This is a genomic window from Parafrankia soli (genome assembly GCF_001854695.1).
Taxonomy (GTDB): Bacteria; Actinomycetota; Actinomycetes; order Frankiales; family Frankiaceae; genus Parafrankia; species Parafrankia soli.
In genome coordinates this window covers 1-56,475 of record NZ_MAXA01000239.1, presented here as the reverse complement: position 1 = coordinate 56,475, position 56,475 = coordinate 1, and the positions used below count along the sequence as shown (strand labels likewise).

Sequence of the window (56,475 nt, the reverse complement as noted above, 5' to 3'; positions counted from 1 at the left end):
CTCCTTCGTCGGTAGACGTGAGCAACCCCGAGGGACCTACCCCCGACCCCGGGGAGTCACCAGGAGCGGAGGCCCCGCCCCTTCATCGCATCAGAGGCCATCTGCCTGGAGCCGGCGAGGGGACTCGAACCCCTAGCCGCTCGATTACAAGTCGAGTGCGCTACCAATTGCGCCACGCCGGCCAGCGATCCCACGATACCGGACGGCTCCCGCGCCTCGGCCGATCGCAAGGCATCGCGCCCTCCGTCGTTGGCCGCCCACCCGACAGTAGACGATCTTGCTGGACGCGATCCCGCCGGCGCCCCTGACAGGGAGACCGGGCCTCTCGATCATCCCCTGCGTCCGGCGCCGGCGTGGTCGTATCCAGTTGCGCAGGTCAGGGCGGCATTCTGGAGCCTTTCGTGGTCCCCGGCGGAAATCAGCACAGTAAGAGGTGGCTTCCCCGCTATGATTCCGCCGTACCCGCCGCACCAGCGGGTCGGAGGGGGATGGACGTACGGTGCAAATGGAAACGACGACCGTGATGGTCGTGGATCTCGTGGGTTCGACCCGCGCCATCGCGTCGGTACCGCAGATGCGCATGGATGAGCTCATGGCCGAGGCTGTCCTACCGATTCGCCGGGTTGTCGAGGAGACCGGCGGGGAGATCATCAAGTTCACCGGCGACGGCTACATGACGGCTTTCCGGTCGGCCACCCGTGCGCTTCACGCTGCCGCCCAGATCGCCGATCTGYTCATCGCCGGCCCACGGCTGCCGATCGGCGAGTGGCTCGAGGGCTGTCGGGTCGCTATCCACACCTGCGACACGACCAGGTTCGAGGATGACCTGCTCGGCGAGGGTGTCGTCGTCCCGGCGCGGATGGAGAAGTACGTTCCGACGAACGCCGTGTACGTGACGTCGACCGTCCGCGATGCCGCGAAGTCGGCGGAGTTCGACTTCGAGCCGGTCAGCGAGCTCGTCCTCGGGGGGATACCGCGTCCCGTCCAGGTCCACCRCCTTGTTACCGAACGCTATCGCGGCATCGAGCGCGACACCTTCCTCACGGTGACCGATCTGGTCGGTTTGAACGCACTTGCGGCACGGGTTTCGTTGACCGCGTTGAATGAACGGCTTCGAGACTGGGTCTCTATTCACCGCGAAGCGCTGGGCGCGACCCGGGGCCGACTCCGGTCCGTCGCCGGTGACAATGTGTTGTCCACGCACGGCAGCGCGGACGAGGCAGTGAGTTTCCTCCTCACGCTCGACCATCTGGCGCGCGCTCGGAGAATTGCCGGTGACGACGGCCGGCCTCCGTTCACGTTCAGCGCGGTCATCGCGCACGGGGATCTCTTCGTCCCCGATTTCGGGCTGGCCGGCCCGCTGGTGAGCAGCACCTGCCGGACGTTACAGGTCCTCGAACCCGGCACGAAGATCATTACGGACGGGGTCTTCCAGGGCCTCACGTCGGAGCGGGGTGTCTTCGGCCCCGAGTTGGCCCCCGTCCCGGGCGGTCTCAAGGATGGCTACCGCCTGCTCATACATCCCGGAAGCAGCCTCGCGGACGGAGACGGCGAGCCGCTCGCCGCGGGGTGACCACCACCGCGAGGCTCCGACGGCCCCGGTAGACGACCCGTGTCCGGTGATCCACCGAGGCCCCGGGCCTGTGTTTCCAACCGCGTACATATTCAGGGCCACGCATGATTTTCCGGCCCGATACCGTGACGGATCAGCTCAGGCCCGCGGCCAGAAGGGCACCAATGAACAGACATCCAATATGTAGTGACTGATCGGCCAGGTAAATTCCGTTGAGGCCGCCGCTTTTCAGCTCGGCGAATCGGGCCGCTCCCGATCGGCGCAGCAGCCAGCGTACCGGCCACCTACGGTCGATAAACCCGTGTGTGACGATGGACCAGCCCAGCGCGGCTATCGCACCCGGAAGACGCAGTGGTACGTCTATAATCAGGAGACTCGCCAGGGCCGCAGCGACGCACAGATGGTAAGCGAATAGATGACCGGTCATGGCGCGGGCGGCGGGCCATCCGCGGCCGCCCTTCTCGGCCGCCTGTCGATCCGTCTGCGCGACATGATCACCTAGKTGATGGCCCGTAAATAAAGCAATGAACGCGGCACAGAACACCGTGGCATCAGTCATCGACGTGGCCCCCTCCCGCCGAAATAACAGTAGGGCACACCACGGCAGAAGATCGGGACTTCGGGCCGGAAGCGGCGATTTACGACGCTCCAGGCTGGCGCCCCGGGCAGCCAGCCGCTCGCACGTCCCACCCCCGRCCAGGAGGACAACGACACCGGGCCGGGTCCGCGTCCTCGAAATTTCGGAACATCCGCCATGGATAGGGCAAAAGCCCCGCTCCCGCATGACCCGGGAACACCCCGACCACAAAACTGTGGCGGGTGAGTGAGTCCATGGACTCACTCACCCGCCACACATCGAGCGGCAGTGCCTCCAGCCGGCGGGCACGACCGTCACCGGGTCGTGGCCGCGGCCCTCACCAGCCGGCGGGTGTGACTGGTCACCGGCCGGCGGGTGTGATCGTTACCAGGTGATGGGCGTGGTTGTCACCGGGTGGCGGTGGAGGTGACCGGACCGGAGAACAGGACGTTCCCGTTCAGGTCGTAGCCGGTCGCCGTTCCGGTGGAGCTGAACGCGTCCCGGCTGCTGAAGGTGGCCGAATGCCGGATGTCGATGGAACCGACCACCGTTCCGTTCGGGCCGGGCAGGGTCCGGACGAAGGAGTAGGTGAAGGTCTTCGATCCGGTCGAGTGCCAGGAACCCCAGAAGGTCCCGCTCGGCGTGGCGACGGCGAAGCGGCTCTTCGGCAGGAACAGCATCTGGACCGACTCGGTGGCGCCGAGTGCCGTCGTGGCCGTGCCCGTCCAGTAGCCCACCGGGCTGTAACCGCCATCATGGGAGGTCGTGCTCRCGGCTCCGGCGACCGGCGCCACGCCGACCGCCAGGGCGAGCGTGCCCGCCAGAACCGCCAGCAACAGCGCCGCCCGCGTGGAGGCGAGACGGACGCGAGGTCGCAACATACAGGTTCTCCTTTGCCGTGGACATCAAGGTGCCTGAACACCGCCGACCGGCTTGAAGAAGCCCCGGAAACACGGTTCCGCGTGCGCGCTCAGGCAGCGCCGCGCACGTGCGCGTATCCGGGACCAGGAAACGGGACACCACCCCCCGGCCGTGGTGTTGGGGGTTCGTGCCGGCATTGCTGGCAAGAACCCCCGACCACACGGCTGGTAGGACCCGTCGGTTACGGGACTGGGAAGCGGAACTCCGACGGAAAGCAACTGAAACCGGAGACATCGTCACCCAGGCAGAATGCGTGTGTCCAGTCCCCCGAGGGCGGATCGACCACACGCCAGTCGGCGCCGACCCAGCTCACCTCAACCCGCATCGTCGTCGTGACCGCGTCGCCGCCGTCCACAGAACGGGTGAGGAGGTATCGAATCGCCGCTTTCCTGGACGAATAGCGCTCGACTTCCCATCCGATGATCTGCACCTGGTACCAGGAGGTACCATTCGGTCCGCTCCCACCCCCCGGGACGGGCTTTCCGCCGACCGCGCCGGCCGCGCCCCCAACACCACCAGCACCCCCAAAACCCCCAAAACTGCCAACGCCCCCAACACCCCCAACACCCGTGGCGCCGACGGTGGAGGTCGCCCGGTGCGCAAGGTTGATCGCGGCGATGACGGCACCCAATGGTGAGCGCTCGAATCCCGCGACGACGTGCTCGCCCAGCACCCGCGGACCGGCGGAACGACTGCACGGCAGCCGTGCGCCGTCCGCGTGGTCATAGAAGAAGACGTCGGCCATGGTGACGGCACGATATCTCGTCCAGGTGCGGAGCAACAGGTAGGTGGACACCCCGAAGACGACCGCGGCCTCGGTCGTCAGCAGGAGGAGGGTCATACGATTCCCCCAGGCGCGATCTCCCGGCAGCCGGCGGGTGGTGGCAGGTCGGCCGGTGGCAGATCGGCGAGCTCGGGATGCCGGTCCGAGCCGGCGGCCATCCGGGCCGCGGCGAGCAGAGCCCGGGCGACCTGCGCCCATTCGCTGCTGTCACCGCCGACGGCACCCCGGATCGTCTCCAGGCTGTGCAGTTCGTGGGAGAGCCCGCCGGCCACGTAGGCCGGCATCCGCACCATGACTGCGGGGCGCTGGCTGTTCGGCGGATCCTCCACCTCGATGGGATGCTCCCAGTCGACATAGATCTCCATTTCGACGCCGGGTACCCGGCTTTTGCGCGGACGCGGCGCGTCGAGGTCATGGCTGGGCATGTCCACCTCCTGGCGTCCCCCCGGCTGATCAATCCGCTTTCCTGGTCGGGCCGGGCCCGTCATGGCTCGTCCGGCAGGTCGCCGGAGAGAGCCAGTTCCAGTGCGTGGCGCACAAGATGGACCAGGGTCGTCTGCGCGCTGTCCGGGCGCCGGGCGTCGCAGTACATCAGCGGCCGGTGCGGCGCCAGGTCCGCCGCGTTGCGGACCATGGGCAGCGGGTACTCGTAGGTGTTCGCGTCGAACCGGTTGACGGCCACCAGGAACGGGACCCGGCGGTTCTCGAAGAAGTCGATGGCGGGAAAGGAGTCTGCCATCCGCCGGGTGTCGACGAGAACGACCGCGCCGATCGCGCCGCGGACGAGCTCGTCCCACATGAACCAGAAGCGGTCCTGGCCGGGCGTGCCGAACAGGTAAAGGATGATGTTGTTGCTGAGCGTGAGACGGCCGAAGTCCATGGCGACCGTGGTGGTCGTCTTGCCGTGCACGGCGCTGGTGTCGTCGACGCCGAGGCTGGCGCTGGTCAGCGCCGCCTCGGTGGTGAGCGGCTCGATCTCGCTCACCGACCCCACGAACGTCGTTTTTCCTACTCCGAACCCACCGGCGACGAGAACCTTGACCGCGGTGGGCGCCCGCTTAGAGACGGGTGAGACCATGCAGAACCCTCCGTAGGAGTTCCGGACTGGGCCGATCTGGATTTTCGGGGCGGTGGACGGAGACCATTCCGTCCCGCGCCATGTCGTCGATGAGGACCCGAACCACCATCAGTGGCAGCTTGAGCCTGGCGGAGATCTCGGCGATCGAGTGGATTCGCATGCACAGGATCGCGATGTCGTGTTCCTCGGGGGCGAGCCGGCCGCGCCGCCGGATCGCCGCCATTCCCGAATCGGTCGTCGCGACCAGCGCGACGAGCTCCAGCGGGACGGCGGGCGCGGTGCGCCCCCTGGTCACCGCGTAGGGACGGACCAGCGGCTCGGACTCATCCCAGCTATCGCCCAGTCCTGTTGACCCGGACCAGTCGCCAGCCACCCTGTTCCACCTCCCTGCGTGACGCGGTGCGAGCTCAGGACGGAAGGGCAGCCCGCATCTGGTTGCGCAGCTCGGGGGTCAGGAACCTGCCGGCCCGGCTGACGAGATGGGCCATCTCGTAGGCGATCTGGCCGACGTCGGCGTCGGCCCTGCTGGAGACCGCCAGGCAGGCGCTGTGGCCCACGGCGGTGATGAACAGGTAGCCGTTCTCCATGTCGACCATGGTCTTGTTGACCTGGCCCCAGCCGTGCTGCCGCGCCGCGCCGCGGGCCAGCGCGTCGAATCCGGAGGCGACCGCCGCGAGCTGGTCGGCCGCGGCCCGGTCGATGCCGGTGGAGGTGGCCAGCAGCAGGCCGTCGGAGGACAGGACGACCGCGCAGAGGATGTCGGGGACCGTCTCGCGAAGTCGGTCGAGCAGAAAGGACAGGTCAGGCTGTCGGGGCATGGCTCATCTCCCGTCGAGGTCGTCGGCGTCGCGCATGCCGCGGTCGAAAGCGGTGGTGAAACGCTGGGCGAGCGCGCGGGCGGCTTCGGGGTCGGGCGCGCTGGCGGCCTTCTGCGGCAGCCGCTCGCCAGCGGGGTCGTCGCGCAGGCTCTTGGCGAGGTGCGCGCCGCGCTGCCGGCGCGGCAGGTCCTCGAGCCGCGGGTGTCCGCCGGGGCCGGGTGGGCCGGCCAGCGCCTCGGCGCCGTCGTGGCCGCGCAGCGGGCCGAACAGCGGGTCGAACAGTCCGCCGTCCGCCAGGTCCGCGGCGCTGTGTGCGGCCATCCCGCCGGGACGTCCCTCGGGCCGGCGGCGCGGCGCGGCGTCGAGACCACCGTCGACGAGACCACGTCCGAGACCACCGTCGAGCCCGTCGTCGAGACCACCATCGAAGCCCCTGTCGAGGCGCAGGCCGCGTGGGTCCTCGAGCTGCCGGTCGGCCAGGTCGCCGCCGTGGCCGCCGGCCGCGCGGGCGTCGCCGTACCGGCCGGCGCGGGAGTCCGGCCCGTAACCGGTGGCCCGGGGATCGTCGCCGTACCGGCCGGCGCCGGTGTCGCTGCCGGGACCTCCGGTGCGGGGATCGTCCTGATAACCGCTGCCGCCGGGGTCGCCGCGGTAGCCATTGTCGCGGGCGTCACCGCCGTAGCCGGCCTGGCGCGCCTCGGCACCGTAGCCACCGTCGCGGCCATCGTGCGGGTCACGGGGGTCACGGGGGTCACTGCCGTAGGCGGCCGCGCGCGGGTCCTCCCCATAGCCTGCCGCACGCGGGTCCTCCCCATAGCCTGCGCCGCGGGGGTCGCCGTGCTGGCCACCGAACCTGTCGTCGCTACCACCGGAACGAGCCTCGCCAGGACGAACCTCTCCGGGACGGGCGTCGCCGCCACCGGGGCGGACGTCGGCGGCGGCCTCGGGCCGCAGGCGGGCGGACGCCCGGTGCGGAACCGCCGCGACCGCTCCGGCCAGCGCGAGCTCCTCGGTGGGGGTGGGCCCGGCCCGACGTCCACCGCGATCGCCCGGCGCGCCGGGACCAGTTCCGCTGCCGCCGCCGGCACCTCCGCCGTACACGGAGCCGCCCGCCGAGCCGCCCGCCGCGAGCGCCGCCGGCTGCCGGCTGCCGTTCGACCCGGCGGCCGGCAGCGATGCGGCCTGATGCGGGATCTCGGTGTGGATGAGCCCGGCCGGGATGATCGTGACGACGTGGACGCCCCCGTACACGCTGGGCTTGAACCGCACGGCGATCCTGTGCCGGGCGGCCAGCCGGGCGACGACGAACAGGCCGATCTGGCTGCCCTGCGTCGAGGCCTCGAACGGCGGCGGGTTGGCCATCCGGTGGTTGGTCGAGGCGTAGGAGGCCGGGTCGAGGCCGACGCCGCGGTCCTCGATCTCCACCGTCCAGCCCTGGCCGACGCGGCTGGCCTGCACGGTCACCGGGGTGTCGGGTGGGGAGAAGGCGGTGGCGTTCTCGATGAGCTCGGCGAGCATGTGGGTCAGGTCGCCGACGGCCGAGCCGACGATCTCGACGTCCGACGTCGGCAGGTGCACGTGTACCCGGGTGTAGTCCTCGACCTCGCTGGCCGCCGCGCGCAGCACCTGGACCAGGCGCACCGGCCCGCGGAAGGTGCGTCCCGGCTGGCCGCCGGCGAGGACGATCAGGCTCTCCGCCAGCCGCCGCATGCGGGTGGCCTGGTGGTCGACGCCGAACAGGCGGGTGAGGATCTCGCCGTCCTGCTGGTCGCGCTCGAGCTCGTCGATCAGCCGGAGCTGGCGCTGGATCAACCCCTGGGTGCGTCGGGCGAGCGTCTGCAGGATGGCGCCGACACTGCGGCTCTCCGCCACCTCGTAGGCCGCCGACACCGCGGACGAGTAGGTCACGTTGAAGGCACGGGCGACGTCGCCGATCTCGTCGCCGGCCGCGGTGGCGAAGGCCGGCGGCTCGGCGGCCGGGTCGATGGGATGTCCCTGCCTCAGCTTCGAGGTGACCGCGGGCAGCCGCCGCTGGGCCACCTCGAGCGCGCCGGACCGCAGCGCGCGCAGCGCGCCGACCAGCCTGGTCGCGACGCCGACGGACACCGCGATCGACAGGGCGACCACGCCGGCGGCGAGCAGACCGGAGAGCAGGGCGCTGCGCAGCGCGGCGTCGGCGAGCGAGGCGCTGCGGTGCTCCAGGTCGTCGACGACCTGCCGCTGCACCTTGCGGAGCTGCTCGCTCTTCGCGCCGCTCGCCGTCGCCCACGCGGTGAAGTCGATCCGCTCGCCGCGCAGCACCCGGTCACGCAGGTCGGTGACGGGGTTCAGCGTCGGGCCGACGACGGAGTCGTACAGGGCGAGCTGCTCGGGGGTGGCGGACGACCGGAACTGGGTCATCCACGCCGCCTCGGCGCCGATCGCCGACTGGACCCGGGTGGCGCTGTCGGGCACCGCGCCGCCGAGCACGGCCGCCGCCGAGACGTACCCGTACTGCTGGCTGATCGCCTCGCTGGCCCGGGACACCGCGGACAGTGCGGTGGCCCCGCGCACGACCTCGGTGTCCTCGCTGCCGATGCCGACCATGGCGGCGCCGACGTCCAGCCAGGAGGAGATCATCTGGTTGAAGGTGACGGTTCCCGGGCCGGGCTGAAGGGTCTGCGCGTCGACGCCGGCGCGCACCGTGGCGAGCCCTGCCATCTGGTTCCGCGCGGCGCCGACCGCGTCCCGGACCTGGTTGCGCGGGCCCGCCGGCAGTTCGTCGGCCGTCTCGGTGACGGTCGCGAGGGCCTCGTCGACCGGGCTGCGCGCGCTCGTCGAGCGGGCGGCGAACTCCCGTTCCCGGTAGCCGGAGCCGACCAGGCTGGAGACGGCGTACCGCTCGGCCTGCAGGGCGTAGACAAGATCGTTGACGTGGATGAGGAACCGGGCGGCGGTCCTGGTCTGGTCGCTCGCGCGCTGGGCCGCGAGCTGGCCGGTCACGACCCAGCTACCGAAGCCGACCAGGGCCAGCAGTGGCAGGAGCAGGACCAGAGTGATCTTGTACCGGATGGGCCAGTTCCGCACTCCGCCACCTCTCGTCGGGGACGCGGGGGTCCTCGAGACATCCAGTCGGCCGACGGGACCGGGGGGCGGCAGGAGGGGAGTAACCGCGCCCGGCTGCGGACGCACTGGGTGGCGTGGCGACCTCGCCCCGGCGCCAACAGCCACCGAGAACGACGCTGAGCAGCTGTTCCGATCCCGTCGGCAATCAGGACGCTAACCGTGAGAGGTGCTCTACCGGAAGAGTAATCATGTGACGCTTTAGGGACGTCGTGTCCTGTTCATGCCATTACCGCGCCCGCCGGACGCCCGATCGCCCGTCCGGTCGCCCGCGCGGTCGCCTCGACGGGCACCGGCGGCACCCGTCTGGCCAAGTCGTGCCACCGGACGGGCCGCGCCCGGCCCCGAGGAGGCGGCCGCGGGCACCGACGAGGAGGATCCGGCCGCCTGCGCGGGCGCCGACGCCGCTGATGCGGACGCGGTCGCCGCGGCGGGGTCCGACTCGGGCGACGCCGGAACGGGAACCGCTGGCAGGGCAGCCGCGCGGCCGCCCCGGCCGGCCGCGAGCGCCCCGCCGCGGACACCACCGAGAACCCCGCCGAGGGCGCCGTCGAGGCCGCCGTCGAGGCCGCCGTCGAGCGCAGCGTCGAGGCCGCCGTCCGGTCCGCCGTCCCAGCGGCCGGCGCCGGCGCCCCGGGGCAGGTATCCGGCGCGCGCGGCGGCGGCACCGAGTTGGAACCGGGTCAGCACGCCGAAGCGTTGGCACATCTCCGCCACGTCCCGTTTCACCGTCCGGTCGGAGACACCGAGCTCCCGGGCCGCACGGCTGTCGTCGAGCCCGCTGTCGAGCAGCTGGAGCAGGGCGCGCTGGCGGCGCACCGTCGCGGGCTCGTCGAGCTCGACCTCACCCGACCCGCGCCGCGCCGCCGCGTACTGGGTGCGGGTCACCATGTCCGCGATCGCCCGGACCAGAGTCGGGGCGACGACCGCGAACGCGCCGTCGTCGAGGTCGTCGTCACGCACCGGCACGAGCGCGGCGGAGCCGTCCCAGACGATCGCCCGCATCGGCAGTGCCGGCAGCACGTGGATCTGCCCGATCGGCGGCAGCCGCCGCCCCTGGTGCCGCCGGCGCGCCGCCGCGACCGCGCCCGCCGTCCACACGCTGACGACTCGCACGCCCCGGCTGGCGGCCGGTACCAGCAGGTCGGGGACGTCCCCACCGAGGCCGGGCGGCGGCGGCCCGGTCAGCAGGAACCGGACGGACTGGGTCGATCTGCGGGTCAGCTCCGCCATCCGGGGGAAGATCTCGTCGCGGGCGAGAAGCTGCACGCCCGCGTTGGTCCCCGCCCGGCGGCGGCCGGCGACGTAGTCGCCGAACAGGCCCGACCGGTAGAGCTGCGCCCGTTCGTCGGCCATCCGCGCCCGCTCGGCGACCAGCGCCGCCTCGCGCATGGCGTGGCGTGCCTGCAGGACGCGCACCGGGTCCTGCGGCTCCCACTGGTGGCCGACCCGGCGAACGAGACCCGCCTCCACCAGCCGGTCCATCTCGGCCTGGACAATGGGCTCGGGGCGGCGCAGCCACTCCGCGAGCAGGTCAACCCCGCAGTAGGGGTGGCGGGCCACCGTCCGCCACACCTCGTCGGAGAATTCGTCCAGACCCTCGAATCCGAGTTCGGACAGACGCACGCCCACCCCTCCCCGCGCAGCCGCCAGCCACAAGCGACGAACATTCCAGATACGTCCCGGAAACACTTCGCTGGATTCACGGGAAATCGCGGTGCGGGGCAGACCGAGAACCGCGCTGACGCGCCGATTACATCTGGTTACGGCAAGCTATACCACTTTGGGTGACTCTTCAACGGCTTTGCGCGAATTGCGGCAGGATCGACCGCGACACAACAACAGATACACAAAGATGATCGATTGTTTGACCTGTCATGTTCCTGCATGGTGCGCACGGACGATGAACCTGACCCCATCCGTAACATAGCGATAATTAAACCTATACACACCAACAGAAGCCCACCTGCGCTCCGGGCCGAGAGCGGCCGTCGTCGGCGCCTGGACCCGGCCCGTCCCACGCCACGGGCCCGGGGCGCACCGCTGAGGGCCGCCGCCAGGCGACCCGCTCCGGCCCCCGTCCACGCACAAAACCGTTACCCGCCCGTTACCGGCCGGACGGCCCGCGATCGGCCGGGAATCGACAGCGCGGGCTGGCAGACGCCCATTCCACGCGTCCGCCCGGGGACGCCGGAGGCTGATTTGAAGATGACGTCGATGATGACTGTCGCCGGAATGATCAGTCCGACTGTGTCTGTTCCCTGTCCCGCCACGGCACCTTCGCGATGACGTAGGTCGGCCCGCCGGGTGGGCTGTCCACGATCAACGTGCCGTCGATGGCGTCCAGCCGCTCGGTGAGGCCCGCCAGGCCGCTGCCCCGGCCGAGGCTCGCGCCCCCGCGGCCGTCGTCGGTTATCCGCAGCAGCAGGTTGTCACCGACCCGGCGCAGGTCGACCAGCGCGTCCGACGCCTGGCTGTGCTTGCTGATGTTGGTGAGCAGCTCGGCGGCGGTGAAGTAGACGATGCCCTCGATCGCCGGCGCCGGCCGCTCGTCCAGCTCGACCGTCACCCGGACGGGAACCGTGCAGCGCATCCCCAGCGACGGGATCGCGCCCGGCAGGCCCCGGTCGGTGAGGATCGCGGGATGGATGCCGCGGGCCAGGTCGCGCAGCTCCCGCAGCGCCAGCTTGACCTCGCCGTGCGCCTCCTCGACCATCTTCGCCGCGGTGTCCGGGTCGTCGGCGAGCTTCTCCCGCGCCAGGCCCAGCCCCATCGCGAGCGCGACCAGCCGCGCCTGCGCGCCGTCATGCAGATCCCGCTCGATGCGCCGCAGGTCGGCCGCGGCCGTGTCGACGACGACGCCGCGGTCGGCCTCCAGCTCCCTGATCCGCCGCTCCATCCGGTCGGACGGCGAGAGCAGCGCCGAGATCATCGCCCGGTCGACGGCCGCCAGTGCCCGGGCCACGACCGGCAGCACCGGCCAGCCGACGAGCAGCAGCACCAGCGTCACGGTGAAGGTGACGATCACCCATGGAAGCCGGATCACGAAGTACAGGGCGTGCCGCCAGCCGACCGGGTCCGCCACCGCGGCCCACAGTCGGCCGAAGGCACCCGTGGACGCCGACCGCGGCCGCGACGCCGTCGGAATGTGCAGGCCGAGGATGGCCCGGGCCCGGGCCCGTTCGACGGTGCCGAGCGCCCGGGTCACCACCAGGCCGATGGTCAGCAGCGGCAGGCCGACGACCGTGACCGCCATCCCCACGCCGACCGAGAACCAGACGACCACGAAGACGAACCCGACGAGGCCCGTCGGCAGGTTCAGCAACAGGAAGAGGACCCGCCGCCAGGTCCGGTTGTCGAGGGCGAAGACCTGCTCGGGCCTGGCGTCCACCCCGGCGCCGGGCTGATCGGGAACGGGCTGGTCGGGAACGGGCTCTTTCCCGGCCGGCGGGGCCACGGGCTGCTCGGTCCGTTGGTCCCGGGTCGCGTCGACGGGGCCGGCCACTGCTGGGGCTCCTCCCGGGTGTGCGGCGGCTGCACGGGGCAGGCTCAACTCTCGCGCCACTCCGTCTGGACGACACAGCCTGGACGACGCACAAGGACACCGTACTCGTTCAACAGGACAAACAATAGCGAGGGTTTCTATCCGCTTTACGGCAGCACCGAACGAGACCACATCGTGTGACGCGGGGGCCGGCGCAAGAAAATTCCTCAACCCCCTGCCACCACAGTCGCACGGCGTGTAAGAATAAGCGCCGAACAGGAAAGTAACGGGGCGCCCTCCCGCCCTGGTCCACTGAGGATTCAGCGAGATCGCAGCCGTCGCGTCTCGGCGGCCTGGCGGTTCCGGGAGGCATGGCTCCATGGGGGGAAATGATTTGGATCAGCAGAAACCCACGGGCGGCGATGTGTCGTGATGGTATCGCTCCGGCCCCGCCCACGGCCCACATCGGGCATACATCCGAGCTGCTCAGACAGCTTGCGGGGTGTCCCCTGGCCCAGCGCCGAGCGCGCTGCCGGGCCACAGTGAACCACTGCCACGCCGGCACATCCTGAGTCGCCGTACCGGGCGTTGTCCACTTTCGAAACGACCGCCGGCCGACCCGTCGATAGTTTTCTCCGGCCAGCGCTAAACCGCGCGAACCTGATTCCTCCAATCCGTTCCGGGGAATCAGTTGGACACCGCACCGGAATAGTTCCGTCGACATTTCTTGCGGCGCCGGCCGAATACACCGTCCAACGACCCGTGAGGGTGGCTGGCACCTGGGCGGCCGGCTGGCTGGCCGGGTCGTGATGCCTCGGCTGGATCCGTCCAATGGTCTCATCCGGGCCGGAGCGATCGGCTGACCCGGGCTCCGGGCTGACCCACCGACCGGCGCGCCACAGCGATCTCCCGCTGGAGCGCGGTGGCGGGGCTGGTCACGCCCGGTGCTCGTCATGCCCGGTGCTCGTCATGCCCGTCGCGCCCTGAGCTGGGCACATCCCGGGTCAAGGAACACCTGGGTTCGGCGCGTCCCGAGTTCGACGTGCCTGGGCTCGGCCCGCCCCCGGGCCTGGTCCCGGGCGTGATCGCGTCGAGACGGCCGGCGTCCGGACAGGGCGCAGGAGAACCGGCCGCCGGTCGTCGACCGGCCGCCACCTCCCGTGCGGCGACGGCCGTCCCGCCACCGCACGGACCCCATCTCGCACGGAGGAACCATGCACGTCCCCCTGACGTCCGGCGCGGCGCTCACCCGCGCGGGGCTCCCGCCCGCCCACCAGGCTCCCGGCGGGGCGGGCGGCGCGGCCCCGGTCGCCCGCGACGCCTCCCCGGACCACGCGACCGTGCTGCTCGATCTGCTCTCGGATCTGCTGACCAACCTCGTGGGCCTCGCCTTCGTGCTGTACATGACGGTCGGCCTGCTCGGGGTCCTGCTGGCACTGGCGCTGCGGGCCCGGCGCGGCGCGTCCCGGCCTGGTCCCGGAGCGGCGACGTGAACCTGCTCGACACCGACGGCCGCGACGCGCGCCTGCTCGCCGCAACCATGATCACCTTCGGGATGGTCTACCTGTTCGCGATGCTGGTGCTCTCCCGTGTCCACCGGCCCCGGACGGGCACGCCCCCCGACGGCCTCTTCTTCGTCTTCGTGATGCCCTGCCTCAACGAGGAGGCGGTCATCGAGGCGAGCCTGCGCCGGCTCCTGCTCCCCCCCGCCACGAACCGCCGGGCCCTCGTCGTCGACGACGGCTCGGACGACCGGACCTCGCTGATCGTCCGCGGGGTGGCCGACGACCGGGTGTGGCTGCTGCGCCGCGAGCCACCGGACGCCCGACGGGGCAAGGGTGCCGCGCTGAACGCCGCCGTGGCCCATCTGGCGACCCGCCCGGAGATCGCCGCCCGCGACCCCGACGACGTGATCATCGCCGTGGTCGACGCGGACGGCCGTCTCGACCCGCACTCGGTGGAGGCGGTCGCCCCCTACTTCGCCGATCCCCGCACCGCCGGCGTGCAGACGGGCGTGCGCATCAACAACCGGCACACCAGCCTGCTCGCCCGGCTCCAGGACATGGAGTTCGTGATCTACACCGATGTCTTCCAGCGCGGACGCGGCCAACTGGACAATGTCGGCCTCGGTGGCAACGGCCAGTTCGTCCGGCTCTCGGCGCTGCGGTCCCTCGGCGGCGACCCGTGGTCGCACAGCCTGACCGAGGATCTCGATCTCGGTGTCCGGCTGCTGCTGACGGGCTGGCGCAACCAGTTCTGCCCGCAGGCGGACGTCCACCAGCAGGGGGTCGTCCGGCTGGGACGGCTGCTGCGGCAGCGGTCGCGCTGGTTCCAGGGCCACCTGCAGTCGTGGGCGCTGATGCCCCGCGTGCTGCGGCAGGCGCGGGCCCGGGCGCTGCCCGACATGCTGTTTCACCTCTCCAGCCCGCTGCTGATCCTCCTCGCGTCGCTGCTGACGGCCGCCTTCGTGCTCAGCACGGTGGGCGTGCTGACGAGCTGGCTCGCCGGCGGGCCGGCGCCGGACCCGCGCTACTTCCTCGGCGCCTACCTGATGGCGGCGGGACCGGCGCTGGTCTGCGCGCTGATCTACCGGTCACGCGAGCCGCTTGTTGGCTTCGGCGTGGTCCGCCTAGCCGGCTATGCGCACCTCTACATGCTGTACGCGCTGGTGTGGTTCGTCGCCGGCTGGTGGGCGATGGGACGGGTGGTCAGCGGCCGGACGAGCTGGCACAAGACCGCCCGAACCCCGGAGAGCGCGCCACCCACGCCCCTCCAGCCGGTGTCCGCCGCTCCCGCCGCTCCCGAGGGACCGGACCGGTGAGCGCCGACCACGACCACACCGACCTCCACCACAGCCGCCACCTCGGCCAGGAGCGTGGCCGGCCCGGCGCCGGCCCGCCAGCCAGGTCCGCCGTCGGCTCGCCGCGCCCGCCGCGTCGGCGGGTCCGCCGCCGGTATCGGCTCGTCGTCCTCGCGCTGGTCAGCGCGGGCGGGATGGCCGCCCTCGCCGGGCTGTGGGCGGTCATCTCGCTCAGCACCGAGGACGGGCCGACCCGCTGGCGGGACGGGACCAGGCACGGCCCGTGGCTGGCGGTCTTCGACGGCTACGGCCGCACCACCGGGCAGCTCGAGGCCGGCGGCCTGGTGATCACACTCGCCCCCCGGACCGCCGACGCACCGGAGCRCACCCACGCCGGCCTGGTGGTCAGCTCGGAGCACTACGGCGACGTGCGGTTCACCACGCAGGTGCGCACCGTCCGCCAGCTGCGCCACGGCATCCCGGCCCCGTGGGAGGTCGGCTGGGTGCTCTGGAACTACACCGACCCGGCGCACTTCTACGCCTTCGCGCTGAAGCCCAACGGCTGGGAGCTCAGCAAGCAGGACCCCGCCTACCCCGGCGGCCAGCGGTTCCTGGCCAGCGGACCGGCGCCGCGGGCCCGCCTCGGCAGCTGGCACACGGTGGAGGTGATCCACGACCGGGACTCGATGGCGGTGTCCGTGGACGGCGTCCCCACGGTGCGGATGCAGGACACCGAGCGCCCCTACGTCTCCGGTGCCGTCGGCCTGTACTGCGAGGACTCCGTCGTGGCGTTCCGCGGGTCCGGCGCCCGCCACCTGCGCCCGACCGACCAGCCGCCGTTCTGACCAGCCGCCGTTCCGGCTGGCGCCGACCGGCCGCCGTTCGGAGCGGCGGCCCCCGAGCACCCGCCTCTCGGCGCGGTGGAGTTCAGCCGTTCACAAACGATCAAGAATGGGAGGATTCGACATGACCGACAGCTCTGACGGTCGCACGGTGCTGCTCGTGTACGGCACCAGACCCGAGGCGATCAAGATGGCTCCGGTGGTCCATGAACTTGGACGGACCGGCCCGCTGCGGCCGGTCGTGGCCGTCACCGGCCAGCACCGGTCCATGCTCGACCAGGTCAACGACCTCTTCGGCATAGTTCCCGACTACGACCTCGGGATCCTCCGGGACCGGCAGTCGCTGGCCGGGGTGACCACCCGCTCGCTCGGCGGCCTGGAGTCGGTGATGGCCGAGGTGCGCCCGGACGTCGTGGTCGTCCAGGGCGACACGACGACGGCGTTCACCGGTGCCCTCGCCGCGTTCTACCAGGGCCTGCCCGTCGTCCACATGGAAGCCGGGCTGCGTACCGAGGACCCGGCCTCGCCGTTCCCGGAGGAGATCAACCGCCGGCTCACCTCGCAGCTCGCCGACCTGCACCTAACGCCCACGCCGTCGGCCCGGGCGAACCTGCTGGCGGAGGGCATCCGGCCGGAGTCCGTGCTGGTCACCGGCAACACCGTCATCGACGCGCTGCTGCACGTCACGGCGGCACCGCCCCCGCCGGACCGGCTGCTCGCCGAGGTCCGCCAGCGCTCGGGCGACGGCCGGCGGCAGGTGCTGCTCGTCACCGCGCACCGGCGCGAGTCGTGGGGGGAGCCGCTCGCGCGGGTCGGCGCGGCGCTCGCCCGGCTGGCCGAGCAGCGGCCCGAGCTGCTGATCGTGCTGCCCGTGCACCGCAACCCGGTGGTGCGGGAGACGGTCCTGCCGCCGGTGGAGGGGTTCCCCAACATCCTCGTCGCCGATCCCGTCGACTACGCCGCCTTCGCGCACCTGATGAAGGCTGCGACGGTCGTCCTGACGGACAGCGGCGGTATCCAGGAGGAGGCGCCCAGCCTGGGCAAGCCGGTCCTGGTGCTGCGGGACAACACCGAGCGGCCCGAGGGGGTGCAGGCCGGCACCGCCTGCCTGGTCGGCACCGAGTCGAACCGGATCGTCGCGGCCGTCGACCGGCTCCTCGACGATCCCGTCGCCTACGCGGCGATGGCGGAGGCGATCAACCCCTACGGCGACGGGCAGGCGGCGCGCCGCACCGTCGCCGCGATCGCGCACCGCTTCAGCGACGCGCCCGCCCCGGACTCCTTCGTCCCGCGCCCGCGCACGATCACCATTCCCGTCCAGCCGGCCGCCCCGGGGCAGGAGCTGACCGGCTCCGCCGCCGGCCGACGAGAGGAGTCCGGAACATGACCCCGCCGCTYAGGTGGCTCCCGCGCCGGCGCACGAGCCGTCCCGACGGCACCGGTCGGGGTGTCCGCCGGGGCATCAGACGCGGTGGCCGCGCGGCGACGACCGCCGGGCTGCTCGCGGTCGTGCTCGGTGCCGGCGCCGGTGCCGGTGCCGCGGCACCCGTGGCCGCGGCACCGGACGTGCCCAAACACCCGCCGCGGCACGCCCGCGCGGCCACCCCGCAGGTGCTGCCCGCCGAGGGGCGCTTCGCCTCACCGCCGGCTCCACCGGCGCCGCCGCGCACCCCGCCGCCGCGGCGGGCCGCGCGGCCCGTCCCGGGCACGAACCAGCGCCCGCCCGCGGCACCGGACGGCGCCACCGGGCCCGGGGCCGCGCCGGCGCCGTCCGGCCAGGCGACCGGGACGGGCACCCTGATCCTGTACGACACCACCGGCGCGTGGGGGTGGCTGGGCGAGCAGTACGCCATGCAGGCGGCCAACCTGGCCTCCCGGTTCGGCACCTGGCAGGCCCGTCCGGTCAGCTCGTACACCGCGGGCCAGATGTCCGCGTACGCCGCGGTGGTGTACGTCGGGTCGACCTACGACGAGCAGGTCCCGACGGCGTTCCTCACCGACGTGCTGGCGGGCAGCCGGCCCGTGGTGTGGATGTACAACAACATCTGGCAGCTCACGTCGCAGGCGCCGACCTTCCCGACGACGTACGGGTGGAACTGGTCCGGCTTCGACACGTCGGCGATCGGGACCGTCAGCTACAAAGGGACCGACCTGACCCGGTACGCGGCGAACGCCGCCGGGATCATGAACTACGCCTCCGTGGACACCACCAGGGCCACGGTGCTCGCCGAGGCGGTGCGCGGTGACGGCACCCGCTTCCCCTGGGCGCTGCGGTCCGGGAACCTGACCTACATCGGCGAGATCCCGTTCGCCTACGCCGACATGACCGACCGCTACCTCGCGGTGGCTGACATGCTCTTCGACGTCCTCGCGCCGCAGACCGCCGCCCGGCACCGCGGGCTCGTCCGCGTCGAAGACGTCGGGCCGGACGCCGACCCCGCGGAGCTGCACGCGATCGCCGACTACCTGTCCTCCGCGCAGGTACCGTTCTCGGTCGCCGTCTACCCGCGGTATGTGGACGCGAACGGCACGTACAACAACGGCGTACCGCAGGACTACACCCTCGCGTCCAGACCGGCGGTGGTCAGCGCGCTGAAGTACATGACCCAGCGCGGCGGCACACTGATCATGCACGGCTGGACACACCAGTTCTCGAACGTCGCCAACCCGTACTCGGGCGCGAGCGCGGACGACTTCGAGTTCTTCCGGGCGCATGTCGACGCCCAGGACTACGTGGTCTACGACGGACCCGTGCCCGGCGACAGCCAGACGTGGGCGACCGACCGGATGAACGGCTCGGCCGCCGCGTTCACCGCCGCCGGGCTGCCGGTGCCGACGACCTTCGAGTTCCCGCACTACGCCGCGTCCGCCCCCGACTACGCCGCGGCCCGGGCGAAGTTCCCGCGCCGCTACGACCGCGGGCTCTACTTCCGCAACCAGCTCGCCGGCGGCGCGGTGGACCACACGAAGTACGGCGGCCAGTTCTTCCCGTACCCGGTGACGGACGTCCACGGGTCCTTCGTCATTCCGGAGAACATCGGGAACATCGAGCCCGAGCCGTTCAACAACCACCCGGCGCGGCTGCCCGCGGAGCTGATCGACGCGGCCCGGCGCAATCTGGTCGTCCGGGACGGTTTCGCCAGCATGTTCTACCACCCGTATCTGGGCGTTGACTACCTGCGCCAGACCGTGGAGGGCGTGCGCGCCCTCGGATACACCTTCGTCGCGGCCGGCTCCGTCGTCGCGGGCGGGTAGATCTGACGGGYGCGGGAGTCCACCTGGGCTCCCGCGCCCGTCGCTTTCACGGATCTGTTTCCGGCTTTCCCCGGACCCGCGTTTTCGCCCTGTGGTGCGCCTGTTCCCGTGGATTTCGTTCGCACGGTTCTCCGGGAGTGCTACCGCGAGGCCCGGCCGGTGATGGCGACGCGTGCGCCGAGGCCGGTCAGGTAAAGCGGGCTGCGGTCGGTGAATCCGGCGACGTCCTCCTCGCCGATGTAGAGATCGAGGTGGCGCTGCCCGCCAAGCCCCGGCGTGAACTCGTCCCGGACCTCCCACGTCCCGCGCCGCAGCGCCGCGCACGCGTTCGGGTCGATCTCGGAGCCGTCCTCCTCGTGCCCGCAGTCCTCGACCACGAAGGTCGTGCCGGCCGGCAGGGTGGAGGAGTCGGCCGCGGCGCTGCGGAACGGGACCAGCGCCCGCCCGGCGGTGTCGACCGGGACATCGTCGATCCAGAAGCCGGAATCGTACGACCAGTTCAGCACCGAGCCCCGCCGCGGGCCGCTGGTGACCCGCCCCGTTCCCTCCTCCCGCACCACCTGGACGAATCCGGCCGGGAACGTCCCGAGGAAATCGTTACCAAAGACGCAGTCGAGCTGGGGGCAGCCCCGCACCGTCAGAGGTGGGCCGTCATGGAAACGCTCCACGGCCGTGTAGTAGACGGTGATCTCCCAGTCGCCTTCGGGCCCGCTCGGGGGCTGGCCACCCGCCGACGGCGCACAGGCGCCCATTCCGATCAGCAGGGTTCCGGCAATTCCGGACATGGCGGAAACCGCCGCACGCCGATTCAGCCACCGGACCTTGTTCACGATGCCCACGACACGACACTGTCCCGGTTTCCCCAACGGCGGGCAACGATCTCTATCGAAAAAAGCTCCGGGCCACCGCGGAAGACCACACTGTATTTACGCCGGGGCCGGATTCAGGACGCGCACGCGGACACCAGCGGCCCGTGACTCGCCGGGACGTACCGGGACGCACCGGCCGTGCGCGGGCAGCGGCAACGGCCCCGGCGGGCCCAGGAACTCGCCCTGCCCCTGGTCCACACCGGCGGCGGTCAGCACGCGCAGCTCGTCCGCCCTCTGGATGCCCTCCGCCACGAGACACGCCCCGATCTGCCGGGAGAAGTGCACGAGCGCCTCGACGAGCGCGCGCCGCGCCGCGTCGGCACCGACGTCCGTCGTCAGCCAGCGGTTCATCTTCACGACGTCCGGCAGGATCTGCACCAGCCGGCGCAGGCTCGCGTAGGCGACGCCGACGTTGTCCACCGCGATCCGCACCCCCATGTCCCGCAGCTCGTAGAGGCGGGCGAGCGTGCCGGGCAGGTCGTGGATGCCGTCCCGTTCGGTGATCTCGACGATCAGCTGGTCGGCCGCCGTGACGGCGAGCAGCTCCCCGAGGCGTCCGGACGCGATGGTCGCCGGGGACGCGTTCACCGCGAGCGACAGCCCGCGCGGGAACCTGGGCAGCTCCGCGACCGCGGCCCGGATCGCCGCCAGCTCCAGATCGATTCCCATCCCGACCGACGCGGCGTGCGCGAACCAGCGGTCCGGCGGAAGATCACCGAAGTACGGGCCGGCGGCGCTGCGGTCGTCGGCCTCCTCACCGGCCGCCCCGCCAGCCTGGTCACCGGTCTCCTCACCGAGGTCCCCGGCCGGCTCCCCCGGCGGCGCGGGGAAGGTGGGGAAGCGGGCCAGCGCCTCGGCGCCCACGAGGCCGTGCGTCGGCAGGTCGAACACCGGCTGGAAGACCATCACCGGCCCGCCGCGGGCGATGACCTGCGCGATCACGCTCCGGATGTGGTCGTCGTCCGCCCCGCCGCGGTGCAGGGCGGACACCGCGTCCGCCACGACGTCGGCGAGCAGGCCCAGGAAGCGGGCCTCGCGGTCGCCCAGGCCCGGGTCCGGCTCGGTGCTCAGCGCGCACAGCATGCCGTAGAACTCGCCGCTGTCGAGGTACACAGGCGCGCCCACGTACGAGCCGATGCCCAGCTCGCGGGTGACGGCCAGGGCGGCGGTGCGCTGATCCGCCCGGGCGTCGGGAATGACGGCGGGCAGCCGCCCGTCCAGCACCCGGGCACAGTAGGTCGCCTCCTGCTCGACATGCCTGCCGACCAGGCGCTCGACCAGCTCACCCTCCCCGGAGATCAGGTCGATGACCTGTTCGTCCCCGGTGAACCGCGACAGCCAGGCGACGTCCGTCCCGAGGTGGCGGCGGGCCAGGTCCAACACCCGGGCCACCTCGTCGGTGCGCTCGCGCACCCGCCCGCCGACGCGACGGTCCCGGCCACGCCGGCCGTCACGGCCGGCACGGCCGGCGGGTGGGTCCTGCGACCCAGCCCTGCTAGCGAAAACACTCACCAGTCCACCTCCACGGGTGTGTCCCAGGCGTCCAGCCCGGCCCGTGTGGACGTCCGCGGCGGTAGGCTTTCGCGCCATCGCCGGACTTCCGTCACCCCGTACCGTTTCCCGCGGCCCGGTGTCCCGCGGCCCGGTGTCCCGCGGCGCGGTCGCGGGCGGGAAGGCCGGCTGGCTCCGCCGGCTGACGCGTCAGTGCTGGCGGCACCGCGCGGCGCTGATCACCACCTGGGTCTGTGCGGTGACCGGGATGACCATCAACGCGCTCACCCCGCTGCTACCCAGGGTGATCATCGATGATGTGATCATCGCGCGGTCCCGGCCGATGCTGCCCTGGGCCGGGCTGATGCTGCTGGCCGGGATCGCCGCCTACCTCCTCCTCATGGTGCGCCGGCGCTGCGGAGCCCGCATGACGCAGGAGGTCACGCACGACCTGCGGACGGCGATGTTCACCTCGCTCACCCGCCTGGACGGCGCCGGCCAGGACTCCCTGGAGATCGGCCAGGTGATCGGCCGCAACACCTCGGATCTGACCCGGGTCCAGAACCTGCTCACCCGCACCCCCACGGCGCTCGGCGGCCTTGTGGCGCTGGCCGTCTCGCTCGGGGCGATGGTGGTCCTCTCCCCGCGGCTCACCGCCGTCGCGCTGGTGACCCTGCCGGTGCTCGGCGCGCTCTCCCTGACCAGTCGCGTGACGCTGTTCCCCGCCTCCTGGTACGCGCAGCAGCAGGAGGCGGCGGTCGCCGGGGTGGTGGCGGCGACGGTGTTCGGCGTGCGGGTCGTCAAGGGCTTCGGGCAGGAGGAACGCGAGCTGAACCGGCTGGAGGCGGTGGCCGCCAGGCTGTTCGCCCACCAGCTGCGCGTGGTGCGCATCGACAGCCGCTTCGCGCCGTCGATCCGGGCCGTGCCGTCGCTGGGGCAGATCGCGATGCTCGCCTTCGGCGGCGCGCTCGCCGTGCACGGCCAGCTCTCGCTCGGCACCTTCATCGCGTTCGCCACCTACCTGACCAGGATCAACCAGCCGATCCGCAACCTGGTCGCGCTGGTGACCCTGGCCCAGCAGGCGCGGGCCAGCGCCGAGCGGATCTTCGAGGTCATCGACACCGGCCCCACCGTCGTCCAGCGCCCGGACGCGGCCGACCTCGACGTCGCCGAGAACAGCGACGTCACCGAAGACCCCGCGGACGGGCCGGCGAAGGTGCGGCCTGCCCAGGCGCGGCCGGTGCCGGGTGCCGCGGCCGTCGAGTTCGACGACGTCTCGTTCGGTTACCAGGACGGCCGGCCGGTCCTGGACGGCTTCCGGCTGGCGGTGGCGCCCGGCGAGACGGTCGCGCTCGTCGGCCGCTCCGGTTCCGGCAAGTCCACCGTCGCGGCGCTGCTCAGCCGCTTCTACGACCCGTCCGCGGGCGTTGTGCGGGTGTACGGGCACGACGTGCGCGATCTGACGCTGACGAGCCTGCGCGGGCTGATCGGCGTCGTCGGCGACGACGGCCTGCTGTTCTCGACCAGCCTGTGGGAGAATATCGCCTACGGGTGCCGGGACGCCCCGACCGCGACGGTGCTCGCGGCGGCGCGCGCGTCGCGGGTCGACGAGTTCGCCACCGACCTGCCCGAGGGCTACCGGACCAGGGTCGGCGAACGCGGCCTGACGCTCTCCGGGGGCCAGCGCCAGCGCGTCGCGATCGCCCGGGCGATCGTCGCCGACACTCCCGTCCTCGTGCTGGACGACGCGACGTCCGCGATCGACGCGGAGGTCGAGGCGGAGATCCACCGGGAGCTGCGGACGGTCACCTCGACCCGGACGACACTGCTGATCGCCCACCGCCGGGCGACGCTGCGCCTGGCCGACCGGATCGGGGTCGTCGAGCAGGGCCGGATCCTCGACATCGGCACCCACGACGAGCTGATCGCGCGCTGCGCCGCCTACCGCGACCTGATCACCCCGGACGACCCGGCCGACCAGGACGATCCGGGTGACCAGGGCGATCCGGGTGACCAGGGCGATCCGGGTGACCAGGGCGATCCGGGTGACCAGGGCGATCCGGGTGACTTCGCGGCCCCGCGGCCCCGCGAGCCCACGGAAGCGACCACACCCACCGAGACCCCGGTGCCGGACATCCAGGCCGCCGCCGTTCCCGAACTGGAAGGACTGCCGGCGGCGCTGCGGCGCCGGGTGCTGGCGCTGCCGCCCGCCCTGGACACCCCGGACCTGGACCAGGAGGTCGTCCGCGCCCGCGACCCCCGCTTCGGGCTCGCCGCCATCGGCCGGCTGCTGTGGGCCTCGCTCACCATCGCCTGGCTGCTGCTCGTCATCGACAGCCTCACCACGCTGGCGCTGCCCATCCTGATCCGGCACGGCATCGACGAGGGCGTGACGGCCCGCTCGCTGCCGGTGGTACTCGGCACCGCCGGGGTCGGCGTCGCCGTCATCGCCGTCTCGTGGAGCGCGCACACCGCCCAGATCCGGGTGGTCGGCCGTCTCGGCGCACGGGTCGGCTACCTGCTGCGGGTGAAGCTGTTCGCGCACCTGCAACGCCTCGGCCTCGACTTCTACGAACGCGAGGCCAGTGGACGGGTGATGACCCGCCTCACCTCGGACGTCGACCAGATCGCCGACTTCATGCGGAGCGACGCCGCGTCATCCGCCGTCTCCGTTCTGACGGCGCTGGGCATCGCGATCGCCCTGGTCGTCATCGACCCCGGCCTCGCACTGGCCGTGTTCGCGCTGGTCCCGCCACTCGTCATCGGCACGGTGTTCTTCCGCGGACGGGCSGCGCGGGCGCACGCCGACGCCCGCGAGAGCCTGGCCGAGCTCACCGCCGAGCTACAGGAGAACGTCACCGCGATGCGGGTCGTCCAGGCGTTCCGCCGCGAGCCCGACACCCTCGACCGTTACCGCGACCGCAGCGCCACCTACCGCGACCAGCGGTTACGCGCCGTCCGGTACCTCGCCTACTACTTCCCCTACATCCAGTTGCTGTCGACGGCGGCGAGCGTGGCGGTGCTGCTCGTCGGCTCCGGGCGGGTACACGCCGGGACGCTGACCATCGGCGCGCTCGCCGCCTACCTGCTCTACATCGAGCTGTTCTTCGCGCCGATCCAGGATCTCGCCGAGGTGTTCGACGAGTACCAGGCGGTCATGGTGGCGCTGGGGCACGCCCGGGAGCTGATGGCCGTCCAACCCGTGCCGGCGGACACCCCGCACGCGCGGCCGGTCGAGCGGCTGCGCGGCGAGATCAGCCTCACCGGCGCCGGCTTCACCTACCCGGGCTCCGCCACGGCCGCGCTGCGGGAGGTGAACGTCACCATCCCCGCCGGCCAGACGGTGGCGCTGGTGGGCCGGACGGGCTCGGGCAAGTCGACCCTCACCAAGATCATCGCTCGCTACTACGACCTCACCGAGGGCACGCTGCGCGTCGACGGCGTCGACGTCCGCGGGTACGCGTTGGCCGACTACCGGCGGCGGCTGGGCCCGGTGCCCCAGGAGGCCCACCTGTTCGCGGGCACGGTCCGCGACGCGATCGCCTATGGACGTCCCGACGCACCGGACGAGCAGGTCAGAGCGGCCGCGCGCACCGCGGGGGCCGAGGAGATGATCGCCGGGCTGCCCGGCGGCTACGGCTACCGGGTGCGCGACCAGGGCCGCAACCTCTCCGCCGGCCAGCGCCAGCTCCTCGCCCTCGCCCGCGCCCACCTCGTCGGGCCGGACATTCTCCTGCTCGACGAGGCCACAGCGGCCCTCGACCTCGCCTCCGAGGCCGCGGTCGCCCGCGCCGCGGCCGAGGTCGGGCGCTCGCGCACCACGGTGGTGGTCGCGCACCGGCTGACCACCGCCGCGCGCGCCGACCGCGTGCTGGTGCTGGACGGCGGCCGTCTCGTCGAGGACGGCACGCACGGCGCGCTGATGGCGGCCGGCGGCCACTACGCCCGCCTGTGGGCGGCCTACGCGCACGAGCACCGCCTGGAACTCCCGGCGGACGCCGGTCCCGCCGCGGCCCAGTGACCGCCGCTCCTGCGCACACCGCCCGCTCGATGACGTCGCCACCGCAGAGCACGGTCGATCATGGTGTCCCGCGGAACCGGAACGCCGGTGCCAACCGGCGCCGGGCCGTGACGCCGAGCTACTTCCGACGCAGGACTACGAGGGCTGAGCGGGAGGGCTGTGGGAGGTGAGGAACTCCCAGATGACCCGGGTCGCGTCGGGGGCGTCCGGAGCGTCGTCGGCGCGTGGGCGGATCTTCGTTCCACCCGGCCAGGCGTGCCCGCCCCCGCCGACGCTGTAGAGGACGACGTCGGCGCCCTGGGCGCATCCTGAGTAGGTCGTGCGGATCACGGTGCCGTCCGGGACGGCCGACGGCTCCGGCACCCAGGGCCCTCCGGGCCCGACGGTTCCGCCCGGGACGGGGCCGCCGGGCCCGTCGACCCCCTCGGCCTCGGGCGTTGCTCCGCACGCGTTGTGCTCGGCCCAGAACTGGATGGCGTAGGCGACGGACTGGTCCACCCGGTCGTTCTCGGTGCCGACCCCGCGCCCCGTGGACCGCCCGCCCGCGTAGGGGACGTTGTCATCGGCGGTGCCGTGGATGGCCAGTACAGCCACGGGCCGCGTGGGCTGGCAGCCGTCCACGTTCATGGCCCCGGCCACCGGGGCGATGATCGCGACCCGCGCCGAGAGCTCGCAGCCGATCCGGTAGCTCATCATGGCTCCGTTGGAGAGCCCGGTGACACCGACCCGATCCAGGTCGACGGGATACCGCTCGGCGAGGTCGTCGAGCAGCGCGCCGATGAAGGCCACGTCGTCGATGTCGTTGTCACGGGCGAATCCACAGCAGTTGCCGGCGTTCCAGGTGAGCAGGCGACCACCCGCGCGGGCCGTTCCGTCGGGGTAGACGGCGAGGAAGCCGGCCTCGTCGGCGAGCTCGCTGAACCCGGTCTGCCGCTCGGTGAGCTCCCCGTTGCCTCCGCCCCCGTGCAGGACGATCATCACCGGCAGGTCGACGCCCCCCGCCGCCGGGACGTGCGCACGGTAGGAGCGCTCACGCCCGTCCACGGTCAGGGAGCGCACGACGGTGCCGGCCGCCGCGGCCCCCGCCGCCGACGGGGCCGCCGGGCTGCCCGGGATCACCGGCCCGCCGCGCTGGCAGCCGCCGGCCAGCAGCACGGCAACGAGGCCGAACCCGACAACCGCGAACGATCTGACGCGCATGTCACCTCCCGGACCCCAACCGGCCGGCACGGCCGCCGGCCGCCGACTGGGCGGACGATAGCCGGCCGAGATCTGAGGGAGGTGTGAATCCGCGGGTCAGACGGCGGCGGCCACCCGGCGGCGGCGGGCGATCTCGGAGAGGGCGATGCCGGTCGCGACCCCGGCGTTCAGGGACTCGACCTGGCCCGCCATCGGGATGCGCACCCGCAGGTCGCAGCACTCGCCGACAAGCCGGGACAGGCCCTTGCCCTCCGAGCCGATCACCAGCACCAGCGGGTCGGTGGCCACCTGCAGCTCGTCCAGGGAGACCTCGCCGTCCGCCGCGAGGCCCACGACGAACAGGCCCGACTCGGCGAACGAGCGCAGGGTTCGGGTGAGGTTCACCGCGCGCGCGACCGGCAGCCGCGCGGCGGCACCCGCGGACGTCTTCCACGCGGCGGCCGTCACCCCGGCGGCGCGCCGCTCCGGCACGACGACGCCGCTCGCGCCGAACGCCGCCGCCGAGCGGACGACCGCGCCGAGATTGCGCGGATCGGTGACCCCGTCGAGGGCGACGACCAGCCCGGGCGCCGCGGCCCGCGCGGCGGCGAGCACGTCGTCGGGGTGGGCGTACTCGAACGGCGGGACGGACAGCGCGAGGCCCTGGTGGGGCGCGGTGCCGCACAGGCGGTCGAGCTCGAACCGGCCGATGTCGACCACGGCCAGCCCGGCCCGGCCGGCGAGGCGCCGGGCGTCGGCGATCCGCTCGTCGAAGTCCAGGCCGCCGGCGATGTACAGGGTGGTGGCGGGCACGCCGGCCCGCAGGGCCTCGACGACCGCGTTGCGCCCGACCACGAGCTCGTCGGTCTCGACCCGCCGCGAGCCGTACGCCCCGGGCGCCCCAGCCCCGCCGTGACCGCCATGCGCCCCGTTACCGCCGTGACCGCTGTGACCACCTGAGCGCCCGGCACCGGCGGCGCCGGCCGATCCGCCGGTGCCCCGCTCGGCCCGGGGGCGGTCGCGCTCGTCGGCCGCCTGGCCGCCCGGGCGCTTCGCGGCCGCCCGCGTGCCGGCGGCGCTCACGGCCGCGCGCCGCTGCGCCGGATGGCCTGGACGCATCTCGGCCGGCGGCGTCGCGCCCTTGCCCTGCAGCGCCTTGCGGCGCTGGCCGCCGCTGCCGACCGCCGCGCCCTTGCGGTGGGAGCCGGCCTTCGCGGCCCGGCCTCCCTGACCGCCGCGGGCGATTCCTCGGCCGCCTCGACCCTGGCCACCGGCCATAACAGTCCACCTCGTCACTAGCCCGTCGGGTCGTGAACCCGCCCGGCGAGCCCACGATCGTCCGACCGGGTCAGCTGGCCGTCGGCGGCCACGCCGCGACGCCGGTCGTCCATCAACGGTATCCGTAATGGGCACATCACACGGCGGGCGCCGCCGCCAGGCGAAGACGGCAGGCGAAGACGGCAGGGCACCGGCCGACGAGCAGACGAGAAGTCCGGCCACGGAGCAGGCGACCGAACGGGCCACAGCGACGACCACAGACCGCACCAGTTCAGCGAGACGGTCCGCGAGCCGGCTGCAGGCTACCTATCCTCGGTAGCAGGGACGTCCCCCGGCCGCGGGGCCCCGTCCACACTCGGGGCCGGCCGCTCCGGCGGTGCCGTCGGGCGGGCCACACCGCCCGACGGAGGTGGCCGCGCGCATGGACAGGAGGCGCATGTACAGCGGGCGGATGAACAGCGTCTCCCGGCCCGGTCGCGGGCGGTGAGCCGGTGCCCTCTCCCGGCACAGACGATCTCGACGCCGCCCTGCGGGCGCTCGAGGAGACCGTCGCGGCCCAGGCGGGCGTCCTACTCGACCTGGAGAACAGCCCCGAACGTGCGCTGCTCGACCCGGCGCCGCTGAGTGGCGTCACCCGGGCCGAGGCACTCGCCGTGATCGCCGTCCTGGCGGACGTCTGGCGGGCCTACGCGGCCCTGCGCGACGTCACCGAAGCCGCGCGGAGCCTGCGCGGCCGGCGCTCCCGGGTGGACGCGAGGACCCTGACGGAGCTCACCGCGCTGCTGTACGGCCCCTCGGTGCCGGACATCCTCCCGCAGACGAAGATCCTTCCGGCGCCGGAGATCGGCCCGGTGGCACAGATCCGCCGGGTGGCACAAATCCGTCCGGTGGCGCAGATCCGCCCGATCGCGGAGATCGGCCCGGTGCCGGCGCGCCACCGGCCGGAGCGTGCGGGACAGGTCCACCCGGAACAGGCGCGTCCGGAGCAGGCGCGTTCCGGGCAGGTGCGCCCGGCCGAGCTGGCACGCCGGGTGGACGCGGCCGTCGCCGCGGTGCGGGGGCGGATGCGGCTGATCCTCGGCGTACGCAACGCGCTGCTGGCCGAGATCGCCGCCGGCAGCCGGGCCGTCGCCGAGACGAGCGTGCTCGCGGCCCGGCTCGGTCTCGCGCCCGGTGACGCCGGGCTGGTCGCGGCCCGTCGACTGCTGGCGGAGCTCTCCGCCGCGGCGCGCTCCGATCCCCTCGGGATCCCTCCGGGGCTGCGCGCCCGTACCGAGGCCGCGGTCGCCGCGGCCACGCGCTCGACTGGTGATCTCGCCCGACGCCATGACGGTCTCGACGCCGACCTGGCCGCGGCGGGCGCGCTGCTCGCCGAGATCACCCGACTGGACGACACCGCCCGCCGCGACGCCGGGCTCGCTACCGGCCGCATCCGCGGGCTGGGGCCGCTGTACCGCCTGGCGGACAACTGGCGGGACGACCAGCAGCATGGCCTGGCGCCCTGGCTCATCCGGCTGCGCGCGCAGGCGGCCGCGGGCCGTTGGAAGGAGTCGAGCCGGGGGCTGGCCCGCTGGCTGGAGGTGGCCGAGGCGACCCACCTCGCCGCCCAGCGGATCGCCGGCGCGAACGGCGCCGCGCTGCGCCGGCGGGAGGAGCTGCGCGGCCTGCTCGGCGCCTGGGAGGCCAAGGCGGCCCGGCTGGGCCTCACCGCGGATCCGAGACTGCTCCCGCTCGCCCGCGCCGCCCGCCGCGAGCTGTACTCGGCGCCGACCGATGTCGAGCGCGCCGCCGGCCTCGTCAACGACTTCGGCGCCGCCCTCGCCGCCCGGGACGGCTCGCCCGCGCGACCGGCACCGCCACGGCGACCCGTGCAGCGGGACCGATCCGGTACGCGCACCCACCCGATCCCGCCCCCGCAGACCGCTCCGCACCCGCGACCGGCACCGGCACCGGCCGCCTCGACCACGCGGCCCATCCAGGCCACGCCCTCCGCTCCGCCCGCGCCTCCTGGTCAGTCCCCGTCCCCCGTTCAGTCCGCGCCCTCCGCACGGCCCAGGCATCCCACCCAGCCCACGTGGCCGGCACGGCGCACCCGGGCCAGGCGGCCCGCGGGGAGCGCCGGGGGCGGGAAGCCGGCCGGGATCGGGAGCTCCACCCGTCCCGAGGCGGTGACGTGACCCGCGGGCATTCGGTTCGCGGGCGCGACCGGGGCACACCGCGTGAGCCGGCCGCACGCTGCCCCGTCTGCGCCGGGCCGATCGGCCGCGGGCGGCTCGGGCTGCCCGCCCGGGACCGCGGCTTCTGCCCGCGCTGCCGGACCCCCTACTCCTTCGCGCCCCCGCTGCGCGCCGGGGACGTCGCCGGCGGCTACGAGATCGTCGAGTGCCTGGCCGAAGGCGGCCCCGGGCCCGCCGGTTGGGTCTTCTCAGCGGTCGACCTGCGCGGCGTGGCGGGCGCCGCCGAGACCACCGGCACGGGCGACCCGGCAGGCCCAGGTGGCCCAGGCTCCGGCGGTGGCGTCCCGGGGCGGCTGGTGGTGCTCAAGAGCGTGCGCCGCGGTGGGATGCGCCCGCCCGCGCGGCTGGGCCTGCGCCCGGGCCGCCGGCTGCCGCCCGACCCGCCGCTGCGGCATCCGGCGATCGTCGAGACGCTGGGCGAGGTCCGCCACGACGGCGTCGTCTACGCGGTGATGGAGCTGGTGAGCGGCCCGTCCCTGGCGGATCTGCTCCGGTCCCGGCGGGCGGCGCGCGGCGGGGCGCCGGCGCCGCTACCCGTTCCGGAGGCGGTCGCCGGGGTGCGTCGGCTGCTGTCCGCGCTGGAGTACGTCCACGACCGCGGGTACGTCTTCTGCGACCTGGCACCGGGAAACGTGGTGTGGGACGGCGACCGGGTGACGCTTATCGATCTTCAGGCGATCCGTGAACCCGGGCGGCGCGGCGGCACCTTCCATGTGACGGCCGGTTTCGACGCCCCCGAGCTGACGGTGAGCCCCCCGTCGGTGGGTTCCGACCTCTACGCTCTCGGCAGGCTGTTGGCAACCGCGGTACTCGACTTCCCGAACAGAGCGTCAACCTACCGATACACCCTTCCCGCCCAGGAGGTCGATCAGGTGCTGGCTCGGCACGAACCGCTGCGCCGGTTCCTCCTTCGTGCCACCGCCGCCGATCCGGCGGACCGGTTCGCCAGAGCCGCCGACATGGCCCGCGAGCTCGCCGGAATCGCGGTGGACGGCGCCGCCGCGCCGGCCGTGGAAGCCGCCGCGGAGGCGAGAAACAGAGCGCCCACTGGGGAAAAGGTGGGAGAGGTGGCAGAGGTTACGGAGAGCGCCCGTGGCAAGGGCGTACTGGAGACAGAGCTCCGGCCGATCCCGGGAGCACGGGCGAGCGCTGGCACCGAAGGGGGCACCGAGATCACGGGCGTCGACGCATCTGGCGGATCATGCCACTATTCATTTCGGCGTACTTGGATTTGAGCAGGTCGACGTGATATATCCGGTCCCCACAGGACGGGCAGGAGGCACTCACCACATGGCTCCGCGCACACCGCCCAGACTCGCTGTCCCCGGCGGGCCGGTCCAGCGGCCGGTGGCCTGACTGTGGACCTCAACCCCCGGCACGGGCAGGGCTACCCCGGGCACGGCTATCCCCCCGAACGCCCGGACTCGCCGCACCCGAATGCCGGCTACGCCGAGAGCTCCACCCACCCCGGCGGATACCCAGGTGACGATCTTCCGACCGAGAGCTACCGGGCGGAGGACTTCCGAGCCGATGATCAGCCTACCGAGAGCTACACGCCGGACCAGTTCTCCGGGTCCGCCTACCCGGAGAACGGCTACGCCGACAACGGCTATGCGGAGAACGCCTACCCGGACGGCGCCTATCCCGGCGCCGGCTACCCGGCGGGCACGGGTGGCTACCGGGACGGCGACTATCACCATGAGTACCCCGAATCCGCGTACTCCGAACCCGGCTACCAGGGTGAGACGTACCCGGACGGCACCTATTCGGGCAGCGGATTCAACGAGGACGGATACGCGGAGGACACCGATCCGGCCACGATGCTCCTGGGCCAGCGCGCCGCCCCGGGCGAGGCGGACGACGACGCGCACGACGAGGTGATGCGCTGCCCGGTGTGCGCGGCGCCCAACTACCAGGACGCCCGGTACTGCGAGGCCTGCGGTTTCGCCCTGACCGGCGTCCCGGTGGCCGGCGGCGACGAGGACCACCGCGAGATCGACCTCGGCCCGCTCGCCGGCGTGTGTGACCGCGGCGTGCGGCACACCACCAACGAGGACTCGATGGGCGTGGCGATCGTCCACGGCACGCTGATCGCAGTGGTCTGCGACGGGGTCTCGACGACCCCGGGCTCCGGGGAGGCGTCCGCCGCCGCGGCGGCGACCGCGACGGCCATCCTCGCCGACGCGGTACGCGCCCACGGGCCCGGCGAGGCCGTCCCGTACGACGAGCGGCCGGCGAGCCGGGCGAACGACGTCCTCGACGTTCTGGAGGAGTACTCCGAGTACGACGAGCCGCGCACCGCTCCGCGGCGGATCTCCGGTGGTTTCGGCCCGGACGAGGCCGACATCGCCCTGCAGCGGGCCGTGGAGGCCGCCCAGGCCACGATCGCCCAGCTCAGCGCGGCGGAGGGCCGGATGGCGCCGTCCTGCACCTTCGCGGCGGCGATCATCACGCCGCCGTCGGTGGACGGCCCCGGCATGGTGACCGTCGGCTGGGTCGGCGACAGCCGCGTCTACCTGCTCGGCCCGCGCTGGTGCGAGCGGCTCACCGCGGACGACACCTGGGCGGCCGAGGCGGCCCGGGCCGGGCTCATCCCGGCGTCGGAGGCGGAGACCCACCGGCGCGCGCACACACTGACGCGCTGGCTCGGCGGCGACGCCGAGGACGTCACCCCGCACACCGCCGCCTTCCCGATCGAGACCCCGGCCACCGTCCTCGTCTGCAGTGACGGCCTGTGGAACTACTCCTCGCGCCCGGACGTCCTCGCCGCGCTGGTGAACCAGCTCGAGCCGAGCGCGTCCGCGCTGGACGTCTCCCGCCACCTCATCGACTTCGCCATCGACCAGGGCGGGCACGACAACATCACCGTGGTCGCGGCGAGGGTGACGAGCTGACGATGCCGCCGCGCCCGCGGGCCGCCCGCCGTGTCCGCGGGCGGGGCCGCTCCAGATCCGGCTCCGGCTCCCGGCGGCGCTGCCGCGCCCGGGCCGCGGCGGGCGGATGAGCGCGTTCACGGCGAAGGTGTACCAGAACGAGTTCCTGCCGGTCGGCGGGACCCAGGTACACGCGGTGATCACGGTGACCTCGACGGGCGCCCCGGCCGCCCCCCCGATCGCGGGCCGGCCGACCGGGCGCCCGGAGCAGGCCATGGTCATCCTGCTCGACTGCTCCGGCTCGATGGCGAACCCGCCCGCGAAGGTCACCCAGGCCCGCCGCGCCGTCCGGGCGGCGCTCGACAGCCTGCCCGACGGGGCGTGGTTCGCGGTGGTGCGCGGCACCGGCTCCGCCGCGATGGCGTACCCGCGCTCACCCGAGCTGGTTCCGGCGTCCGCGGCGACGCGGGCGGCGGCCTGCCACGCGGTGGACGCGCTCGAGCCGCACGGCGGCACCGCCATGGGCCGCTGGCTGCGGCTGGCGAACGACCTGCTGGCGACCCGGCCCGACGCCATCGGCCACGCGCTGCTGCTCACCGACGGGCAGAACGGCGAGATGGAATCCGAGCTGCTCGGCGCCGTCGACGCCTGCCAGGGCCGGTTCCAGTGCGACTGTCGAGGGGTGGGCACCGACTGGCGGGTGGAGGAGCTGCGGGCGATCGCCACCGGCCTGCTGGGGACGGTGGACGCCGTCCCCGAGCCCGCCGGCCTCGCGGCCGAGTTCGAGCGGATCGTGGCCACCGCCCTCGACCGGGCCACCGACCGGGTCTCGCTGCGGCTGTGGACGCCCACCGGTGCCTCGCTGGACTTCCTGCGCGAGGTCACCCCGGACCTGCGGGACCTCACCGGCTCCGGCCGGGCCGTCGACGACCACTGCACGGACTACCAGACCGGGGCCTGGGGGATCGAGTCCCGGGATTACCACCTGTGTGTCCGCCTACCGGCCCGCGAGGTCGGCACCGAGGTCCTGGCGGCCCGCGTAAGCCTCGTCGTCGACCACCAGCCGACGTCATCCGCGCTGGTACGCGCACTGTGGACGGATGACACGGCACTGGCCACCCGGGTCAACACGGAGGTTGCGCATTACACCGGTCAGGCCGAGCTGGCCAGGGTCCTGGCGGACGGGCTGGAGGCCCGTCAACAGGGAGACGACGTCACTGCCACACTGAGGCTTGGACGGGGAGTACAGATCGCGCTCGCGTCGGGCAACGAAGCAACCTACCGCCTCCTACAGAAGGTGGTTCACATCGACGATCCCACAACGGGTACGGTTCGTCTGAAGAAAAACGTCGAGAAGATGGACGAGATGGTCCTCGACTCGAGGTCAACCAGGACTGTCCGGGTGAACAGGTGATCAGGTGAGCGCACGCTGCCCGGAGGGGCACCTGTCGCACGATCCCGACTACTGCGATCAGTGCGGGCTGCGGATCGTGGGTGGTCAGGAGCGATACGGCTACCGTCAGGACGACGCCGCGCGCGGCGGCGCGTACAGCGCGGGCGCGCCGACGGGGCGTCCGGCGGACCCGTACGGGCGTCGGACGCCGGAACGGGACCCCTCGGTGCCCCCGGGGCCTTCGGGCCCCGCCGGAGCACCGGGAGGCTATGACCCGCTCGGCATCCGGCGCGCCCCGGCCGACGCGCCAGGCGTGGCGGATCCGCCGCGTGGCGCCGGCCGCGGCGGCGACCCCTACGGGGGCTACGGCCGCGAGGGATACGCCGAGGAGCCGCGCTCCGGACGGTCGTACCCGGCGGCGGACCCGTACAACCGTGACGGGTACGGGCGCCCCGCCGACGAGCGGGCCCGGCCCGACGAGCGGGCCCGGCCCGACGAGCGGGCCCGGCCCGACGGCCGCGGCGAACGGCCGCGGGATGGGCTCGACCCCTACGGCCGTGAGCGCGACGATCGCGGCCCCGGCTTCGGCGGCCGCGACGACCGCACCCCGCCCGGGTACGGGCGGGACGACCGCGGCGGTGCCGGCGGCTTCGGCGGCGGGCGTGGCGAGCCGGATCCCGCCGGCTACCCTCGCGCCCGCGACGACCGCGGCGGGTACGGCGCGCCCGACGGGCGGGGCGGCTACGGCCCCGGCGAGCCGGGCCGGCCGGCGCCCGAGGCCGACGACCGGCGCGGCTACCGTGACGACGGCTACGGCCCGAACGGCGGCGGCTACGGTGCGGACCCGCTCGGCGTGTCGGCCGCCGGCGCGACCCCGGTACCGGCCCCGGCCGGCACCCGCGACCGCTACGCCCCCGCCCCCTGCCCGAACTGCCGCTCGCTGAACGAGCCGTCCGCGCGGTTCTGCGAGACCTGCGGGCTCGACTTCAGCACCGGCCAGCTGCCCTCTCCGGCGGGCGCGGTGCCCGTCGACGACGCGGGCGTGACCTCCCGGCAGACCGGGTCACGGCGCGGCGCCGAGGCCCGCCACTCCACCGACCCGCGGATGGCCGACCCGCGCCGCGCCGACCCGAGGCTCGACGATCCCCGGCTCGGCGACCCGCGCGCGGCCGATCCCCGGATGGGCGGCGACCCGCGAACCGGCTCCCGTGGCCGCGAGTGGGACGAGGCCGGTCCCGGTGGCACGTGGGAGGCCGTCATCGAGGCGGAACGCGAGTACTACGACAGCGGTGACGACCACCGCGTGCCGTTCCCCGCGTTCTACCCGCGCCGCGTCTTCGTCCTGACCGAGTCGCAGATGCTGATCGGCCGGCGCAGCGAGTCGCGCGGCATCCACCCCGAGATCGACCTCTCGGGAGCACCGGAGGACCCGGGCATCTCCCGGGCGCACGCGACCCTGGAGCGGATGCCCGACGGCACGTACGCCGTGCGTGACCCCGGCTCGACGAACGGAACCCGCCTCAACGACGAGCCGGACCCGATCGAGCCCGGCCGTCCGATCCCCCTGCGCGACGGCGACCGCGTCTACGTGGGTGCCTGGACGAGGATCACCGTCCGCGCGCAGTAAGCCCCACCTGGCGGGGCCGCCCGGCTTGGACACCGGGCGGCCCCGCCAGCAGCACATGGACTGGCTCAGGCGACTCGCCTCGACGACGGGCCACGCGGATGGCCGGCCGGCCCGGATCTCGCCCAGGCGGGCCGGCGGCCCGTCGCCTACGTGAGGTGCCAGCGCTGCCCTTCGGGCGTGTCCTCGATGACCACACCGGCCGCCGCGAGCCGGGAGCGGATGGAGTCGGCCTCGCTGTAGTCCCGCCGGGCCCTGGCCGCCGAGCGCAGGTCCAGCAGGACGTCCATGACGCCGTCGAGTGCGGGGCGCAGCTCGGCGCCCGCCGTCGGCCACTGCTCGACCGGGTCGAGCCCGAGGACGGTCAGCATCCGGCGGGCGACGTCCACCCAGCCGGCCAGCTCGCGGCTGTGGGTCTTCGACAGCACCTGGTTGCCCCGGCCGACCACGCCGAACAGGGCGGCCAGCGCGCGGCCGACACCGAGGTCGTCGTCCAGCGCCGCGGCGAACTCGACCCAGGCCCCGTCCGCGTCCGCAGCCTCGGTGCCCGCCACGCGATCGGCCTCGGCGGCAAGCGCCGCGGCCTCCGCCGGCCCGCCCAGGATGTCCAGGGCGTTGCGGACGAACGTCTCGATCCGGTCGTGCGCCGCCGCGGACTCGTCCAGGGTCTGCTCGCTGTACTCCAGCGAGGAGCGGTAGTGCGCGGAGAGCAGGTGGTAGCGCAGCACCTGGGGGCGTACCGCGGCCAGCGCGTCGGTCACGAAGAACGAGTTCCCCAGCGACTTCGACATCTTGGTGCCGCCGGTGGTGAGCAGGCCCACGTGCATCCAGTAGCGCGCCATCTCGCCCGCCACGCCGGCACCGGCCACTCCCGCACCGGCACCCCTACCAGCCACGCCCGCACCCGCCGCGCGGGCGCCAGCCGGCACGGCGCCGCCGGAAACGGCACCTCGGGACGCCGCGCTCGCGCTCGCGGTCGCGGCTTCCGCGACCGCGAGCTCCGCCGCACACACGGACTGCGCCCGCTCGTTCTCGTGATGCGGGAACACCAGGTCGAGCCCGCCGCCGTGGATGTCGAACAGATCGCCGAGGTACTTGCCCGCCATCGCGGAGCACTCGAGGTGCCAGCCCGGCCGGCCGGGGCCCCAGGGAGAGGACCAGGACGGCTCACCGGGCTTCACGGCCTTCCACAGGGCGAAGTCCCTGGGGTCGGCCTTGCCCGGCTCGGACTCCGGGGACGGGTGCATCGCGGCGGGCCGCTGGTGGGAGAGCGCGCCGTAATCAGCGAACGCGCCGACGCGAAACCACACCGAGCCCGCGCCGGGATAGGCGAACCCACGCTCGACCAGGACGGCGATCATCTCGAGCATCTCGGGGATGTGCCCGGTGGCTCGCGGGGAGATCGTCGGGGGCAGGATCCCGACGGCCCGGTAGGCATCCTCGAACGCCCGGGTCTGCCGGGTGGCGAGCTCCCACACGCTCGTCCCCGCCCGCTCGGCGTTGACGATGATCTTGTCGTCGATGTCGGTGACGTTCTGGACGAACGTCACCGACAGGCCGCTCTGCGTCAGCCAGCGCCGCAGCAGGTCGAACGCGAGGGCGGTACGGATGTGGCCCACATGCGGCGGAGACTGGACGGTGGGCCCACACACGTACACGCCCACATGACCGGGGCGCTGCGGCACAAACGGCCGCACGCGCCGGGTGCGCGTGTCATAGAGGTGAAGACCCATCTGTCAAGGGTACGGCCCCGCCGCGGCGGCGGCGCCAAAGGGAGGTCCCCCGGGTCGGTCGCGGCGGGCTCAGCCGGTGGTGAGAACGCGCTCCGCGACCACCCGGATCACCAGCCGGACCTCATCCGGACCGTCCCACTGGTATGGGGACCCGGTGTACTTGGTGGCGAGCTGATCGATGAGCTCCTTGCCGCCCTCCTCGGAGAGCGTGGCCAGCCCGCGGACCTCCACGTAGCTGTACGGGTCCCGCTGATCGAGGAACATCAGCCCGACCCGCTGGTCACGCGCGATGTCACGCTCCTTCGCGCGCCCGCGCACGGTCGACAGGAGCAGCTCATCGCCGTCCCGGGCGATCCACAGCACGGTCAGGCGAGGCGAGCCGTCGGGACGGATCGTCGCCAGCGTCACGTATGTCGGAGCATCCGCGAGCGCCCTGACCGACTCGGGAAGCCGCGCCGCCATCACACTCCTCCGGGAGTCACTCACCGGGCACACCCTCTCACTCCACCCGGGATCCAACCTACGCCGATGCCAGTCAGGCATATCCCTTTGGCCACGACTTGGCCCACGACCATTTCGGACGACCGCGGGCCACTGACAGCCACAGGCACTGTCACGTGTGTCCGGTCAGACGGATCCCGCCGGGCACGGGGTAGTCGGGCGCCGGGGGCCGGGCCGGGAACGTCAGACGCGGGTGACCAGAGCCGTCGCGATGGCGGCCAGGCCCTCGCCGCGGCCGGTGAGGCCCAGCCCGTCCGTCGTCGTCGCCGAGAGGTTCACCGGGGCGCCCAGCGCCGCCGACATCGCCTCCTGCGCCTCGACCCGGCGCGCGGCCATCCGCGGGCGGTTGCCCACCACCTGGACGGCGACGTTCCCGATCAGCCAGCCGCTCTCGGCGAGCAGGCGCGCGGTCTCGCCGAGCAGCGCCGCACCGGACGCGCCGGACCACTCGGGGCGACCAGTGCCGAACACGGCACCGAGATCGCCGATGCCGGACGCGGTGAGCAGCGCGTCGCACGCGGCGTGCGAGGCGACGTCACCGTCGGAATGCCCGGCGAGCCCCGTCTCCCCGGGCCACAGCAGGCAGGCGACCCAGCACTCCCGCCCCTGCTCGAAGGGATGGACGTCGACACCTGTGCCCACCCGGGGCAGCGACGGTTCGGTCACCGCTGCCCGTCGCCGGGTGCGAACTGGGCCAGCAGGGCCTCCGCGAGGACCAGGTCAGCTGGTCGGGTCACCTTGAACGCCTCCTCAGCGCCGGGGATCGTCGTCACCGGCACCCCCAGAGCTTCCACCAGGCCGGCGTCGTCGGTGACCGGGAGGTCCCGGTTCGCGTAGGCCATGTACAGGATGTCCCGCCGGAAGCCCTGTGGGGTCTGCACCGCGCGCAGGACGTCCCGGGGTGGGGTCCGCACCACCCGGCCGTCGGCATCCACCTCCTTGACGGTGTCCGTCACGGGCAACACGGGGATGACGGCGGGATGGCCGTCGAGCACCGTGGTCGCGACGGCGTCCACCAGCTTGGCGGGCGTGAGCGGCCGCGCCGCGTCATGCACGAGGACCACGCCGATGTCGTCGTCCAACGCCTCGAGCGCGGCGCGGACCGAGTCCACCCGCTCAGCCCCGCCGGGGACGACGCGCACCCGTGGGCCCAGGATCTGGCCCACCACCTCGACGAGAGTCGGCGGTGCCGCTACGACGACCTGAGAGACGAGCGTGGACGACAGGAGCGTCTCCACCGCATGCAGAAGCATCGGACGGCCCCCGAGCGGCCGCAGCGCCTTGGGCGTGCCACCGCCGAGACGCTCGCCTCGGCCCGCCGCCGGGACGAGGGCCCCGACCCGGGTGCTCACCAACTCCGGCCTCCGCGGCGAACGCGCCTGACCGCCCGGGAGATCCGGACGGGTGAGAGGCCCCCTTCCGGGGGCACTCCCACGGGGATGAAAATCCGCCGCAACCACGATTCGGTCGGAAACATCAAGCCTTCCGCTGACGTCGGACGGCGCGCACAATGCCGCCCCGCTGTTGCCGACCGCGCATGTTCGAGCCTGCCGGTATCAGCCGGCGAGAACCTCGTCGAGCATGGCTTCAGCCTTGTCCTCATTGGTTCCCTCGGCGAGCGCGAGCTCGCTGACGAGAATCTGCCGCGCCTTGCTGAGCATGCGCTTCTCACCCGCGGAAAGACCGCGTTCACGATCACGCCGCCAGAGATCACGAACCACCTCGGCGACCTTGTTCACGTCACCCGAGGCGAGCTTCTCGAGATTGGCCTTGTACCGCCGGGACCAGTTGGTCGGCTCCTCCGTGTGCGGGGCGCGTAGCACCTCGAACACACGCTCCAGGCCGTCCTGACCGACGACGTCACGCACCCCGACCATGCCGACGTTGTCGGCTGGAACGCGGACAGTGAGGTCGCCCTGGGCGACCTTCAGCACGAGATAAAGTTTCTCTTCACCCTTGATGACGCGCGTTTCAATCGCATCAATCAGAGCAGCACCATGATGCGGGTAAACAACGGTCTCGCCGACTTGGAACGCCATGTGTCACGTGCCCCTTCCGCCTCTACCAGCGTAACACGCACGCATCGCCGCAGGTCAGACGCGCGCTGCTGGCCTGCCACGGGAAGGGGGCAGCCGTCGTGTTCCGGCCACCCTCCGAGGCCGGCAGGCACGGCACGCGACAGACCTGGCGCCGAGCCCGACCGGATCGGCGCAGGTCGGGGGCTATCAACGGGCGACGTGTCCGGTCTGGCGAAACAGATGGCGTTGCGGCGGAAGTTGTCCGGTTGTTGGCATCAAGAGCGTCGCGACACTACCGTCCCTACCCCGCTGGCCCCACATCGACCCGCCGAAGGTCCCCCGGAGCCGCCGTCCGCACCGGGCGTGTCGCGCCGGCTCGGCGGGCCGCCTCCCGCCCCCGTCCACCCGCCCGCTCGCACTCGCCGTGCGACCGAAGACGGGGCGGCCGCCGCGGGGACCGAAGACCCTGTCTCCCAGGGCCCTGCGGCCTTTCTCCCCCGGACCTGTGGAATCCGGTCGGCCCGCCCCGAGGGTGCCGGGCCCTTCCAGGCCCCCCTGTTCGGTGCGCGCAACTGGCCCGAGTCATGACGAAGCGGATCCTCCGGACATCCGATCACGCAGATGACATCCGGTTGCGCGAGACGACGGGGAAACGCCATGCTCGCGGTCGCTCACCCGCCCCAGGCCGGCTCCCTTCCGCCAGCTCCACCCGCCGACCTGGTCAGACAGCTGAACCCGCCTGGACCCGCCCCCCGAGGCCACGGCTCTCCCGCCCACACCCGCGCCGCGGCGAACGGGTCCGACCTGCGGGCGGGTTCGCATGGGCCGTTCGGATCTGTTGTCAGCCGTCCGATCGGTCCGAGATGTCGAGCCCAACACGCTAGGCCGCACATAGCGGGCGCGGATGGCTAGTCTTAGCCCCGCACCCGCGGCTCCGACCTGGGACGCGGGTGACCGGGTGCGCTCCCGGTGCGCCACGCGGCGATCCACCGACTGGAACGTCGCGACGGCCCGCACCGGTGCGCGCCGGCCGCTGCGGGCCCCCGCAACGGCCACCTGACCGGTCACGACCGATCGGCACCGACGCGCCAGGCGCGCCGGTCCCTGCGCAGGAGGAGCCACCGAGCCGTGAGCCGCCGTCTGGGTGCTCGTTCCGCGACGTCCACCATCCATGGGACGCCGCACGTCGAAGCCGCCGAAACCGGTGGTCCGGGCCACGCCCCGGAAGTCGGCGGCGGCCCGAGAACCGCCCGCCGCGGCCGGGTCCGCGCGCGGGCCGCCCTGGCGACATCCGTCGCCGCGGCCGCCGTCGCCGCGGCCGCGCTGAGCGGATGCGCGTCCGGCACCGACGCCCTCACCAACTCCGCCCGCACCACGACCAACTCGGTGAGCGGAGCCGTTGGGTCGGTCACCCTGCGAAATGTCTACGTCGCGGGCCCGGCGAACGAGGGCGGGTCGGCGCAGGTCATCTCCGCCGTGTTCAACGGTGGAGCGGAGGAGGACAGCCTGATCGGGATTTCCTCCCCCGCCGCCAGTAGTGGCACGGCGCCCAAGCCCTCGATCATCCGTCCCGGTGCGGGCAACATCTACATCGCGAACGGCTCGGCGCCCACGCTGACCGGCCTGAACGAGACGCTGGCCATCGGCGACGAGGTGCCTGTCACCTTCACATTCGCGAAGGCGGGCAGCGTCACCCTCGACGTGCCGGTCGAGGCCCCGGCTCCCGGGGCCTCCGGTGGCCCGGTGGCCCCGACGGCGCCCGCGGAGACCTCGGCGTCCCCGTCCGACACCGCCACGCCGTCAAGCGGCGCACCGGCGGTCGGCGGCACGACGACCGAGCCCGGCGCCCCCGCGGAGAGCCCCGCCCCCGCTGGCGCCCCCACCGCCCCGACGGCCTGACCCACCCGCGGCCGGCGGCCGGGGCAGGTCGCCAGGTCGGGGCCAGGCAGGCTGCCGGGCCCCGACGACCGTCCGCCCGCCGTCTTCCCTTGATCTGCACGAAGTGTGGCGGGTCAGTAAGTCCATGGACTTACTGACCCGCCACACTTCTGTGAGCAGGTCCCGTTTCGGCCGCCAGGCCGCAGTTCAGCCGCTGGGCCCGGCTTCGGGGATCAGGCCCGTGCTCTGGTGCCGAGCAGCTCCTCGCCGGTGCCCTGAGGGGCTCCTCAGTAGTGCCCGGAGGTGGGGGCCCGCCCTGCTGGAGGTGGGAGCTCGCCCTGATTGTCGGACCTACCGGCTACGGTGGCCGCCATGTCGTCTACAGGTCCCGCGGCGCGGTCCGGTGCGGGCGCAGGGCGTGCCTCCTCGCGGGCGGGCGCGGGTTCCCGCAACCCCGCGGGTGGTTTCCGGTGCTCGGCCTGCGAGGCCGAGGCCGTTCGGTGGGCCGGCCGGTGCCCGCGTTGCCAGGCCTGGGGCACCCTCGAGGCGCAGGCACCCGCCCCCCGCCGGGCCGGCGGGTTCTCGGGTGGGCTGGGTGGCACCGGTCGCATCGGGGCCGCGGCCCCGGTGACGGCGCCGGCCACCCCGGTCACGGCGGTCGACGTGACGACCGCCCGCTCGCGGCCCACCGGCATCGGTGAGCTTGATCGCGTGCTCGGCGGCGGGATCGTCCCCGGGGCGGTGATCCTGCTCGCCGGGGAGCCGGGTGTGGGCAAGTCGACCCTGCTGTTGGAGGTCGCCGCCCGCAGCGCGGCCACCGGGTCGCGCTCGCTCATCATCACCGGGGAGGAGTCCGCCGCCCAGGTCCGCCTGCGCGCCGGGCGGACGGGCGCGCTGCATCCCGATCTCTGGCTGGCGGCCGAGACCGATCTTGGCGCGGTGCTCACCCATGTCGAGCAGGTCCAGCCGGCCCTGCTGGTCGTCGATTCGGTGCAGACCATCTCCTCCTCCGGCTTCGACGGGTCGGCCGGCGGGGTGACGCAGGTGCGCGAGGTGACCGGCGCCCTGATCCGCACCGCCAAGGCGCTGGGCCTGGCGACCGTGCTGGTCGGCCACGTGACGAAGGAGGGCGCCGTGGCCGGGCCGCGGCTGCTCGAGCACCTGGTGGACGTCGTCGTGCACTTCGAGGGCGAACGGCACTCGACGCTGCGTCTCCTCCGGGCCGGCAAGAACCGCTACGGCCCGGCGGACGAGGTGGGCTGCTTCGAGATGCACGACTCGGGCATCCGCGAGGTCGCCGATCCCAGCGGGCTGTTCCTGTCGCGGTCCGGCGGCGCCGGGCCGGCGGCCGTACCCGGCACCTGCGTCACGGTGACGGTGGAGGGCCGGCGTCCGCTGGTCGCCGAGGTGCAGGCACTGGTGGCGGAGGCGTCGGCGCAGGTGCCGCGCCGCGCGGTGTCGGGGCTGGACGCCGCCCGGGTGGCGATGATCCTCGCCGTCGTCGAGCGGCGGGCGCGGGTCCGGTTCGGCCGCGCGGACGTCTACACGGCGACGGTCGGCGGGGTTCGGCTCGCCGAGCCGGCGGCGGATCTGGCGGTGGCGCTGGCCACGGTGAGCGCCGCCCGCGACCGGCCGCTGCCCGGTGATCTGGTGGCGATCGGCGAGGTGGGCCTGGCGGGCGAGGTGCGTTCGGTGGGCGCGGTGCGTGCGCGGCTCGCCGCGGCGGCCCGATTGGGCTTCCGCCGGGCGCTCGTGCCGACCGGGTCCGGAGAGGCGCCGGAAGGGTTGACCGTCCAGGAAGTACCGGACCTTATCGCGGCCATTGCGCACATGTACGACGAATGAACCTGCTTTGGTGATTGCCGGATATGGTGAGGCCGCTGTGAGCCCGCACTGATCCGCATGCGACTTACCGATACCATTACGGCGACGGGCACGACACGGTGGGGGCGTTCGACGCACAGGACGTCGAAGAACAACGAGGGAGCCTGATGGCAGGACCACCCGGGGATGACATCTTCCGGGCGACACTCGCCGCGGTCGCGCCCGGTACCCCGTTCCGTGACGGTCTCGAGCGCATCCTGCGTGGGCACACCGGAGCGCTCATAGTGCTCGGCCACGACAAGGTCGTCGAGGGCCTGTGCACCGGCGGATTCGAGCTCGACGTGGAGTTCTCGGCCACCCGCCTGCGCGAGCTGGCGAAGATGGACGGCGCGATCGTGCTCTCCTCCGACCTCGCGCGGATCGTACGGGCCGCCGTGCACCTCGTCCCGGATCCGACGGTCCCGACCGAGGAGTCCGGCACCCGGCACCGCACCGCGGAGCGGGTCGCGAAGCAGACCGGCTTCCCCGTGATCTCGGTCAGCCAGTCGATGCACATCATCGCCCTGTACGTGGCGGGGCGGCGGTACGTGCTCGACGGCGCCGCGGCCATCCTCTCCCGCGCCAACCAGGCGCTGGCCACGCTCGAACGCTACAAGCTGCGCCTCGACGAGGTCGCCGGCACCCTCTCCGCGCTGGAGATCGAGGATCTGGTCACCGTCCGTGACGCGATCTCGGTGAGCCAGCGGCTGGAGATGGTCCGGCGGATCGCCGACGAGATCGAGAGCTACGTCGTCGAGCTCGGGACGGACGGCCGGCTGCTGTCGCTGCAGCTCGAGGAGCTGATGGCCGGCGTCGAGACCGAGCGCGAGCTCACCGTGCGTGACTACCTGCCGGTCGGCTCGCGGGCGGGCAACGCCGCCCAGGTGCTCACCGAGCTGTCCGCGATGTCACCGACGGATCTGCTCGACCTGACCGTCATCGCCCGGGTGATCGGCTTCTCCGGCGGGGCGGACATCCTCGACCGCCAGATCAGCCCGCGTGGCTACCGGATGCTGGCCAAGGTCCCGCGCCTGCCGCGGATGGTGGTGGACCGCCTCGTCGACCACTTCAGCACCCTGCAGAAGCTGCTCGCCGCCGGGGTCGACGACCTCCAGGCGGTTGACGGCGTCGGTGAGACCCGCGCCCGCGCGGTCCGTGAGGGGCTCTCCCGGCTCGCGGAGTCGAGCATCCTCGAACGCTACGTCTGAGAGCGCCGCGGTAGGCGGTGCGGTGGCGGGAGGCGGCCGCGGGCGGGCTGAGGGCCGGCGGTGGGCGGTGTGCCGGAGCTTGAGACGATTCCCGCGATGACATCCGTGCGAATGGCTGACGAGGTGCTGGAGTGGTTCGCGGTCTGTGCCCGCGACCTGCCCTGGCGGCGGCCCGAGACGACGCCGTGGGGCGTCCTCGTCAGCGAGATCATGTTGCAGCAGACGCCGGTCAACCGGGTCCTGCCGGTCTGGGCGGAGTGGCTCAGCCGCTGGCCGACACCGGCCGACCTCGCCGCGGAGCCCTCCGGTGAGGCCGTGCGGGCGTGGGGGCGCCTCGGCTACCCCCGCCGGGCTCTGCGACTGCACCAGGCCGCCACCGCGATGCTGGAACGGCACGGCGGCACCGTCCCGGACGAGCTTGACGACCTGCTGGCACTGCCCGGTGTCGGGAGCTACACGGCCAGGGCCGTGGCGGCGTTCGCCTTCCGGCAGCGCCACGCCGTGATCGACGTGAACGTCCGCCGCCTGGTGGCCCGGGCTGTCGAGGGGGTCGCCGAGGGGCCGACGTCGGTCTCCCGGCGCGACCTCGCGCTGGTCGCCGACCTGCTGCCGACGGACCCGGAGACCGCGGCGCGGGCGAGCGCGGCGTTCATGGAGCTGGGCGCGCTGGTCTGCGTGGCCCGGGCGCCCCGCTGCGCCGCGTGCCCCGTCCGGGACAGGTGCGCGTGGCTGGCGGCCGGCAGCCCGCCCTCCGAGGGCCCGGCCCGGCGCCCGCAGGGCTACGCCGGGACCGACCGCCAGGTGCGCGGCCGCCTGCTGGCCGTGCTCCGGGAGGCGACCGGGCCGGTCGAGCAGGCCGACCTCGACGCGGTGTGGGACGAGCCCGTCCAGCGCGACCGGGCGCTCGCCGGGCTCCTCACGGACGGCCTGGTCAGCCGGACGGCGCCGGGCGTCTACGCCCTTCCACACTGACGCCCCGGGCCTCCCGCCCGGACGCCGCGGCCCTCTTTCGCATTCCGCGGACCATTTCACGGCACTTCGGAGGCACGGAAGTGCCGTGAAATGGTCCGCCCCGAAATCAGGTCGGGCGCGGAGCGGGGGCCCGAAAGCGATATCCGATCCCGCGGATGCTCTCGATGAGCGGCGGATGAACGTCGATGAGGCCACGGGAAGTCACAACCGGGCGCGACGACACGCCGGGAGCGTCGGCGGAGTCGTGTCGCTGCGCGGCGGCGCCGTCGGCCGCGCCGGAGATGGAGTCCCCGAGGCGGCGGCGCAGGCGGCGCACGTGCACCGCCAGCGTGTTCGGGTCGGTGTCGGCCGAGCCCCAGACCTCGGTGAGCAGGGTCTCCCTGGTGACGACCCGCCCGGCGTGCCCGAGCAGCAGGTGCAGCAGCCGGAACTCCCGTGGCGGCATGTGGACGGCGCGGCCGTCCACGGTGACCTCGTGCGCGTCGACGTCGAGAACGACCGGCCCGGAACGCAGCACGCTCGATGCCGCGGGGACCGTCAACGCGCCGGCCAACCCTGGCCGGCCCGTCCCGCCGGCGGTGAGGAGCCCGCCGATGCCGCCGACGTGCTCCGGCCCGGCGCCGAAGCCGCCGGCGCCCTCCGGGCCTCCGGACGAGCCGGCGCGGCCCGCGGCCGGCGTCATCCGGGTGCCTGAACCGCTTAGACCGCCCGAGCCGCCCAGACCGGCCGTGACGGCCGCCAGGCCGCCGACGGCACCGACCATCGCCAGCACCTCGTGCAGGCGGTACGGCTTGCCCACGCAGGCGCTCGCCCCGGCCTCGAGCGCCGCCGCGGCCTGTTCCCGGTCACCGGGGCCGACCGCGAACAGGATGGGCGTGGTGTCCCGGCCCGCCACCGAGCGGACCGTGCGGATCACGGTGACGCCGTCCACCACCGGCAGCCGTGCGCTGATCAGCACGGCCGACGGGTCGAGCCGACCGATCTCGACGAGGGCCTGGGCGCCGTCGGTGACGACGCTGACCTCCACGCCCCGGCCGCGCAATGCCGGTAGCAGTTCGTCGTTCGCCTCGTCGTCGGCGATGAGCAGCGAGGGCGAGGGCTGCCCGTGATCTGGCGCGGCGGGGGCGACCGCACCGTCGCCCCCGCCGCTGGCCGTCGGCCACACGTCGGGAGATCTCAGCCGAACCGCCCGGAGACGTAGTCCTCGGTGCGCTTCTCCTTCGGGTTGCTGAAGATCTGCGAGGTGCGGTCGCATTCCACCAGCCGTCCCGGGTCGCCGGTCTTCTCCAGGGAGAAGAAGGCCGTCGTCTCGCTCACGCGGGACGCCTGCTGCATGTTGTGCGTGACGATGACGATCGTGTAGCTGGACCGGAGCTTCTGGATCAGGTCCTCGATCGCGAGGGTGGAGATCGGGTCGAGCGCGGAGCACGGCTCGTCCATGAGCAGCACCTGCGGCTCGACGGCGATCGCACGGGCGATGCACAGTCGCTGCTGCTGGCCTCCGGACAGCCCGGCGCCGGGCCGGTTGAGCCGGTCCTTGACCTCGTCCCACAGGTTGGCGCCGCGCAGCGACTCCTCGACCCGCTCGTCGAGCAGTGCCTTCTTGCGGATGYCGTTCAGCTTCAGCCCGGCGATGACGTTCTCGTAGATCGACATCGTGGGGAACGGGTTGGGCCGCTGGAAGACCATGCCGACGTTGCGGCGGACGTTCACCGGGTCGACCCCGGGTCCGTACAGGTCCTCCCCGTCGAGCAGGACCTTGCCCTCGACCCTGGCTCCGGGGAGGACCTCGTGCATCCGGTTGAGCGTCCGCAGGACGGTCGACTTCCCGCAGCCGGACGGGCCGATGAAGGCCGTCACGGTCTTGGGCTCGATCGTCAGGTTCACGTCGGCTACGGCCTTGAACTTCCCGTAGTAGGCGGTCAGCCCGGAGATGTCGATACGGGTGGCCATTGCTACCTCGACTCAGGTGTTTGTGCGGTCGGTCGGTTCGTGGAAGAAGGCAGTACCCGGACTGCCGACTGGCGCCCTGGGCGGACGACGACGGCCACCACGGGCTACTTGATCGTCGCCCGGCGCGCCACGAGCCGAGCGAGCAGATTGAGCAGCATGATGATGATAATCAACGTGAGCGCCGCGGCCCAGGCTCTGTCAATCGCGACCTGCTGCGGCTGTCCGGCCTGTGAGTAGATGTACAGCGGAAGGGCCGACTGTTCACCGGAGAACGGGTTGAAGTTGATCGAGTTCGCGCCGAAGACGGTCAGCAGCAGCGGCGCCGTCTCGCCGGCGACCCGGGCGACGGCCAGCATGACGCCGGTGACGATTCCCGGCAGCGCGGTCGGGAGCACCACCTTCAGAATCGTCCGCCACCGGGCGACACCGAGCGCGTAGCTCGCCTCGCGCAGCTCGTCGGGAACGAGTTTCAGCATCTCCTCGGCGGAGCGCACGACCACCGGAATCATGAGGATCGTCAGAGCGAGGGCACCGGCGAAACCGGAGAAGCTCTGCCCCAGCGCGAGAATCCAGAAGCCCAGCACGAACAGACCGGCGATGATCGACGGGAGGCCGGTCAGGACGTCCACGAAGAAGCTGATCAGGCGGCTGATCCGACCGGTTCCGTACTCGACCAGGTAGATGGCGACCAGCAGCCCGAACGGCACCGCCATGACGCTCGCCAGCCCGACCTGCTCGAGGGTCCCGATGATCGCGTGGTAGACGCCGCCGCCGGCCTCCCGGGCATTGATGCTGCGCATCGAATGCGTGAGGAAGTTCCCGTCCAGCCGCTCCGCGCCCCGCGTCACGACACTGATGATGATCGCCAGCAGCGGGATGAGCGCGAGGAGGAACGAGCCGAACACGGCCGAGGTGACGAGCCGGTCCCGTGCCCGCCGTGACCCCTCCACCATGACCGACGCGATCGTCTGCCCGATGCCGAACAGGATCAGCGCGATGAGGACGAACTGGATCCGGCTGTGGATGGAGGTCACCAGGTAGAGCAGGAGGGTCAGCACGACCGCTCCCGCCGCGATGGCACCGAGTACCGGCCGACCGAGCGTCTGCCCGCGCAGGTTCAGCGAACCGTCACCGACCGGAGCCGTCGGCGCCGTCGTCGTCGCGGTGCTCATGCCGCGCGTCCCGAGAACTCGGCACGCCGCGCGATGACGGCTCGAGCAATCATGTTGACCACCATCGTGACGACGAAGAGAACGAGACCGGACGCGATGAGAGCGCCCTTTCCGATGTCGTTTGCCTCACCGAAGCCGTTCGCCACGTTCGCGGCGATCGTGTTTCCGGCGGGAGTGAGGATGTTCCAGGAGATGTTGAAGGAGGCCGGCAGGACGAGGGCGACCGCGATAGTCTCGCCCATCGCCCGGCCGAGACCCAGCATGGAAGCGCTGATCACACCCGGCTTGCCGTAGGGAATGACCGCTGTCCGGATCATCTCCCAGCGGGTGGCRCCGAGCGCGAGAGCAGCCTCACGATGAGTGATGGGCACCTGGGAGAAGACCTCCCGGGATATCGCTGCCACGATCGGGAGAATCATGATTGCCAGCACCACGCTGGCCAGGAACATCGAACGTCCGACCGTGCTGTCATCGATGTTGAAAAGCGGGATCCAGCCGAAGTAGTCGGCCAGCCAGGACTGCGTCCCGTTGAAATGCGGAGCGAGGACGATCAGGCCCCAGAGACCGTAGATGACGCTCGGCACGGCCGCGAGCAGGTCGACGATGAAACCGAGCCCGGAAGCCAGCCGACGAGGCGCGTAAATAGTGATGAAAAGCGCGATTCCGACCGCGACCGGAACCGCGATGATCAGTGCCCCCACGGCGGAGACCAGAGTTCCGAACAGGAGGGCTGCGACACCGAAGACGGGCGGGTCGGCGTTGGCCCGCCATTCCTCCGTGGTGAGGAAGTTCCCGGTGTTCGCGCTCAGGGCGTCGGTGGCCCGCAGCACCAGGAAGATCGCGATCAGCGCGATGAGCACGAGCAGGCTGACGCCCGCCGTCCTGGTCAGGTTCTTGAACACGACGTCGGCCAGGCCGACCTTCGGCTTGGCGTCCGCCGGCGGTGTGATGTCCGGTGGCACGAGTTCCGGCGGCGTTGTGCCCGGCGGTGTCGCGCCCGCCGCTGTGATGTCCGTCGACGTGGTGCTCGTCGGCGCGGCCTCCGCCGCTGGTGCGGTGGCCGCCTCCGGGGTGGTCGGTGAACCGGTCCCCCGAGACCCGGCGTCGGCCGGGCTACCCGGCTCAGTCGTCATCCGTACCTACCTCGACTCTTCCTCCCTCAGGGGGCGGCCGGCCCGGCTGCCGGTCGGATCGACCGGCAGCCGGGGCGACCGCCCGGAAAACCAGGTTCCGCGGCCGGGGCGACGGTGCCCCGGCCGCGGAAGGACATGCTGGTCAGCCCGTCAGCCAGCTCTATCCGTCAGGCGATCTTGGCGATGACGGCGCGGACCTTCGTGGCGATCTCGTCCGGCAGCGGGGCGTAGCCGAGCTCCGTGATCGCGGCCTGGCCGTCCGCGGACGCGATGTAGGTCAGGAAGCTCTTGAGGAGCGGAGCCTGGTCGGCAGGAGTGCCAGCGGTGCAGGCGATCTCGTAGGTGGCCAGGTAGATCGGGTAGGCACCCTTGGTCGCCGTGGTGTAGTCGAAGGTGAGCTTGAGGTCGTCACCCTCGGCGACCTTGGCGGAGCTGATGCCGATCGAGGCGGCGTCGGTGCTCACCTCGACGAACTCGTCAGCGGCGTTGCCGATCAGCGCGGTCGACAGGCTGGCGTTCTCCGCGTAGGAGAGCTCGACGTAGCCGATCGCGTTCGGGGTGGACTTGACGGTCGAGGTCACACCGTCACTGCCCTTGGCGCCCTGGCCACCCGGCGCGGTCCAGTCGGAGCCGCCCTCGAAGGTCCAGTCGGACGCCGCGGCGCCCTTGAGGAACTTGGTGAAGTTGTCCGTCGTGCCCGAGCCGTCCGAGCGGTGCACCGACTGGATCGGAGCGTCCGGCAGGCTCGCGCCGTCGTTGTCGGCGACGATCRCCGGGTCGTTCCACTTGGTGATCGCACCGGAGAAGATCTTCGCGATGTTCGACGCGCTGAGGTTCAGCGTGTCGACGCCGTCAAGGTTGTAGATGAGCGCGATGGGCCCGACGACCATCGGGATGTCGACGGCCGCACCGCCGGTGCAGCGGGCGTCCGCCGCGGTCTTCTGGTCGTCCTTCAGCGCGGAGTCGGAACCCGCGAAGGTGATCTGCTTGTCGATGAACTGCTGGCGTCCAGTCGACGAGCCGGTGCTCTGGTAGTTGATGGTGGCGCCGTCACACGCGTCCTGGTAGGCCGAGACCCACTCGTCCATCGCGTTCTTCTGCGCGGAGGACCCCGACCCGGTGATCGACCCCTTGGCGCAGTCGATCGCGCCGGCGGAGGCTGTGGACGCGGTCCCGTCCGCGGTGTCGGTGTTGTCGTCCGAGCCACACGCGGCCAGAGAGAGCAGCGCCGCGGCGGCGAGGCCCGCGACGATCTGACGCTTGCCTAGGTTCACTAGCAATCCTTCGTCCATCTGGTTCGCGCCTCGCGGCGCGGATCTGGTCCCGCCCCCCGGATCGGGGTGCCGGCGAGAATCGAAGCGATGCCGAGTGAACGAAGGGTGAACATCGACGGACATGAACCGCACTCAAACAGGAACACATCCCGGACATGGGTTTCGACACGAGTCGACAACCCACACACGACCCATTTAGCTACCTTCAGTAGTTGCACGCTACACACAAAGGCACCATGGTCGGCGGTGGAACGGAGTCGTGAGCACATGCGACAGGTTGCCGTCATCGGTCCGGGCGAGGCGACACCGGAGCAGGAAACCGACGCCGAGCGCCTGGGCGCGGGCCTGGCGAGGCTGGGGCTGACCGTCGTGACCGGCGGCCTCGGCGGCGTGATGGCCGCGGCCTCGCGGGGCGCCCGGGCAGCCGGCGGGCGGACCCTGGGCCTGCTTCCAGGCAACGATCCGGCCACGGCCAACCCGTGGATCGACGTCGTCGTTCCCACCGGTCTCGGGGAGGCACGGAACGCGCTCGTGGTCCGTTCCGCCGCCGCGGTGGTGGCCGTCGGACACGGCTGGGGCACGCTGTCCGAGGTCGCCCTGGCGTTGCGGACGGGCGTCCCCGTCGTGAGCCTGCGAAGCTGGGCGCCGACGCCGCCGGCGGGCGACCCGAGGCACCGCGATCAACCGACGTCGGTCCAGGTGGCCACCGGCGTAACGGACGCGCTCGCGCGGGTCCAGGCTGTTCTCGAAGCCGCCGCGCCCTGAGCGGGCCTATCGCGCCGCGGGTCGCGTGGTCTCTCGCGTGACGTCTCGTCGGCAGGCCGGCGTGGGTCCCCGTGGCGGCCCGCCGACGAGACCACCCCCAGACACAAGATCGCGCACACCGCTTACAAGACACTGCGAACGCGCCATTTCGGACTTCTGATTACGCATACGAACCGGACTTTCGTCCCGCGTCACCAGACGTCCAACTCTGACCGGAGATCGTCCCTTGCCTTCCCGGCCAGCCGGCCGTTTGCTATAAAGCAAACAAGCGGTAGCTGACAGCATTGCCTCATAACCGCAGAGTCAGGAGGTGGTTCAGGCTCGACCCGAACGCACGTCACGGCGACGACGACGCCCCTCCGGTCTCACCCGGACTCGCCAGGGAACCACCCGGAACTCCCGCGAGCTCGGCGACGGCGCTGCCAGCCGTCGCCATCGCGTCGCCGATCGTTCATGTCGAGTTCGGTCGCCGGTCACCGCAAGCACCGGGTGCCGCCGACCGCGCTCCGCCCGCCGAACAGGCCCGGCCGGCACCGGCTGTCCGACGGAACCCCCAGCTCCACCGGTCAGCCCCACAGCCGGGACCAGGTCCCGCCGGCGGGACCAACGCGCGCTGAACACACCTGTCTCCGATCCCGCCCGCGACACCGAAGTCGGTGGACCGCCAGCAACAGGAAGGCAGCATGCACGATGAACACCGTCGACACCGGTGAACTCATGCCGGAACCCAGACCCGTATCCGGAGGTCCACCGCCGTCGCTGGCGGAAGTCGTCACGGTCCGGAACGGGTTACTGGTGGAGCACGAGCTGGTCCTCGCCCCCGGCGCGACGGCGGCCGACCTGACCAGCGCCATGATCCTGGTCCCGCCCGCCGCCGCCCTCGTCAGCCACCACGGTGACGTGGACCTCTCCCTCATCTTCCGCGAGGTCCCACGCCCGGATCCCGAGGACGCCGTCGCGCACCACTGAGCCGTCCGCCGAGCCGTCCGCCGGCCGGCCGCGGACGGACGGCTCACCAGCGGACAGCGCGGCAGAGGTGTCGCCGGCACGCTGTCCCGGCCGGGGCCCGCCRCATTCCGCGAGCGGTGGGTGCCCCCTTCCCATCGGCCGGTGACGCGCTGGTGACCCACCCGCCCGCCCGGCCCCGGCCGCGCACACCGGGGCCGGGCGGGCCGGCCCCGGTGCGGCCCGTCTCGGGGGGCGGGCCGTCTCGGAGCCGGGGCCGGAACCGGGCCCCGTACGCGTCCGCGGGGCCCGTGGCGGTCGCCTGGGCGGGCCGTGTCCGCCGGCCCGTCGTACCGAACCAATATCGTGGACGACGTGGCTGTTCTCACCCCCCGCTCCACCGACTTCCCGCGTTGGTACCAGGACGTGCTCGACAAGGCCGAGCTCGCCGACAACGGGCCCGTGCGCGGCACGATGGTCATCCGGCCCTACGGCTACGCGCTGTGGGAACGGATGCAGGCCGACGTCGACACCCGGATCAAGGCCGCGGGCGCGGTGAACGCCTACTTCCCGTTGTTCATCCCGGAGAGCTACCTGCGCCGGGAGGCCGAGCACGTCGAGGGGTTCAGCCCCGAGCTCGCCGTCGTCACCCACGGTGGCGGCAAGGAGCTGGCCGAACCGGTCGTCGTCCGTCCCACCAGCGAGACGGTGATCGGCGAGTACATGGCCAAGTGGACGCAGAGCTACCGGGATCTGCCGCTGCTGCTGAACCAGTGGGCGAACGTCGTCCGCTGGGAGCTGCGCCCGCGGCTGTTCCTGCGCACCAGCGAGTTCCTGTGGCAGGAGGGGCACACCGCCCATGCGGACGCCGCGGACGCCGCGGCCTATGCCCGCCGGATCGCGCTCGAGGTGTACCGGGAGTTCATGACCTCGGTGCTCGCGCTGCCGGTGTTCGTCGGGGCGAAGACCCGCAAGGAGCGCTTCGCCGGCGCGATCAACACGATGACCTGCGAAGGCATGATGGGTGACGGCAAGGCGCTGCAGATGGCGACGAGCCACGAGCTCGGCCAGAACTTCGCCCGCGCCTTCGACATCGACTTCCTCGGGCCGGACGGCGGCCGCCACCTGGCGTGGACGACCTCCTGGGGCAGCTCCACCCGCATGATCGGTGGCCTGATCATGGCTCACGGTGACGACAACGGCCTGCGGGTGCCGCCCGCGCTCGCGCCCACCCAGGTAGTGGTGCTCCCGGTCCGCGACGACGACGCCGTGGTCACGAAGGCCCGCGAGATCACCGACGCGCTCACCGCACTCGGCGTCCGGGCCAGGCTGGACGCCCGCCCCGGTCTGTCGTTCGGCCGCCGGGTCACCGACGCCGAGCTCAAGGGCATCCCCGTCCGGGTCGAGGTCGGGCCGCGCGACCTGGCCGCCGGCAACGTCACGCTGGCCCGCCGGGACACCGCCGAGAAGTTCCCGGTGCCGCTCGGTGAGGCCGCCGGCCGCGTCCCCGTCCTGCTCGAGGAGGTGCAGGCGAGCCTGTACGCGCAGGCCCTGGCGCTGCGCGACGAACGCACCTCGGACGTCACCTCGCTGGCCGAGGCGGTCGAGGCCGCCGCGACGGGCTTCGCCCGGCTGCCCTGGCACCTGGTGGGTGAGGACGGCGAGGCACGGCTCGCCGAGGACTCGCTGACCGTCCGCTGCCTGCAGACGCCGGACGGCGCCCTGCCAACCGCGGACACCAGGGACGAGGATCTCGTCTGCCTCGTGGCCCGCGCCTACTGACACGGGCACGGCTGGTCCGGTGGCCACCGGACCAGCCGGCGCAGATCCCAGCCGGCGCCAGCCAAACGGAGGGCCGGCCGAACGAGGGCCGACGGGCCATTCCCGCTTTTCCGGCGCACCGGCCCGACGTGCCTTAGCGGTGGAAACCGCGAGTAGGTGACCCGGTAACTGGCGTAGCCATTCTTGACACCGCGGACGGAAACATCGAAAAGCGATGGAAGTCCATTTCCGGACGGCTCCGCCCGCCGTCGGACGCCCGCTGAAGTGCGGCGGATGCCCGTGAGATGCGCCTGCGGGACGCGGTAAGCCAGGCGCTCGGTGAAGATCCCGCGAGCGCTCTCCGACGATGTCCGAGATCCTCCCGAGCGACCGCGGACGGCCGCGTGGAGATCCATGGATCTCCGGTCCGGCTGGGCCGGGTCTACTCCACTGTCAAACGGTTGACTCCGAATTTGGCGTAAGTAGGATTACGACACGAAATAGGACGTGGCGGTCAGGACGCGATCGAGACGTGTCAGGCTCCACCGGGCCGCCCGCTCGGCCCGCCCGCCCCGGCACGCCTCCGAGAAAAGAGGGCGAGATGCGAACCGGGAGCGAAGCGGCGGGCACAACCCGTGGCGGGCGGCGTTCCGGTGTGCACCTCGGAACTCTCACCGTGACGACGAGCGAGTCATCAAAGATGATCGACATCAACGAGGAGCGGCTGTGAAGCGGTTACTGATCGACGGAAAGCTTGTCGAGACCGAGCGGACGGTCGACTCGATCAACCCCACGACCGGCGAAGTCATCGGCCAGGCCGCGGACGCGACGGTCGAAGAGACCACCGCCGCGGTCAAGGCCGCCCGCAAGGCCTTCGACACCACCGACTGGTCGACCAACGTCGCGTTCCGCGTCCAGTGCCTCAACCAGCTCCACGACGTCCTCGTCAAGCACAAAGAAGAACTCCGCGAACTCACCATCGCCGAGGTCGGCCACCCCCGCCTGATCACCGACGGGCCGGCCCTCGGCGACCCGATCAACCTCGTCAAGTACTACGCCGACCTCGCCGCCGGCTACCAGTTCACCCAGGACCTCGGCAC

The 56,475-nt window shown here is 72.6% G+C and carries 45 protein-coding genes and 1 tRNA gene; 21 read left to right on the top strand and 25 right to left on the bottom strand.

Annotated features, from left to right (window positions below; all coding sequences use genetic code 11):
• Positions 1-106 precede the first annotated feature (106 nt).
• Positions 107-182 (bottom strand) — tRNA-Thr (locus tag BBK14_RS25675).
• A 323-nt stretch (positions 183-505) separates the two neighbouring features.
• Here BBK14_RS25675 and BBK14_RS25670 point away from each other — a divergent pair.
• Positions 506-1,573 carry an adenylate/guanylate cyclase domain-containing protein gene (locus tag BBK14_RS25670; protein WP_071065813.1) on the top strand — a complete coding sequence of 356 codons (1,068 nt, stop codon included), beginning with the start codon at positions 506-508 and terminating at the stop codon, positions 1,571-1,573.
• Positions 1,574-1,706: 133 nt separating this feature from the next.
• On the opposite strand, the gene BBK14_RS35900 is transcribed toward BBK14_RS25670, so the two are convergent.
• The 10 genes from BBK14_RS35900 to BBK14_RS25625 form a co-directional block, all read right to left on the bottom strand.
• On the bottom strand, positions 1,707-2,132 hold the full coding sequence (locus BBK14_RS35900) for a DUF3307 domain-containing protein (protein WP_083391251.1): 426 nt from the start codon (positions 2,130-2,132) through the stop codon (positions 1,707-1,709).
• Positions 2,133-2,557: 425 nt separating this feature from the next.
• Positions 2,558-3,031 carry a hypothetical protein gene (locus BBK14_RS25665; protein ID WP_071065812.1) on the bottom strand — a complete coding sequence of 158 codons (474 nt, stop codon included), beginning with the start codon at positions 3,029-3,031 and terminating at the stop codon, positions 2,558-2,560.
• A 221-nt stretch (positions 3,032-3,252) separates the two neighbouring features.
• Entirely contained in the window at positions 3,253-3,912 is a 660-nt protein-coding gene (locus tag BBK14_RS25660; protein WP_071065811.1) for a DUF8175 domain-containg protein, read from the bottom strand.
• A complete protein-coding gene (locus tag BBK14_RS25655; protein ID WP_049795875.1) occupies positions 3,909-4,280 on the bottom strand; it encodes a hypothetical protein in 372 nt (123 codons plus the stop codon). Before BBK14_RS25655 ends, BBK14_RS25660 begins: the two co-directional genes overlap by 4 nt.
• Before the next feature lie 59 nt (positions 4,281-4,339).
• Positions 4,340-4,933, bottom strand: a complete 594-nt coding sequence (locus BBK14_RS25650) for a GTP-binding protein (protein ID WP_012157834.1) — start codon at positions 4,931-4,933, stop codon at positions 4,340-4,342.
• Positions 4,914-5,306, bottom strand: a complete 393-nt coding sequence (locus tag BBK14_RS25645; RefSeq protein WP_012157833.1) for a DUF742 domain-containing protein — start codon at positions 5,304-5,306, stop codon at positions 4,914-4,916. The genes BBK14_RS25650 and BBK14_RS25645 overlap by 20 nt, the downstream gene beginning before the upstream one ends.
• A gap of 34 nt (positions 5,307-5,340) precedes the next feature.
• Positions 5,341-5,751 (bottom strand): roadblock/LC7 domain-containing protein, encoded by a 411-nt coding sequence (locus BBK14_RS25640; protein ID WP_071065810.1) that lies wholly within the window; start codon positions 5,749-5,751, stop codon positions 5,341-5,343.
• 3 nt (positions 5,752-5,754) lie between these two features.
• A complete protein-coding gene (locus tag BBK14_RS25635) occupies positions 5,755-8,817 on the bottom strand; it encodes a sensor histidine kinase (protein WP_071065809.1) in 3,063 nt (1,020 codons plus the stop codon).
• Between the two features lie 237 nt (positions 8,818-9,054).
• A complete protein-coding gene (locus BBK14_RS25630; RefSeq protein WP_071065821.1) occupies positions 9,055-10,479 on the bottom strand; it encodes a helix-turn-helix transcriptional regulator in 1,425 nt (474 codons plus the stop codon).
• Between the two features lie 613 nt (positions 10,480-11,092).
• The gene (locus tag BBK14_RS25625; RefSeq protein WP_071065808.1) at positions 11,093-12,358 is read right to left on the bottom strand and encodes a sensor histidine kinase; all 1,266 of its coding nucleotides are present in this window, start codon (positions 12,356-12,358) and stop codon (positions 11,093-11,095) included.
• Between the two features lie 1,193 nt (positions 12,359-13,551).
• Here BBK14_RS25625 and BBK14_RS25620 point away from each other — a divergent pair.
• The 5 genes from BBK14_RS25620 (at position 13,552) to BBK14_RS25600 (ending at position 19,234) form a co-directional block, all read left to right on the top strand.
• On the top strand, positions 13,552-13,830 hold the full coding sequence (locus BBK14_RS25620) for a hypothetical protein (RefSeq protein WP_071065807.1): 279 nt from the start codon (positions 13,552-13,554) through the stop codon (positions 13,828-13,830).
• Positions 13,827-15,158 (top strand): glycosyltransferase family 2 protein, encoded by a 1,332-nt coding sequence (locus BBK14_RS25615; protein ID WP_071065806.1) that lies wholly within the window; start codon positions 13,827-13,829, stop codon positions 15,156-15,158. The genes BBK14_RS25620 and BBK14_RS25615 overlap by 4 nt, the downstream gene beginning before the upstream one ends.
• Positions 15,155-15,982, top strand: a complete 828-nt coding sequence (locus tag BBK14_RS25610; protein WP_071065805.1) for a 3-keto-alpha-glucoside-1,2-lyase-like domain-containing protein — start codon at positions 15,155-15,157, stop codon at positions 15,980-15,982. Before BBK14_RS25615 ends, BBK14_RS25610 begins: the two co-directional genes overlap by 4 nt.
• A gap of 121 nt (positions 15,983-16,103) precedes the next feature.
• Positions 16,104-17,366, top strand: a complete 1,263-nt coding sequence (gene wecB / locus BBK14_RS25605; RefSeq protein WP_071065820.1) for a non-hydrolyzing UDP-N-acetylglucosamine 2-epimerase — start codon at positions 16,104-16,106, stop codon at positions 17,364-17,366.
• The gene (locus BBK14_RS25600; protein ID WP_241831850.1) at positions 17,363-19,234 is read left to right on the top strand and encodes a DUF2334 domain-containing protein; all 1,872 of its coding nucleotides are present in this window, start codon (positions 17,363-17,365) and stop codon (positions 19,232-19,234) included. Before wecB ends, BBK14_RS25600 begins: the two co-directional genes overlap by 4 nt.
• A 140-nt stretch (positions 19,235-19,374) precedes the next feature.
• On the opposite strand, the gene BBK14_RS25595 is transcribed toward BBK14_RS25600, so the two are convergent.
• Complete coding sequence (locus BBK14_RS25595) at positions 19,375-20,019, bottom strand: RlpA-like double-psi beta-barrel domain-containing protein (protein WP_071065818.1); 645 nt, start codon at positions 20,017-20,019, stop codon at positions 19,375-19,377.
• Positions 20,020-20,160: 141 nt separating this feature from the next.
• Positions 20,161-21,615: a sensor domain-containing phosphodiesterase gene (locus tag BBK14_RS25590; protein WP_241831849.1), complete on the bottom strand. Its 1,455-nt coding sequence runs from the start codon at positions 21,613-21,615 to the stop codon at positions 20,161-20,163.
• Positions 21,616-21,748: 133 nt separating this feature from the next.
• Between BBK14_RS25590 and BBK14_RS25585 the strand changes: the two genes are divergently transcribed.
• Positions 21,749-25,615: an ABC transporter ATP-binding protein gene (locus tag BBK14_RS25585; protein ID WP_071065817.1), complete on the top strand. Its 3,867-nt coding sequence runs from the start codon at positions 21,749-21,751 to the stop codon at positions 25,613-25,615.
• 135 nt (positions 25,616-25,750) lie between these two features.
• Here BBK14_RS25585 and BBK14_RS25580 read toward each other — a convergent pair whose 3' ends face one another.
• A complete protein-coding gene (locus BBK14_RS25580) occupies positions 25,751-26,815 on the bottom strand; it encodes a CE1 family esterase (RefSeq protein ID WP_071065803.1) in 1,065 nt (354 codons plus the stop codon).
• Positions 26,816-26,911: 96 nt separating this feature from the next.
• Positions 26,912-28,072 carry a 23S rRNA (guanosine(2251)-2'-O)-methyltransferase RlmB gene (gene rlmB, locus BBK14_RS25575; protein WP_071065802.1) on the bottom strand — a complete coding sequence of 387 codons (1,161 nt, stop codon included), beginning with the start codon at positions 28,070-28,072 and terminating at the stop codon, positions 26,912-26,914.
• 491 nt (positions 28,073-28,563) lie between these two features.
• Between rlmB and BBK14_RS25570 the strand changes: the two genes are divergently transcribed.
• The 5 genes from BBK14_RS25570 (at position 28,564) to BBK14_RS25550 (ending at position 36,202) form a co-directional block, all read left to right on the top strand.
• The gene (locus BBK14_RS25570; RefSeq protein WP_071065801.1) at positions 28,564-30,249 is read left to right on the top strand and encodes an ATP-binding protein; all 1,686 of its coding nucleotides are present in this window, start codon (positions 28,564-28,566) and stop codon (positions 30,247-30,249) included.
• A complete protein-coding gene (locus BBK14_RS25565; RefSeq protein ID WP_071065816.1) occupies positions 30,246-31,544 on the top strand; it encodes a protein kinase domain-containing protein in 1,299 nt (432 codons plus the stop codon). The genes BBK14_RS25570 and BBK14_RS25565 overlap by 4 nt, the downstream gene beginning before the upstream one ends.
• Before the next feature lie 123 nt (positions 31,545-31,667).
• On the top strand, positions 31,668-33,203 hold the full coding sequence (locus BBK14_RS25560) for a PP2C family protein-serine/threonine phosphatase (RefSeq protein WP_071065800.1): 1,536 nt from the start codon (positions 31,668-31,670) through the stop codon (positions 33,201-33,203).
• Between the two features lie 106 nt (positions 33,204-33,309).
• On the top strand, positions 33,310-34,596 hold the full coding sequence (locus BBK14_RS25555; protein ID WP_071065799.1) for a vWA domain-containing protein: 1,287 nt from the start codon (positions 33,310-33,312) through the stop codon (positions 34,594-34,596).
• A 4-nt stretch (positions 34,597-34,600) separates the two neighbouring features.
• Entirely contained in the window at positions 34,601-36,202 is a 1,602-nt protein-coding gene (locus BBK14_RS25550; RefSeq protein ID WP_071065798.1) for an FHA domain-containing protein, read from the top strand.
• Between the two features lie 146 nt (positions 36,203-36,348).
• Here the strand turns inward: BBK14_RS25550 and BBK14_RS25545 are convergent, their stop codons facing one another.
• From BBK14_RS25545 to BBK14_RS25525, 5 genes are all read right to left on the bottom strand, one after another.
• Positions 36,349-37,932, bottom strand: coding sequence for a cysteine--tRNA ligase (locus tag BBK14_RS25545; RefSeq protein ID WP_071065797.1), 1,584 nt, complete (start codon positions 37,930-37,932; stop codon positions 36,349-36,351).
• A 69-nt stretch (positions 37,933-38,001) separates the two neighbouring features.
• On the bottom strand, positions 38,002-38,394 hold the full coding sequence (locus BBK14_RS25540) for a PPOX class F420-dependent oxidoreductase (protein ID WP_012157807.1): 393 nt from the start codon (positions 38,392-38,394) through the stop codon (positions 38,002-38,004).
• Between the two features lie 222 nt (positions 38,395-38,616).
• Positions 38,617-39,099, bottom strand: coding sequence for a 2-C-methyl-D-erythritol 2,4-cyclodiphosphate synthase (ispF, locus tag BBK14_RS25535; RefSeq protein WP_071065796.1), 483 nt, complete (start codon positions 39,097-39,099; stop codon positions 38,617-38,619).
• Positions 39,096-39,785 (bottom strand): 2-C-methyl-D-erythritol 4-phosphate cytidylyltransferase, encoded by a 690-nt coding sequence (gene ispD, locus BBK14_RS25530; protein ID WP_071065795.1) that lies wholly within the window; start codon positions 39,783-39,785, stop codon positions 39,096-39,098. The genes ispF and ispD overlap by 4 nt, the downstream gene beginning before the upstream one ends.
• A gap of 204 nt (positions 39,786-39,989) precedes the next feature.
• Positions 39,990-40,472, bottom strand: a complete 483-nt coding sequence (locus BBK14_RS25525) for a CarD family transcriptional regulator (RefSeq protein ID WP_006545253.1) — start codon at positions 40,470-40,472, stop codon at positions 39,990-39,992.
• A gap of 1,107 nt (positions 40,473-41,579) precedes the next feature.
• Here BBK14_RS25525 and BBK14_RS25520 point away from each other — a divergent pair.
• The 4 genes from BBK14_RS25520 (at position 41,580) to BBK14_RS25505 (ending at position 46,372) form a co-directional block, all read left to right on the top strand.
• Positions 41,580-42,350 carry a copper chaperone PCu(A)C domain-containing protein gene (locus BBK14_RS25520; protein WP_071065794.1) on the top strand — a complete coding sequence of 257 codons (771 nt, stop codon included), beginning with the start codon at positions 41,580-41,582 and terminating at the stop codon, positions 42,348-42,350.
• A gap of 351 nt (positions 42,351-42,701) precedes the next feature.
• On the top strand, positions 42,702-44,174 hold the full coding sequence (radA, locus tag BBK14_RS25515) for a DNA repair protein RadA (RefSeq protein ID WP_198541438.1): 1,473 nt from the start codon (positions 42,702-42,704) through the stop codon (positions 44,172-44,174).
• Between the two features lie 146 nt (positions 44,175-44,320).
• Entirely contained in the window at positions 44,321-45,400 is a 1,080-nt protein-coding gene (gene disA / locus BBK14_RS25510) for a DNA integrity scanning diadenylate cyclase DisA (RefSeq protein ID WP_071065792.1), read from the top strand.
• A 96-nt stretch (positions 45,401-45,496) separates the two neighbouring features.
• Positions 45,497-46,372, top strand: a complete 876-nt coding sequence (locus BBK14_RS25505) for an HhH-GPD family protein (RefSeq protein ID WP_241831848.1) — start codon at positions 45,497-45,499, stop codon at positions 46,370-46,372.
• Between the two features lie 106 nt (positions 46,373-46,478).
• Here BBK14_RS25505 and BBK14_RS25500 read toward each other — a convergent pair whose 3' ends face one another.
• The 5 genes from BBK14_RS25500 to pstS form a co-directional block, all read right to left on the bottom strand.
• On the bottom strand, positions 46,479-47,537 hold the full coding sequence (locus BBK14_RS25500) for a response regulator transcription factor (RefSeq protein WP_071065790.1): 1,059 nt from the start codon (positions 47,535-47,537) through the stop codon (positions 46,479-46,481).
• Between the two features lie 11 nt (positions 47,538-47,548).
• Positions 47,549-48,325 carry a phosphate ABC transporter ATP-binding protein PstB gene (gene pstB / locus BBK14_RS25495; RefSeq protein WP_071065789.1) on the bottom strand — a complete coding sequence of 259 codons (777 nt, stop codon included), beginning with the start codon at positions 48,323-48,325 and terminating at the stop codon, positions 47,549-47,551.
• Positions 48,326-48,429: 104 nt separating this feature from the next.
• On the bottom strand, positions 48,430-49,497 hold the full coding sequence (gene pstA, locus BBK14_RS25490; RefSeq protein ID WP_071065788.1) for a phosphate ABC transporter permease PstA: 1,068 nt from the start codon (positions 49,495-49,497) through the stop codon (positions 48,430-48,432).
• The gene (pstC, locus tag BBK14_RS25485) at positions 49,494-50,630 is read right to left on the bottom strand and encodes a phosphate ABC transporter permease subunit PstC (protein ID WP_116430150.1); all 1,137 of its coding nucleotides are present in this window, start codon (positions 50,628-50,630) and stop codon (positions 49,494-49,496) included. The genes pstA and pstC overlap by 4 nt, the downstream gene beginning before the upstream one ends.
• 167 nt (positions 50,631-50,797) lie before the next feature.
• Positions 50,798-51,904 carry a phosphate ABC transporter substrate-binding protein PstS gene (gene pstS / locus BBK14_RS25480; RefSeq protein ID WP_071065787.1) on the bottom strand — a complete coding sequence of 369 codons (1,107 nt, stop codon included), beginning with the start codon at positions 51,902-51,904 and terminating at the stop codon, positions 50,798-50,800.
• 267 nt (positions 51,905-52,171) lie between these two features.
• Here pstS and BBK14_RS25475 point away from each other — a divergent pair, with 267 nt between their 5' ends.
• From BBK14_RS25475 to BBK14_RS25460, 5 genes are all read left to right on the top strand, one after another.
• Positions 52,172-52,669, top strand: coding sequence for a TIGR00725 family protein (locus tag BBK14_RS25475; protein ID WP_071065786.1), 498 nt, complete (start codon positions 52,172-52,174; stop codon positions 52,667-52,669).
• Positions 52,670-53,464: 795 nt separating this feature from the next.
• On the top strand, positions 53,465-53,638 hold the full coding sequence (locus BBK14_RS40635; RefSeq protein ID WP_235014764.1) for a hypothetical protein: 174 nt from the start codon (positions 53,465-53,467) through the stop codon (positions 53,636-53,638).
• Positions 53,639-53,989: 351 nt separating this feature from the next.
• Positions 53,990-55,396: a proline--tRNA ligase gene (gene proS, locus BBK14_RS25465; RefSeq protein WP_071065814.1), complete on the top strand. Its 1,407-nt coding sequence runs from the start codon at positions 53,990-53,992 to the stop codon at positions 55,394-55,396.
• Positions 55,397-55,976: 580 nt separating this feature from the next.
• Positions 55,977-56,105: a hypothetical protein gene (locus BBK14_RS41420; RefSeq protein ID WP_275078511.1), complete on the top strand. Its 129-nt coding sequence runs from the start codon at positions 55,977-55,979 to the stop codon at positions 56,103-56,105.
• The coding region (locus BBK14_RS25460; RefSeq protein ID WP_116430149.1) for an aldehyde dehydrogenase family protein at positions 56,102-56,475 on the top strand (374 nt) is incomplete at its 3' end. The genes BBK14_RS41420 and BBK14_RS25460, both read left to right, overlap by 4 nt.

Coding starts and splice junctions, on each gene's coding strand:
- BBK14_RS25660 (WP_071065811.1), bottom strand. CDS start 3,912: ATGACCCTCCTCCTGCTGACGACCGAGGCCGCGGTCGTCTTCGGGGTG.
- BBK14_RS25655 (WP_049795875.1), bottom strand. CDS start 4,280: ATGCCCAGCCATGACCTCGACGCGCCGCGTCCGCGCAAAAGCCGGGTA.
- BBK14_RS25650 (WP_012157834.1), bottom strand. CDS start 4,933: ATGGTCTCACCCGTCTCTAAGCGGGCGCCCACCGCGGTCAAGGTTCTC.
- BBK14_RS25640 (WP_071065810.1), bottom strand. CDS start 5,751: ATGCCCCGACAGCCTGACCTGTCCTTTCTGCTCGACCGACTTCGCGAG.
- BBK14_RS25620 (WP_071065807.1), top strand. CDS start 13,552: ATGCACGTCCCCCTGACGTCCGGCGCGGCGCTCACCCGCGCGGGGCTC.
- wecB (WP_071065820.1), top strand. CDS start 16,104: ATGACCGACAGCTCTGACGGTCGCACGGTGCTGCTCGTGTACGGCACC.
- BBK14_RS25595 (WP_071065818.1), bottom strand. CDS start 20,019: ATGTCCGGAATTGCCGGAACCCTGCTGATCGGAATGGGCGCCTGTGCG.
- BBK14_RS25580 (WP_071065803.1), bottom strand. CDS start 26,815: ATGCGCGTCAGATCGTTCGCGGTTGTCGGGTTCGGCCTCGTTGCCGTG.
- rlmB (WP_071065802.1), bottom strand. CDS start 28,072: ATGGCCGGTGGCCAGGGTCGAGGCGGCCGAGGAATCGCCCGCGGCGGT.
- BBK14_RS25555 (WP_071065799.1), top strand. CDS start 33,310: ATGAGCGCGTTCACGGCGAAGGTGTACCAGAACGAGTTCCTGCCGGTC.
- BBK14_RS25545 (WP_071065797.1), bottom strand. CDS start 37,932: ATGGGTCTTCACCTCTATGACACGCGCACCCGGCGCGTGCGGCCGTTT.
- BBK14_RS25540 (WP_012157807.1), bottom strand. CDS start 38,394: ATGGCGGCGCGGCTTCCCGAGTCGGTCAGGGCGCTCGCGGATGCTCCG.
- BBK14_RS25525 (WP_006545253.1), bottom strand. CDS start 40,472: ATGGCGTTCCAAGTCGGCGAGACCGTTGTTTACCCGCATCATGGTGCT.
- radA (WP_198541438.1), top strand. CDS start 42,702: ATGTCGTCTACAGGTCCCGCGGCGCGGTCCGGTGCGGGCGCAGGGCGT.
- disA (WP_071065792.1), top strand. CDS start 44,321: ATGGCAGGACCACCCGGGGATGACATCTTCCGGGCGACACTCGCCGCG.
- BBK14_RS25505 (WP_241831848.1), top strand. CDS start 45,497: ATGACATCCGTGCGAATGGCTGACGAGGTGCTGGAGTGGTTCGCGGTC.
- pstA (WP_071065788.1), bottom strand. CDS start 49,497: ATGAGCACCGCGACGACGACGGCGCCGACGGCTCCGGTCGGTGACGGT.
- BBK14_RS25475 (WP_071065786.1), top strand. CDS start 52,172: ATGCGACAGGTTGCCGTCATCGGTCCGGGCGAGGCGACACCGGAGCAG.
- BBK14_RS41420 (WP_275078511.1), top strand. CDS start 55,977: ATGCGAACCGGGAGCGAAGCGGCGGGCACAACCCGTGGCGGGCGGCGT.